The 57671-nt window shown below is 63.3% G+C and carries 36 protein-coding genes (2 of these 36 only partly in view); 28 read left to right on the top strand and 8 right to left on the bottom strand.

From position 1 onward, the window contains the following. The 3 genes in view from PF1751_RS13095 to PF1751_RS13085 are tightly spaced (at most 20 nt apart) and all read right to left on the bottom strand, a layout consistent with a single transcriptional unit that may run on beyond the window. Positions 1-1301 carry the 5' portion of an MFS transporter gene (locus tag PF1751_RS13095; protein ID WP_044287166.1) on the bottom strand. Its footprint begins 79 nt before the window's first position, so only the first 1301 of its 1380 coding nucleotides appear in the window; the start codon lies at positions 1299-1301; its stop codon lies off the left edge, out of view. A gap of 10 nt (positions 1302-1311) precedes the next feature. Further along, positions 1312-2469 (bottom strand): hypothetical protein, encoded by a 1158-nt coding sequence (locus tag PF1751_RS13090; RefSeq protein WP_044287165.1) that lies wholly within the window; start codon positions 2467-2469, stop codon positions 1312-1314. A 20-nt stretch (positions 2470-2489) separates the two neighbouring features. After that, positions 2490-3476: an aldo/keto reductase gene (locus PF1751_RS13085; RefSeq protein WP_010210562.1), complete on the bottom strand. Its 987-nt coding sequence runs from the start codon at positions 3474-3476 to the stop codon at positions 2490-2492. 314 nt (positions 3477-3790) lie between these two features. On the opposite strand from PF1751_RS13085, the gene PF1751_RS13080 reads away from it, so the two are divergent. The 8 genes from PF1751_RS13080 (at position 3791) to PF1751_RS13045 (ending at position 11811) form a co-directional block, all read left to right on the top strand. Beyond that, positions 3791-5446 (top strand): GH3 family acyl-acid amido synthetase, encoded by a 1656-nt coding sequence (locus PF1751_RS13080; protein ID WP_010210563.1) that lies wholly within the window; start codon positions 3791-3793, stop codon positions 5444-5446. 15 nt (positions 5447-5461) lie between these two features. Next, complete coding sequence (locus PF1751_RS13075) at positions 5462-6340, top strand: alpha/beta hydrolase (RefSeq protein WP_021492013.1); 879 nt, start codon at positions 5462-5464, stop codon at positions 6338-6340. Next, positions 6327-7520, top strand: coding sequence for an enolase C-terminal domain-like protein (locus PF1751_RS13070; RefSeq protein WP_044287164.1), 1194 nt, complete (start codon positions 6327-6329; stop codon positions 7518-7520). Before PF1751_RS13075 ends, PF1751_RS13070 begins: the two co-directional genes overlap by 14 nt. Beyond that, positions 7517-9238, top strand: coding sequence for a thiamine pyrophosphate-binding protein (locus PF1751_RS13065; protein ID WP_044287163.1), 1722 nt, complete (start codon positions 7517-7519; stop codon positions 9236-9238). Before PF1751_RS13070 ends, PF1751_RS13065 begins: the two co-directional genes overlap by 4 nt. A 9-nt stretch (positions 9239-9247) precedes the next feature. Further along, positions 9248-10120 carry a sugar transporter gene (locus tag PF1751_RS13060; RefSeq protein ID WP_044287161.1) on the top strand — a complete coding sequence of 291 codons (873 nt, stop codon included), beginning with the start codon at positions 9248-9250 and terminating at the stop codon, positions 10118-10120. Further along, positions 10113-10433 carry a Dabb family protein gene (locus PF1751_RS13055; RefSeq protein WP_010210569.1) on the top strand — a complete coding sequence of 107 codons (321 nt, stop codon included), beginning with the start codon at positions 10113-10115 and terminating at the stop codon, positions 10431-10433. The genes PF1751_RS13060 and PF1751_RS13055 overlap by 8 nt, the downstream gene beginning before the upstream one ends. After that, on the top strand, positions 10420-11130 hold the full coding sequence (locus tag PF1751_RS13050; RefSeq protein WP_021492009.1) for an SDR family oxidoreductase: 711 nt from the start codon (positions 10420-10422) through the stop codon (positions 11128-11130). The genes PF1751_RS13055 and PF1751_RS13050 overlap by 14 nt, the downstream gene beginning before the upstream one ends. 108 nt (positions 11131-11238) lie before the next feature. Next, complete coding sequence (locus PF1751_RS13045; RefSeq protein WP_010210571.1) at positions 11239-11811, top strand: TetR/AcrR family transcriptional regulator; 573 nt, start codon at positions 11239-11241, stop codon at positions 11809-11811. A gap of 126 nt (positions 11812-11937) precedes the next feature. On the opposite strand, the gene PF1751_RS13040 is transcribed toward PF1751_RS13045, so the two are convergent. Then, positions 11938-12828, bottom strand: a complete 891-nt coding sequence (locus PF1751_RS13040) for a helix-turn-helix domain-containing protein (RefSeq protein ID WP_010210572.1) — start codon at positions 12826-12828, stop codon at positions 11938-11940. A 330-nt stretch (positions 12829-13158) separates the two neighbouring features. Here PF1751_RS13040 and PF1751_RS13035 point away from each other — a divergent pair, with 330 nt between their 5' ends. Next, positions 13159-15213, top strand: coding sequence for a TonB-dependent receptor (locus PF1751_RS13035; RefSeq protein ID WP_080923206.1), 2055 nt, complete (start codon positions 13159-13161; stop codon positions 15211-15213). A gap of 125 nt (positions 15214-15338) precedes the next feature. On the opposite strand, the gene PF1751_RS13030 is transcribed toward PF1751_RS13035, so the two are convergent. Genes PF1751_RS13030 through PF1751_RS13020 form a run of 3 tightly spaced genes read right to left on the bottom strand, consistent with a single transcriptional unit; the run spans position 15339 to position 21454 of the window. Beyond that, positions 15339-17486, bottom strand: coding sequence for a TonB-dependent receptor (locus tag PF1751_RS13030; RefSeq protein WP_044287159.1), 2148 nt, complete (start codon positions 17484-17486; stop codon positions 15339-15341). Positions 17487-17519: 33 nt separating this feature from the next. Then, on the bottom strand, positions 17520-20573 hold the full coding sequence (locus tag PF1751_RS13025; protein ID WP_044287158.1) for an ABC-2 transporter permease: 3054 nt from the start codon (positions 20571-20573) through the stop codon (positions 17520-17522). Then, positions 20570-21454: an ABC transporter ATP-binding protein gene (locus PF1751_RS13020; RefSeq protein ID WP_010210577.1), complete on the bottom strand. Its 885-nt coding sequence runs from the start codon at positions 21452-21454 to the stop codon at positions 20570-20572. Before PF1751_RS13020 ends, PF1751_RS13025 begins: the two co-directional genes overlap by 4 nt. Positions 21455-21749: 295 nt before the next feature. On the opposite strand from PF1751_RS13020, the gene PF1751_RS13015 reads away from it, so the two are divergent. The 18 genes from PF1751_RS13015 (at position 21750) to PF1751_RS12930 (ending at position 55698) form a co-directional block, all read left to right on the top strand. Beyond that, on the top strand, positions 21750-28169 hold the full coding sequence (locus tag PF1751_RS13015; RefSeq protein ID WP_044287157.1) for a non-ribosomal peptide synthetase: 6420 nt from the start codon (positions 21750-21752) through the stop codon (positions 28167-28169). A 38-nt stretch (positions 28170-28207) separates the two neighbouring features. Then, positions 28208-33664 (top strand): non-ribosomal peptide synthetase, encoded by a 5457-nt coding sequence (locus tag PF1751_RS13010; protein ID WP_044287156.1) that lies wholly within the window; start codon positions 28208-28210, stop codon positions 33662-33664. Continuing rightward, positions 33661-35394: an ABC transporter ATP-binding protein gene (locus PF1751_RS13005; RefSeq protein WP_044287155.1), complete on the top strand. Its 1734-nt coding sequence runs from the start codon at positions 33661-33663 to the stop codon at positions 35392-35394. Before PF1751_RS13010 ends, PF1751_RS13005 begins: the two co-directional genes overlap by 4 nt. After that, complete coding sequence (locus PF1751_RS13000) at positions 35391-37136, top strand: ABC transporter ATP-binding protein (protein ID WP_044287153.1); 1746 nt, start codon at positions 35391-35393, stop codon at positions 37134-37136. The genes PF1751_RS13005 and PF1751_RS13000 overlap by 4 nt, the downstream gene beginning before the upstream one ends. After that, positions 37130-38233, top strand: a complete 1104-nt coding sequence (locus PF1751_RS12995; protein WP_052806512.1) for a saccharopine dehydrogenase NADP-binding domain-containing protein — start codon at positions 37130-37132, stop codon at positions 38231-38233. The genes PF1751_RS13000 and PF1751_RS12995 overlap by 7 nt, the downstream gene beginning before the upstream one ends. Next, positions 38230-39264 carry a class I SAM-dependent methyltransferase gene (locus tag PF1751_RS12990; protein WP_044287152.1) on the top strand — a complete coding sequence of 345 codons (1035 nt, stop codon included), beginning with the start codon at positions 38230-38232 and terminating at the stop codon, positions 39262-39264. The genes PF1751_RS12995 and PF1751_RS12990 overlap by 4 nt, the downstream gene beginning before the upstream one ends. Next, complete coding sequence (locus PF1751_RS12985) at positions 39261-40931, top strand: class I SAM-dependent methyltransferase (RefSeq protein ID WP_044287151.1); 1671 nt, start codon at positions 39261-39263, stop codon at positions 40929-40931. Before PF1751_RS12990 ends, PF1751_RS12985 begins: the two co-directional genes overlap by 4 nt. Beyond that, positions 40928-42106, top strand: coding sequence for a cytochrome P450 (locus tag PF1751_RS12980; protein ID WP_044287150.1), 1179 nt, complete (start codon positions 40928-40930; stop codon positions 42104-42106). The genes PF1751_RS12985 and PF1751_RS12980 overlap by 4 nt, the downstream gene beginning before the upstream one ends. Further along, complete coding sequence (locus PF1751_RS12975; RefSeq protein ID WP_010210589.1) at positions 42103-43248, top strand: Gfo/Idh/MocA family oxidoreductase; 1146 nt, start codon at positions 42103-42105, stop codon at positions 43246-43248. Before PF1751_RS12980 ends, PF1751_RS12975 begins: the two co-directional genes overlap by 4 nt. Then, on the top strand, positions 43245-43964 hold the full coding sequence (locus PF1751_RS12970) for a VOC family protein (RefSeq protein ID WP_031290816.1): 720 nt from the start codon (positions 43245-43247) through the stop codon (positions 43962-43964). The genes PF1751_RS12975 and PF1751_RS12970 overlap by 4 nt, the downstream gene beginning before the upstream one ends. Next, complete coding sequence (locus tag PF1751_RS12965; protein ID WP_044287149.1) at positions 43957-45555, top strand: (2,3-dihydroxybenzoyl)adenylate synthase; 1599 nt, start codon at positions 43957-43959, stop codon at positions 45553-45555. The genes PF1751_RS12970 and PF1751_RS12965 overlap by 8 nt, the downstream gene beginning before the upstream one ends. Next, on the top strand, positions 45552-46310 hold the full coding sequence (locus tag PF1751_RS12960) for a thioesterase II family protein (RefSeq protein WP_044287148.1): 759 nt from the start codon (positions 45552-45554) through the stop codon (positions 46308-46310). The genes PF1751_RS12965 and PF1751_RS12960 overlap by 4 nt, the downstream gene beginning before the upstream one ends. Further along, a complete protein-coding gene (locus PF1751_RS12955; RefSeq protein WP_010210594.1) occupies positions 46307-46615 on the top strand; it encodes an isochorismate lyase in 309 nt (102 codons plus the stop codon). The genes PF1751_RS12960 and PF1751_RS12955 overlap by 4 nt, the downstream gene beginning before the upstream one ends. Next, a complete protein-coding gene (locus PF1751_RS12950) occupies positions 46612-47979 on the top strand; it encodes an isochorismate synthase (protein WP_044287147.1) in 1368 nt (455 codons plus the stop codon). The genes PF1751_RS12955 and PF1751_RS12950 overlap by 4 nt, the downstream gene beginning before the upstream one ends. A 450-nt stretch (positions 47980-48429) precedes the next feature. Continuing rightward, complete coding sequence (mexE, locus tag PF1751_RS12945; protein WP_042571180.1) at positions 48430-49671, top strand: multidrug efflux RND transporter periplasmic adaptor subunit MexE; 1242 nt, start codon at positions 48430-48432, stop codon at positions 49669-49671. Positions 49672-49686: 15 nt separating this feature from the next. After that, positions 49687-52866 (top strand): efflux RND transporter permease subunit, encoded by a 3180-nt coding sequence (locus PF1751_RS12940; protein ID WP_010210597.1) that lies wholly within the window; start codon positions 49687-49689, stop codon positions 52864-52866. After that, on the top strand, positions 52863-54278 hold the full coding sequence (locus PF1751_RS12935; RefSeq protein ID WP_038453228.1) for an efflux transporter outer membrane subunit: 1416 nt from the start codon (positions 52863-52865) through the stop codon (positions 54276-54278). Before PF1751_RS12940 ends, PF1751_RS12935 begins: the two co-directional genes overlap by 4 nt. 196 nt (positions 54279-54474) lie before the next feature. Further along, positions 54475-55698, top strand: a complete 1224-nt coding sequence (locus PF1751_RS12930) for a hypothetical protein (RefSeq protein WP_021491993.1) — start codon at positions 54475-54477, stop codon at positions 55696-55698. A gap of 5 nt (positions 55699-55703) precedes the next feature. On the opposite strand, the gene PF1751_RS12925 is transcribed toward PF1751_RS12930, so the two are convergent. Continuing rightward, positions 55704-56750 (bottom strand): AraC family transcriptional regulator, encoded by a 1047-nt coding sequence (locus PF1751_RS12925; protein WP_044287146.1) that lies wholly within the window; start codon positions 56748-56750, stop codon positions 55704-55706. A 167-nt stretch (positions 56751-56917) separates the two neighbouring features. Between PF1751_RS12925 and efeU the strand changes: the two genes are divergently transcribed. After that, positions 56918-57671: the 5' portion of an iron uptake transporter permease EfeU gene (gene efeU, locus PF1751_RS12920; RefSeq protein WP_044287145.1), read on the top strand. Its footprint extends 80 nt past the window's final position; 754 of the gene's 834 nt are visible here — the first part of the coding sequence; the start codon lies at positions 56918-56920; the stop codon falls past the right edge of the window.

Here is a 57671-nt window from a genome sequence, read left to right as displayed (position 1 = left end):
GAGGACAAGACGATAACTTGGATGAAGCCATGGCCGAACTGGGCGGCGTCGGCAACGTTGATCAACAGACTGAAGATCGCCACGCCAATCAGGCCGCCCACCTGGCGCGACGCATTGACGATGGCCGACGCCACGCCGGACTTGTCACTGCTGACATGGTTAACGGCGGTGGCAGTCAAGGTGGGCACCGTCAGTGAGATACCGAAGCCGATGACAAACATCTGCACGGCAATGTGGGCGTAAGGCGCCCCACCCACGAACGGCGTGAGCGCAACCACGCCGAGCAGCGCGATGGCCAGCCCCAACGACAGCAGGCGCCGCTCACCCAACTTGGGCAACCAACGGGCCGCCAACTGATTGCCGAAGAACAGCACGCCAGTCATGGGAATAAAGGCCAGTCCGGTATTGATCACCGAATAGTGATTGACCTGCTGCAAAAAAATGCTGAACACGAAAATCAGCCCGTAGAACACAAAGTTCACGATCACTCCCAATATCGAGGCCAGGCTGAAGGCCGCATTGTTGAAGACCGCGAGCGGAACCATCGGTCGTGCGGTACGTGATTCGACCCACAAAAATCCGAGCAGGCCGCCAAGGAAGCACAGCGCATGCATCACAACGCGTTGGTCCAGACCTTTCTGGCGGCCCAGCTCGATGACGGTGTAGGTCAGGTTGGCCAGGGTAAACAACGCCAGCAGTTGCCCCCACAGGTCAAAACCGCCTTTGTGATTGGCCGGAATTCGCGGTGCGTTGATCAGGCACAACACAATGCCGATCAGGCCAATCGGCAAGTTGATGAAAAAAATGCTGCGCCACCCGAACACACCGATCAGTAACCCGCCCACGACCGGACCGGCCGCCAGCGCAATGCCCGCTACGCCCGCCCACAAGGCAATCGCCTTGCTGCGTTCGGCAGGCACTTCAAAGGTGATACGCACCAGGGCCAGGGACGTCGGCACCAGCAGTGCAGCACCGATGCCTTGCAGCGCTCGAAAGCCAATCAGCGACGGCAACGTCTGGGCCAGGCCACAGCCCAGCGAGGCCAGGGTAAAGACCACATACCCCCATAAAAACACTTTCTTGTGCCCGAACCGGTCACCCAGCGCGCCCCCGGTGAGCAGGAAGGAGGCAAACAAAAGCGTGTAAGCGTTGACGATCCATTGCAGTTGCAGCACATCGGTGGCGAACTCGGCCTTGAAACTTTCGAGCGCGACGTTGACCACGCTGACATCAAGCAACACCACCACGAACCCCAGGCAGGTGGCGAGCAACGTTAATTTCTTCTTGCTGGAAGTATCCATTATCAATTCCTCACGGGATGTTGAACGCAGCAGGCAGTGCCTCAAGCACGGCCTCGATCTGCGCCTTGAACGCCAGCGCCGTTGAGCGCTCTACTTTCAGCGAACTGAAGGCCAACGCTGCATGCCAGGTGCCATTGAACCGGGCCAAGTGCAGGACGAAGTCGTAGTTGCCACCGGTGCGGTTGACCAACGTTGAGAAACCGATCACAGAAGCCGCGGGATGCGTCAGGAACCGCTCCAGCGACCCGGTGTTGGTAAACGCCAGGGCGGGCCTCGGGGTGTGGTCGAGCACCGTCTCTTCGTGTGTTCCCAATAGCGCCCTGGCCTCGGCCACCGCCTGCGCATACCGCTCGATACACCCATACAGATCCGGGCTCTGGCTATCGAGCGTGGTTTTGCGCACGTCAATCAAGCAGGCCTTGGTCAGCGGAGCCCCAGCAGCGCCAGGCTCACGTCGTGAATACGCGGTGAACAAATCGAACGCGGGGACGCCGAAATGCCTGAGATAGCTATGAGCAAAAACCCCGCCCCAAATGGCGTTGGTGCTGAAACCCGACGCCGTGCGCAGTTGATCGATGCGTTTTTCGGCCTCGCTACTGACCTGCAACCGGACAAAATCGGCGTAACTGGCTTTGCCTGTCTCGATGGGTGAACCGCGCCAATGCGCCAGGCGTATGCGGAACGCATGCGCCGCTCGATCATCGAGGCTGGCGGGCATCTCACCCAGGTAGCCGGCGAGGCTATTGACCAATCTGGCGGTGCTGTAACCGTCGGAGATCGCATGGTTGCGCGTGAGCAGGATATGGGTCTGATCGATCTCGGGGTCGGTCACCACCAGCGCCCTCCAGCCTTCCTGGTCGGCCAGCAAACGGTTGAGCTCAAGCTTGAGCAAAACGTCGGGAAGCAACGATGTCGGGGGGGTGCAAGGTAGTGCCTGGACCTCGTCTTCGACTGCCACGAACCCATGCCTGTCGTTGCCAACAGGCACTATCTTCTGGCGCAGAAACGCATAGTCGGCGACCAATTGCCCAAATGCCTTGCACGCCCGCAGCGGGCTGACGCACCCCGGCACCGTGAGCAATGTGGTCACTTGGGTATTGCCGTTGCGGTTAAGGAAATTCTGGTGAAACCGCTGTTCGGTTTCGTCCAGCAAGCGGTGCGGCTGCATACCGGCCTCCGTGGCAGTGCCTATCGGTCGATGAATTGCATCATTCGCTGTTCGTAGCGTTCACCCGCCACCGCCCACTGCCCAAGCAACGCCTGGATCGCGTGCGATTGTTCGTCGTTTAACACGCAGGCATCGGCAGCCACGTTCTCTTCCAGGTAGGCGACCCGCTTGGTTCCGGGGATCACTGCCAGGTGCGGGCTGCGCGTGAGCAACCAGGCCAGCGCCAACTGCGCAGGCGTCATCGACCACGAATCGGCCAGCGCAAGAATCGACTCGGTCAGAAAGGTGTTGGCGGCAAAGTTTTCTTCGCGAAAGCGCGGGTCTTGCTGGCGGAAGTCATTGGCGTCGTAGTGAGTAGCGCTGGCCGCCTTGCCGGTCAGGAACCCGCGGCCCAATGGGCAGAAAGCGACGTAGCCGATGCCGAGGTTGTGCAACAGCGGCAGGATCTCTTGCTCGACATTGCGCTCCCACAACGAGTACTCACCCTGTATCACTGAAATCGGGTGAGTGGCATGGGCGCGCTCGATGGTGCGCGTGCCCACCTCGCAAAGGCCCAGGTACTTGACCTTGCCCTGCTCGACCAGACGCCCCATCGCCCCAACAACTTCTTCGATGGGAACCGTAGGATCCAACCGGTGCTGATACAGCACGTCGATGTAATCGGTCCCCAAGCGTTTGAGCGAGGCCTCGACGACTCTTTGCAGATTGCTTTCAGAACTGTCCACGCCAACGATCTGGCCGTCGACGATGCGGAAACCGAACTTGGTGGCGATGACCACCTCCCCGCGGCGCCCGGCAAAAGCGCGCTGCAACAGCCGCTCATTGGTAAACGGCCCGTAAGCCTCGGCCGAATCGAAGAAGTTCACGCCCAGCTCCAACGCTCGATGCAAGGTGCGTAGCGATTCGTTGTCATCCGTGGCGCCATACCACTGGCTCATCCCCATGCAGCCCAGCCCTATGCGGCCAACCTGCAGACCCTGTGTGCCCAACGTGATCGTCGAAACCATGGAATCGCCCTCCTTGTGATACTGATCGTTCTACATCTTTTTCAAATTATCGCCTCCCCGTCAATACAATGTTTCTAAATACTTTGTTTTATTTCGGGTTTGAATGCCCTTAGCAGGAGCCATAAACATGATAAATAACTATATAAATCAATTTATTAACGCCTAATAACCGATCTTAAAATTTTATTCCGCCAAAACCAAATGATTGGATCCAATAACCAGAAACATATTGACACATATATTTTGAGCGTCTAAACACTCTCAACAGAGACATCACGGTCTCTTTTTCTTTCCACAAGATCGAGGACGAACGCATGGGCAAGATGGACTCTTGGATCGGCCATTGGCAGCGCGGGGTGCCGACCTTCAAAGCGGAATGCGCCCAAGCGCAAGCGAACTATTTGGAAAGGCTCGACAAGCCCCTAAAGACCCAGGAACACGTGCTCGAAGACATCATTCACGTGTGCCAGAAGTCGTTGTTTTGGAAAGAAAACGGTTTTCAGGTCAGCCACTGCAACGGCAGGATCACCCGCACCAACATCCCGGTCATGACCTATGAAGGGTTCCGCGACATCCTGGTGCGTGAAGGCCAGCAAAAAGGCGGAATACTCAGTTGCAGCCCGGTGGTGCGCTGGCTCAAGACCAGCGGTACCACCGGGCAATCCAAGCGCATTCCCTACACGCTGCACTGGATTCGCCAGTACCGGGTGCCGGCCATCAAGGCCATGTGGGGGTTCTTTGCCCATGACTACCCGGCCCTGCACGCAAATCCGTGGGCCACACTGGACACGCAAACCGTTCGAGACCCAAGCAACGAGTACGTTGAAGGTTTGCCCTACCAGGCGATCAGCAACCGCCACCCGCAGATCGGCAGCGGCGACTGGAACCCGCCCTGGTATGAAGCGCCCTGGTTTACGCCGACGCCGGATGCCAGCCATGAGCAGAAGATGTATGCACGGCTGCTGTGGACACTGGGTGAGGACGTCAGATTACTCACGGCCATCAACCCCAGCACTCTGCTCTCCCTGCACCATTGCCTGCTGGAAAACCGTGAACGCCTGCTGCGCGACCTGCACGACGGCGCCCATGCCGGCAGCCTCATGCGGGCAGCTGACCCTGCGGCTGCGCACCGGCTGGAGAGTGTGTTGGCCCGCGACGGGGTGTCACTGCCGGATGTATGGCCGGGGCTGGAGCGCTTCAGTTGCTGGACTGCAGCGTCGGCCAAGCTCTACAAGCCCCAATTGGAGCGAATCATGGGGCAGGCCAAGGTGCTGCCATTCATGTCATGCGGCACCGAAGGCGTGGTGACCCTGCCCGTGGATGACGATCAGGACAGCCAGCCGTTGGCGGTTGATCAGGCGTTTTTCGAGTTCATTCCCGTATCAGTGGATATGGATGCGCTGATACGTGATCAGGTGCAGCCGCAGACCGTGTCTCTGGATCAGCTCAAGGAAGGCGACGAATACCACCTGGTCATGTGGCAGGGCAACGGGATGGTGCGCATGTACACCGGCGATATCTATCGCGTGCACGGCTACTACCGAGGCGTGCCGCGTATCAGTTTCAGCCGGCGTAATGGGGTGATGCATTCTTTCACCGGCGAAAAGATCACCGAGACCCAACTGCACGAAGCGGTGCAGATGTGTGGCATCCCCAATGCCGGGCTTTACCTGTGCGCCCCGGTCTGGAACGAAACGCCCTATTACGCCGTGGCCATCGAGGCGGCAGGCGCGCCTTGCGGTGAGTCGGAGCGCCTCAGTCAGTTACTCGATGGCCATCTGCAGGCGATCAATATCGAGTACGAGTCCAAGCGTTCCAGCAAGCGCCTGGGACAAATCAAGGTCATCACTGTGCCTGGCAACGCGATCTCCATGGCGATCGAACAGGAAAAAGCCGCCAGGAAAACCCTGCAGATCAAGTACAAGCCCTTCCAACCCGACCTGTCCCTGCTGGGCATCCAGCAACTCTGATCTTGAGAGGCACTCATGAACATGCACTTGTTTCAGCACAACATTGCGCGTGAAGTCCACTACCTGGCTCAGGCAGACCGGCGGATGGCCCTGCATGCCTGGCGCCCGCAGCAGCCGCAAGGCGCCATCCTGTATTTTCATGGGCTGCAAAGCCACGCCGGTTGGTTGTGGTCGGTAGGTAATGCATTCGCCAACCTGGGCATCGCGTTCTACGCCCTGGACCGCGAAGGGTGCGGTATCAGCAGCGGTCAGAAACATGGGTTCCCGGACGTGCGTACGTTGCACACGGATGCCTCGGCCGCCATCGAACACATTCGTCGCGAAGTGCCCGACGATGTGCCGCTTTGCCTGTTCGGGCACTGCCTGGGCGGATCGGTGCTGGCCGCCATCGCAAGCAGCCCCCGCGCCGAGCTGCCCTATGACAATCTCGTCATCTGTTCGGCCTGGCTGGGCAAAATGCATGACCGGCTCAGTGAACAGGAGCGCGCCGACATCGATCTGGACGACAGGCAGACGCTGTGGGATGCGGGGCTCAACCCGGACGACTTCACCGCCAACCCGAATCTGGCCGAATTCATCCGCAACGACACGCTGGCCACCACTCATTTGCAACATCGAGAGCGGAAAAAATTGCTGGCGCTGGAAAAGGTCTACCTGGCGGCCGATGCCCGACCCATCGACGCCCCCAGCCTGTTTATCTGCGCCAACAAAGACCCGCTGGTGGATGTGAACGCCACCGTTGGTCACTTCCAGCGCCTGTGCCGCAACGGCTCTACCCTGCTGGTCAATCAGGACAAGCACTACCTGTTTTTCACCCCCGCGATGGGCCAGGTGGTGCAGTTCACCGCAGATTTCGTCAAGGCCAACGGACGCTACGCCTATGACGCCGCCTGAGGTCTACCTGGTACGCCAGCCCATGGCCAACCCGTTCGTGCATGGCGCCCACCAACGCCACACTTCAGACAGTGTGGTGCTCAGCTGGACGCTCGGCGCCTTTACAGGGATCGGTGAATGCGCGCCGCGCCGCTACGTGACAGGCGAAGACTGCGAGTCGGTGCTGACCCAACTGCGCAGCCTTGACTTCGCGCACTTGGCAAAAGCATTGGCCAGCGGCGACCCGGTCGACCGGGGGCGCGCACTATATGAACATGGCCTGCCATTCGAGGCCAGTGAGAACCTGGGTAACAACACGCGGTGCGTGGTGGAAATGGCGGTACTCGACTCGCTGGCCCAACAGGCCGGCCTGCCATTGTCCACCTACCTGCTGCGCATCACCGAGGCCGTCGCGACGGCACGCCGCACCGTACCCGCGCACATCAACATCACCCAGGTACTCGACCTGTCGCAACCGGTTCAGGCGTTCCTTGAACAGCGCAAACCGTTGCGCTCGCTCAAGCTCAAACTGGCCGGTGATCCGCACGCCAACCAACAACGCCTGGAAACCATCCGGGCACTGGCGCCGACCCTGGCGTTGTACGTCGACCCGAACATGAGTTGGTCGGCCGAACAACTCCACGGCAGCGCGCGACAGTTTCATGCACTGGGTGTCGCGCTGTTCGAGGAACCCTTGCCGCCCGGCAGCCTGGAGGATTACCGCCAGGCGAGGCTCAAGCATGGCGTGGCAATCATGCTCGACGAGTCGGTCACCTCGGCGTCCAGCCTGGCGCGGGCGTGGCAACACCAGGCGCTGGATGCGGTGAACCTTCGGATCGCCAAATGCGGTGGGCTGTTGGCCAGTGCGCGAATGATCGAGCAGTGCCACGCGTGGGGGCTGCCCGTTTACCTTGGCGTGCAAGTTGCCGAAGTCGGACCGCTGATCGCCGCGCACCGTGCGCTGCTCACGGCCTACGAGGGTTTTATCGGCGTGGAAGCCGGGCAACACGATCGTTTTTTCCACACCGACCTGCTCGAACCGATGCCAGCCATTGATAGAGAACACAACGCCATTCACTTGCCCGTTCCGACGCGAACAGGCCTTGGCTGCCGCCTGACGTCCCATGTGCAGCCCTACCACTGTGCAACCGGTGTCGACAGACACCCCAACGAATCTCTTCACATGGAGCGTGCACGATGAAGTATTTCTCCGATCTGCTTGTCGATCTTCTGATCAACCAGGGCATTGAGTACGTCTGCTTCAACCCCGGCGCGTCATTTCGCGGCATTCATGACTCGCTGGTGCATCACCCCGACCCGGCCGTACCGGCCATCCTGATGTGCTGCCACGAGGAAATTTCGGTGGCAATGGCCCACGGTTATTACAAGGCCAGCGGCAAGCATATGGCGGTGCTGGTACATGCCAATATCGGCTTGCAGCACGCGAGCATGGCCATCTTCAACGCCTGGTGCGATCGGGTCCCGCTGTTGGTGCTCGGCGGCAACGGGCCGATCGACGCCGCACTGCGTCGCCCCTGGATCGACTGGATCCACACGTCCCAGGGCATCGACAAGTTGCTCTCGGGTTACACCAAATGGACCGATATGCCGGTCTCCCAAGCCGCCACGCTGGAATCGGTGCAACGGGCGCTCAAGCTGTGCGCGGCCGAACCTCACGCCCCTTGTTATGTCGCCATCGACAGTGCAGTTCAAGAAGAGTCACTGGCGCCGGGACTCTTGCTGCCATCCGGCGCGGTACGCCCGGAACGCCTGCCGGCACTGGACGATGAGCAACTGAACGAACTGGTGGACCGCATGCTGGCGGCACAACACCCCGTGATCGCGATTGATTACGCCGCACTGGACGATGAGCAGGCCGAGCAAACGCTGAGGCTCGCCACCCTCACAGGCGCGGCGGTGATTTCACGTAACGGCCGCTACAACGTGCCCAATACCCATCCGCTGGTGTTCCAGGACCACGATGCACAACTGATGAGCGAGTGCGACTTTCTGCTGGCCTTGGAAGTCCAGGATCTTTATGGGCTGCTCGCCAACTCCGGACAGCAACCCCACGCTGGTCTTTACATCGCGACCCTGGGCACCCACTCGCTGTTGATCAGCAGTTGGGTGGCCGACAGCCAGAAGCTGGTGTGCGCCGACCTGGCGCTGCACGCCAATGTGGCGGCCTCCATCACGCGTATCGCACAGGCGGCGCAGGCGTTGGCGGCGTCTCGCACTCACACGGCACAGACGTTGGTCGATGAGCGCACCCAGCGCATTGCGGCCCACAAGCAGGCGCGTCGCCAGGCGCTGCTGGCGCAAGTCACCCAACCCGCCGACGGCTTGACCATCGCCCAGGCGCTGATCGCTATCCACGAAGCCATCGGGCATGAACGTTGGGTACTCACCAACACTGGCAGCGTGACAATCGACACCCTGGTGCGCGGGCTCTGGCCCATCGAGCGCAGTGAAGCGTATATCGGCATGAGCGGCGGCGCCGGGCTGGGTTATGGCCTGGGCGCAGCCATCGGTGCGGCCGTCGCCCACAAAGGCAGCGGCCGGCTGTGCGTCAATCTGCAATCGGATGGCGACCTGCTCTATACCCCAAGCGCCTTGTGGACCTTGTCCGCCTACGACATTCCCCTGCTGGTGCTGGTGATCAACAACCGTCTCTACCTCAATTCCAAGCAGCACGCCGAACGGATTGCCGACCTGCGTCAACGGCCCAGCGACCTGTCCAATCTGGCGACCAGCTTTCATGAGAACGAGGTGGACTTCGTCGCCCTGGCGAAAACCTTTGACCTCTATAGCCCTGGCAGTGCCGAGACACCGGCGCAGATCGGGGAAAAGATCTGCGACTGCCTGTCCTACATGCGCACCTACGGCAAGCCTGCCCTGCTCGAAATCAAGACCCTCTAGGAGCTTCCCATGTCGATCATTTTCGAATGCGCGCGGGATGGCCAGCGCTACGTCACCCGCCCCAGCTCCACCGGGCCCTACACCCTTTATCCGGTGAGCGACCTGTACACGCTGCTGCGCGACACACCGGCGGGCGAATACCCCGGCGGGCCGCTGGAATACCTGCACGAGCACAGCCCTGCGCCGTTGACCGTTGCGGACCTTGCCGGCTTCGAGCTGCTGCCCTGCCTGCAACCGCCCGACCCACGCCAAGGCATGGTGTGCGGCTTTGGCCTGACCCATCAGAGCAAAGTCGCGGAACCACCGCAACACGGCGAGCGCCCGGCCTTCTTTATCAAGGGCTTTGCCGACTCCCTCAAGCGCAGCGGCGACGTACTGCGCATGAACCGCGGCGCACTCTCGGCATGCGAAGAAGCTGAAGTGGTAGCGCTGTTTCTGGTGGCCGATAACAGTCGCCCGACCTATATCGGCTACACCTTCGGCAACGACCTGACCGATATCGCCCTGGCCAAATCCAAGCGCAACTACCTGGCCTACGCCAAGTTACAACCCAGCGCCATCTCCCACCTGCTCTACCGCCAGCCCCTGCCCGAACTGATACAGGGCAAGACATCCATCTACCGCGCGGGCGACCTGCACTGGGAGCAAGGCTTCAGCACCGGCCTGTCGTGCCTGTGCTATGACGCCGACGACCTGTTCGAAACCCTTTGGCAGCACCCGTCGCTGCGCCTGCCCGGCACGCTGATCTACCTGTACCTGGGCGCCGATCGCAACAGCGCCGATGCCGGTATCCACCTTAGCCACGGCGATACCGTGGTGTGCGATTTCGACAACGGCCCGCGCCTGAGCAACTTGATCGAATGGGAGAACGTTCATGTTTAAACGCATTGTTTTGCTCAAAAGCCCTGACGCGGCCGCCGTATCCACGCTGCTGCAGGAACTGCACGCATTTCCCGGCCAGGTGCCAGGCTTGGTAGCGGTGGAGGTGATCGCAGACAGCGGCGAGCGGTCACTGGGCTTCGACCAGGGTTTTATCCTCACGTTTACCGACGAGTCGGTACTCCCCGGCTGGCGGGAACATCCGCTGCACGCGGGTTTCCGCCCCAGGTTGCGCGCGTTGTGCCAGATGTTGATTTTCGATTACCCGCACCCTGCGCCCGCACACCAGAAGGAAGACCACTATGCCTACGTTTGAACCCACTACTGAGGTGTTGGTCATCGGCGGCTCTGCCGGGATCGGTTTTGCAATCGCCAAACTGTTCCACCAGCAAGGAGCGAGAGTCACCTTGGCCGGGCGCAGTACGACGCGGTTGCATCGCGCTGCGCACGACATCGGCCCGAACGTGGCAACCGAGGCACTGGACGTTACGCAACCGGCGCAGCTGGAGGATTTTTTCTCCCGGCCGACGCGCTGGAAGCATATTGTCGTCACCGCCGCCTCGCTGACCTTCGGCCCACTGCGTAGCGTTTCTCTGGAGGATGCCCAGCGCATCTTCGACAGCAAGTTCTGGGCGGCTTATCACATTGCCCGGCTCGCCACCTTTGACGAGCACAGCTCGCTCACGCTGGTCTCCGGGCGCTTTGCCCAGCGCGCCGGTGCGCAAACTGCGCTGATCAGCGCAGTCAATGCCGGCATCGAGGGGCTGGCACGTGGGCTGGCCAGCGAACTCTCACCGGTGCGGGTCAACGTGCTCTCACCGGGCTTTGTCGACACTGGCATGCATCCCGAAGCCCTGGTAGAAAAAATGCGCCAGCGCAGCCAAGCACTGCCGGTCAAGCGCATCGCGCTTCCTGAGGATATCGCCTCGGCCGCCCTGTTGCTGGCGACCAACTCAATGATCAGCGGCACCGTACTGGCCGTGGATGGCGGCGATACGGTGACATTGACCTGAGGTTTGCGACGCATGGGCGAAATACTGAATCAAGACTGAGATAGACTGGTCTATATCAGAATGTTACGGTTTTCGCCCATTTCTACTGCCCGAGCCTGGAGTTCCGAGTTGTCTGTATCGAAAAAGCAGCATGTCGTCGACACTGCTACCAGCCTGTTTTCCCAATACGGTTTTCACCCCGTGGGCGTCGACTGGATCATTGAAGCCTCTGGCGTCGCCAGGATGACGATGTACCGTAATTTCGCGGGTAAAGAAGACTTAGTCAAAACCGTGCTGTTACAGCGCTCGGATCATCTGCTCAAGCAATTGAAGATGCGCATGGACGAAAAGCCCAGTCTGGAAGAGAAGATCATCTCGATCTTTGATTGGCGAGGCCAGTGGTTCTGCTCGACCAGCTTCGCAGGCTGTTTGTTCGGCCGAGCGGTGGCCGAATTCCCGGACCGCTCGGATATCCGAGAGATCGCCCTCGATTACAAGCGCAAGCTGCATGGACTTGTAGAAGACGAAATAACCCGCCACTACCCCCAAGAGACCGCCACGACACTCGCGACCTACATCATTATGCTGCTGGACGGGGCGACGGTGAGTGCCCATGCGTTCAGTGGAAGTCACTATGCGAGTGATGCATGCGATGCGGCGCTAATGTTGCTTCGATTTAACGTAGGCAAGCAAATTCGCTGAACGGCTCGTTGCCGCTAGGGCGGCACCAATCCATTGCGCTCAATAAGCGGGGCCGTCAAATTCCCCCGGTACTTCGGGGCTGGCGCAGGCTATTAGACCTATCGCGATAGCCGCTATTGAAACGGTCTATGAAGCATTAATCCCAAATGATTTGCTTCTGCCGCCGTTCTTGAAAGTCGATGGGTTGATTCCAAACTGCTTGCGAAACGCCGTCGCAAAATGACTCGCGTTGGCGTACCCCAGGTCCGAGGCAATGCGCATCACGGATTCATCACCGCTCATCAAGCGGCTGCGTGCCTGAATCATTCGTGCTTGCTGAAACACGCCGTAGACACTGTTGAAAAACAGTTGGCGAAACCCGCGTGTCAGCTTGGGTTGGCTCAACCCGGACTCACGCGCCAACTCCGACAGGCTCGGCGCCTTGCCCAGGTCTTCGAGCAGACGCTCACGGGCACGCACCAACCTTTGGCGGTCGGTGTTACTGACGCGACAGGTGCATTCAGCGTCCTGGCGCACCTCAAGGAACAAACTCACCAGCGTAACGCTCTGCCCGTAGAGCCATAGACTGCTGCGCGGCTGGGCGGGTGACAGTCCGGCCCCCTGATCCATAGCGCTGCCGAGCAGGTGCGCAGTCGCGCTCATTTCGCCACTGCGGTGTCCATCGAGGAAGCATTGGTCACAGGCCAGCGCTTTGTTCAACAGTGGATCGAGTTTCAACTCCCATTGCTCAAGCACTTCAGGACGAATCATCACGGTGATGTTATCGATCTCGCCGTGCTGGTGATACAGGCCATGGCGGCAACGCCCGAAGCTGATGCTGCCGGCGCCCTCGTCAATTGCATAGCGCCGTTGCCGACGCCCCTCCTGAAAGCTGCACGAGGCTTTACCCTTGAGCAGGTTGGTGAAACTGAAATGGATGCAATCACTGTCGTCTTGCAAGGGCAATTCGATCGGCTGTTCGAACGTACTTTGCCAACGCACGATGTCCAGCCCGTCCTGCAGCGACACGCGGGTCACGCGACAGTGCGCCCCTGGTCCGAGGTCGCTTCCATATCCTCCCGTAATGATTCGCGAGACCGGCATCGGCTCCCCTGCGCCTCCTTGAACGGCTGACATCGTAAATCTCCTGGCTGACCGGATACGGCTCGAATCAGATCACATCGGGGTGGAATTACGCAATTGATAATTATTAGCATCTGGCGCGCTGCACAGGCTCCGCCAAATCGCCGCTGCCCCCCGCAACGCGCGCCGATCAGAATCTTCAGTCAAGGTCCCATCATGTCTGCACGATGCAACACGACGGCTACCCGCCAATTTTGCTACAAACGTAATACTATAACAATAGCCATGAGTTTGACACTGGCCAATTCGGCACTCGCCACCACCATCAGCGAGCCCGTGCAACTGCCGGCCTCGACGGTGACTGCGCGCATGGAGCAGGAAGACCCGAAGGAAGTGCCCATCAGCCTCAGCGTGATCAGCGGCGAGCAACTGCGCACCCAACGCCTCGACACCCTGGAGAGTGCCCTGCGCAACACTTCCGGAGTGAGCGTCAACTCCTCAGGAGGGCCGAATGACTTCAACGTACTGATCCGCGGCGTCGGTTCGCTGTACCAGATGTCGATGGATGACAGCTCGGTGGCATTCAATATCGACGGTGTGCCGGTGTCGTCGCGCAGCCTCGGTTTCGGCACCCTGGACGTCGATCGCATCGAAGTACTCAAGGGGCCCCAGGGCACGCTGTCCGGTGCGATTGGCCAGGCGGGCGCGGTCAATATCACCACGCATCAACCGACCCGCGAACTTGAAGGTTATGTGCGCGGCGAAGTCGGCCAGGAAGGCCAGTTCCTCACCGAAGGTGCCATCGGCGGGCCGATCAGCGACAGCCTCAGCGGTCGCCTGGCAGTGCGTCGTGCCGGCTATGACAGCTGGATCGACAACGACCAGACCAACCACCCCATCACCAAGCCGCGTAACGAAGCCTACCGAGGCAGCCTGCTCTGGGACCTCAACGATGACACCCATGTGCTGGTCAGCGCCGAACGCCAGAAAACCGAGCGCGCCACCAACTCCCTGGTGTTGCGTCCCTACGGCAGCGACCCCAGCCTGAACCTGACCGCCGGCCTGTTCGACGACAACTACAAGACCACCGAGCGCTACACCATCAAGGTCAATCATGACTTCGCCAACAGCCGCCTGACCTCCACCACCGCCACCGGCACCGCCGACTTCGAAGGCCTGATCGCCTACGACAGCAAACTCATGGGCGCCCTGTACGGCACCCCCAGCGAGTTTTGGGTGGTGGACAAATCCTTCGAGCGCAGTTGGAGCCAGGACCTGCACTTGAGTTCGCTGCCCGACTCCGAGGTGTTCTGGGTTGCGGGCCTCGCCGCCAGCCGCAACGAGCGCAGCTACGACACGCCGCGCAACACCTACGGCACCTCCGGCGCCAAGTACCGCGATTTCACCACCACCACCTACGCCGGATATGGCGAAATGACCTTCCCCCTCACCGAGCGCTTGAAACTCACCACCGGCTACCGCCACTCCTGGGACCGCAAGACCTACGACGGCCAATACTTCTCCGGCAGCAGTGCAGTGCAGGACTCACGCAAGCTGACCGACGACTACGGCACCGGCCGCGTTGCCCTGAGCTACGCCCTCACGCCGCAAACCAACGTCTACGTGCAACTGGCGCGGGGCTATAAATCCGGTGGTTTCAATGACTACGCCTCGCAGGTCACCGACAGCGAACCCTACAAGGCCGCCGTCAGCAAAGCCGCGGAACTGGGCTTCAAGAGTGAAACTGAAGACCGTCGCGGCAGCCTTAACGGTGCGCTGTTCTTCACCCGCGTGCACGACGACCACCTGCTCGGCTACGACGCGGCGACCTTCGCCACCAATGCCTTCAATGCCGACACCCGCACCCGCGGCGCCGAATTGGAGGGCAGCTGGCGCTTCGACTACGGCCTGACCCTGGCCGCCAGCGCCACCTACCTCGATGCCAAGATCACCAGCGGCGTGCAAGGCATCCAGGCTGGTGACGTCGCGGCCGGCAACCGCACTCCGGATGTCCCGCGCTGGAGCGGCAACTTCAACGCCAGCTGGAAACACCCACTGGGCACCTTCGCCAGCCTCGGCGAAACCACCCTCAACACCAGCCTCAACTACCACCTGATGGGCGAACGCGCGGCCGACCCGCAAAACCACTTCAACCTGGACAACTACGAGAAACTCGACCTGCGCGCCGGCCTGGAAGGCAAGTTCGGCGAAGTCTATGCCTTCGCCGACAACCTGCTGAACCAGACCTACGACACCTACGGTTTCTACAGTGACCCGGTGGCCTACGGTGCACCGGCACGCCGCCGAACCTTGGGCGTCGGCTACACCTACACGTTCTGACCCTCCCCCCCTGTAGGCGCGAGCTTGCTCGCGAAAAACGTCAACGCTAACCGGGCAGCCTGATTTAACGCGGCACCGGGGCGTTCTTTCGCGAGCGAGCTCGCTCTTACAGGGGCAGATGTGGGTCAGAACTGGTAGCTATACCCCACGCCCGCAGAACGCCCACGCCCTGGCATGCCCGTTAGTACCTGGTCAGTGGAGTACGAGCCGTACAGGTCGTAGCGCGCATCCAGGAGGTTGTCGGCCCACAGGTAGACCTCCGAACCGCCACTCTCCAGGCCCAGGTGCAGGTCCAGCTTGGCGTAGCCCTTGAGGTCGTAGTGGTTCTGCGGGTCGGCCGGGCGGTTTTTCTGTACGCGGTAATTGAGCAAGGTGTTCAGGCGTGGCGCCGGTAACCCGAGCAACGCCCCCAGGTTCTTCTGCCAGGCGACGCTGAAATTACCGCTCCACAGCGGCACATCCGGCACGCGACTGCCCGCCGCCACGTCACCGCCGGAAACACCCGGCGCATCCGACGTCACCACTGCATTGGTGTAGCTCACGGCACTGCCCAAGGTCAGCTCATCGGTGACGTGCCAGGTAGTCGACAACTCGGCGCCCTTGCTGCGGGTGTCGGCATTCACCGCGCTGACCGCCAGGGTGTTGAAATCGTAGCCCAGCAGGTGGTCGTCCTGTACGCGGGTGATGAACAACGCCCCTTCCAGGCTCAGGTCGCCCCCGGCACTTTCATGCTTGAAACCCAACTCGGCGGAATTTACCTTGGCCGCCTTGTAAGGTTCGCTGTCCTTGACCGACGTGGCGTAATCGTTGAACCCCGCCGACTTGTAGCCCCGCGACAGCACCGCATACACATTGGTCTGCGGCGTCAGCGCGTAGCTCAACGCCACGCGCCCGGTGCTGTAATTGTCCTGCAAACGCCGGCTGTCGCTGACCAGCGCGCCGCCAGTGGAGTAATCGCCACCATAGGTCTTGCGGTCCCACGTATGACGCAGGCCGGTGGTAAGTTTCCAGTCTTCGGCAATTGGGTACGTCACCTCACCATAGGCCGCGTAACTGTTGGTGCTGAAGTCGCGCAACTGCTGCGCGCCGTTGGTGAGATTGTTGGAGTCGAAACTGCGCTCGGAGCGCGACAAGTTGAGCCCCGTCACCCAAAACACATCGGCATCCGCCAGCGACCCCAGGCGCAGGTCCTGGCTCCATACCCGCTCATGGGCCGAGTCTTCGATCAGGTATTCGAACGCAGAACCGTACAACGCCCGCGTGATGTTGCGATCGTAGCCCTTGACCGCATTGAAATCGGTGCTGGTGTAGGCACTGATCGAGGTGATGCGCGACTGCGCCAGGTCGTGGTTGAGTTCGAAGGAGTAACGCTCATTGGTCTTCTGGTTGCCATCGAATGTGCCGGGCGTGTAGTCCAGGCTCGGGCGATTGCCAAACGGGCGTAGCAGCTCCAGGCCCGCATAGTGCTCGGCGCGCTGGCGCTCGGCGGTCAGCAAGCCGGTGGTACCCTGGTCGTTATCCCACAGCAGGCTGCCGCGCAGCGCCAGGTCTCGGGGTTTGGTCAGCGGGTCGCCGTTCTGTTGATCATCGACCCAGTTATCAAAGCCGCTGCGACGCAAGGCGATACGCCCCGCCAGCGAGTCGGTCAACGGCCCGCCCACGGCGCCTTCGGTCATGAACTGGCCTTGGTTACCCACTTCGCCACGCACATACCCCTCCAGCTCGCGCGTCGGCTTACGGGTGGTCACGTTGATCGCGCCCGCCTCGCTGTTGCGCCCCAGCAACGTGCCCTGGGGGCCTTTGAGCACCTCCACCTGCTGCACGTCGAGGGTGGCCAGCGCCGCATTGCGCACTGACATCGGCACGCCGTCCACATTCAACACCACCGAGCCGTCATCCATGCTCATCTGGTTCAGTGACCCGACGCCACGGATACGCACATTGGCGTCATTCGCGCCGCCCCAGGAGTTCACCTCCACCCCCGGCGTGGTCCGCAGCGCGTCTTCCAGGGTACGCAGGCGCCGGGTCTCCAGGGTCTTCCCATCGATCACCGAGAGACCAAAGGGAATATCCTTGGCACTCTCCTGGGTCAACCGCGCGCTGACCGTCAGCGGAGCCAGTTCAATGGACTCCGCGGGGGCCTCCGGCTGATAGTCAGCGGCATAGGCCGTGCACATCTGGCTGGACAAACCCAGCGCCATGGCCTGGGTCAAGACGTTGGCCCGCCAGCCGAGGGGACGGCGCAGCGGCTGGATAAACAGAGCAGATGACATGGAAAAACTCCAAAAGGCAGGGATGATTCAAATTCATTGAGCAGGCCCCCAGCGCGTGAGCGCGGCGGCGATCGCTTGCGGATCAGGCGCGCCCAGCAGAGGCTGGATCGCGGCCGGCCATCCCTGGCCGTTTCGGATAGCGGCAGTCATTGCCTTCAGTTGTTCGGGGCTTTGCGCAGCGGTCCATCCCAGGCTCGCCAGCACTGCATAAGTGGCGGCCCAGCCGTGTTCGCGGGCATCGGCCAGGGTGCCGACGGGTTCGCCGTCATTGCCCAGCGCGCGGGTCAGGTCATCGTCCATGAGCTTCACCAGAACCGCGCGAGCCTCAGGGCCGTCCACATCCGCCACACACAGCAAAGCGATCGCACCTGCTACGCCCTGGCTCAACCACAAGTAACCCGGCACCTGGCGCAGGTCGCTGGCATCAACCAGCATCCGTCGGGCGAGCAGTTCGGCGATATGCGCACGGCGTGCCGAGCGCCCGACGCCGGCAGCAGCCGCGTCCCAATCTGGCGATTGGGCGAGCAACAGGTGACCGTGGCTCAAGCGACTGGCGCCCATGCCGGTCGGCCACAGGCTCACGTCATCCACCGCCGGGCGACTGCCCAGGCGTCGCGCCACACAAGCGCTCATCAGGTCCAGGTCTTCACGCACTTCAACGGCAGTTTGCTGGCGACTGGCATCCGCCCGTGCCTGCAGGCTGTAGGCAAAATCCATGGGCGCTGAGCTGTGACCGCTAAAGGCCTGCCCGTCGATCTCAACATGCCATTGCCAGTCGCCCGCCGGTGCAACGGCCTCCACGGCGACGGCGGAATTCGTCGCCAAGGTAGGCACTTCGGGCGTCAAATCGGCCTCGCTGCGCTGCACCGGCGCACGCAACAGCCGCTCGCTGTCCAGACCCAGGCGCGGCATCACGCGGCGTGCTTCCAGCCACACGCCGTGCGGCCCCAGCCAGTAGGCTTCGCCTTCCGACGGCCAGCCGTTGGCGCTGACAATCCAGTTCAGTTCCACACTGCAAGCGTTCGTCGTGCACTGTGCCAGGGGCACGCGCAGGTGTTCGGTGGCCTGCTCGAACGTGACCGGTTGCCCCATCACGCTGACCGCCGTCACCCGCAGGCCTGGGGGCAACTCGGCATCCAGTTGGCGGGCGACCATGGCGTCCAGCGTCCACTGGCCCTCGACCTGACGCGCGGTTGAATCGACGCGCAACTGCACACGCCCGCCCGCCACCTGCCAGGCAGCCGCGCCGGCCAGCCAGCGCTGTTCCCAGGCGGCGCGCTCGGCACGTTCCTCGGCCACCGATTGGTAGTCGCCCTGCTCCACCAGGTAACGCTGCAAAGCCACGCCACTGCCCAGCAAACCCAAGGCGCCCAGAGCCAACATGGCAAGCGGCAACGGCTGGCGCAAGTCAGCGAAACGGCGTCGCTCGGGACCACGTGGTAACACCAGCGCCGCCACGCCGACCATCACCACGCAACCCGCAAGTTTCCAGCCCGCCAAGGTGCCGAGATAGGGCAACCAGGGTGCCCAGCCGGTGAGCTGTGACAACGCCACATGGGCCGGTATCCCCATCGCATAGGCGGGATAGCTGACCAGCCCCAGTTCGTGGTTGAGCACCAGGAAAAACGTCAGCAGCATCGACATGGCGTAAGCCAGCCCCGAGCGACGTATCAACGCATGCACCAGCACCGTCAGCGTGGCCAGTTCCAGCAGCGGCGGCGCGAACACCAGCGCCTGGTAAATCAGCACAAAGCCCGGTGCCAGGCTGTCGGGCGCAGCGATGGCGCTGATCAGCAGGCTGGCAATGCCCGGCACCAGCGCCAGGGTCACGGTGGCCAACAACACACAGGCCGTGCGGCCGAACAACCGCAGCCAGGTTGGCGCGGGCGTGGCCTGCAACATGGCACCCAGGCCTTCGACGTCATCACGACGGCACACCAGGCCTACCAGCGCCGCGACGATAAACGCGATCACCAGGAACAACGCGCTCGACAACAGCGGCAGGGTCAGATCCGCCCGTGGCACCATCGGCCCGCGCGCATGCCACACGCCGTGGACAAAGCCGCTGAGCACGCCCATCACCAATAGCAAGCCGAGCGCCACCCACCAGATCCGCCGAGCAAACAACTGGCGTACCTGCCAGCGCGCTTCATGCCACACGGCGTGCGCCCAACAACTGGCCGCCAATGGACCCGGCAACTGCACGTCACTGCTGCGCAGCATCGGTGGTTCCGCCAGCACCGCGCCGCTGCGGCGCCCCATCAGGCCCTGGCGAGTGGTGCGCGCCAATACCACGGCGAGTACCAGCAGCGGCAACACACACCACAGCGCACGGTTGAGCCAAAACCCCGGCGTCAACGCCAGCAGCGCCTGGGACTTCTGCGCGGCGCTCCAGGTTTCGATCTGGGCCTGAGCAAAGGTAAACAGCGACGGGTCCAGGCTGGCCGCCAACAGCGGGTTGATATGCCCGCCTTTGAGCACCACCACCGCAAACATCCACAACAGCATCAATACCGTCGCCAGGCCAAATGGCGCGGCCAGGCCACGGCTGCGCAACGCCAGCAGGTAATACAATGCGCCGATCCCGGTGCTTACCGGCAACAGCAAGGCAATCCAGGCAAACCCCAGCGCCGACCACACCGGCGCACCGATACTCGCCGCCGGCACCCAGCCGAGCCAGCCCAATACCGGGCTGACCAGGAAGCCGACAATCAACGAGCTGGCGAGCAACCCGCCCACCAGCGCCGCGCCGATAAAACGCCCCCACAGCAAGGCCGGCAACGACAGTGGCAAGGTCAGCAGTACCTCTTCCAACTGCGCCTTGCGGTCGCGCAGGGCCGGCTGTGCAAACACCCAGGCCCAGGCAAAAAACAGAAAGAACATGCAGCCGCATGACATCAGGTAAATCAAGCTCGGCGCATTACGGGCAATGTCGCTGGCGCCCATTTTCTGCACGTAGTCGGCATTTGTCAGGGACATCAGCAGGTAGCCGGTGAGGCCAAGAAACACCAGCAAGGGAATGCCGCTGCGCAGCCCGGCGCGGGCTTCCACCCAGGTTTCACGCAGCAGCAACGCGAAGGTATTCATGCGTCCACCGCCTCACCGGCCTGGGCCAGCGCCAGGTAATAGATATCTTCCAGGCGTGGCACGTGGGGGGTGAAGCGCGAGTCTGCCGGCCGCTCGCCATGCACGATCACGCGACTGCCTTCGGGGCTGGCGGCCACATGCAGGGCTGCGGGCAACGTTTCGCCGCGGCTGAATGGCGCTTCCCACAGTCGGCCCTGCTCGGCAGCGAGCAAATCGGCCGGTCGACCTTCGACAATAATCTGCCCGCCGGCCAACACTGCCAGGCGGCTGCACAGGTTCTCGACGTCTTCGACGATATGGGTCGAGAGCAGCACGATGGACTCGGCGGCGACATCCGCCAGCACCCGATGAAAACGGTTACGTTCGGCCGGGTCGAGGCCGGCCGTGGGTTCGTCGACGATCAGCAAGCGCGGCGAACCCACCAGCGCCATGGCGATACCGAACCGGCGCAACATGCCCCCCGAATAGGTCGCCAGCGCACGGTGAGCGGCCTGCTGCAGGTTGACTTTATGCAGCAGAGCCTCGATTTCCTCGCGGCGCTGGCGATTGTCGGTACGGCCCTTGAGCCAGGCGAAACGGTCGAGCAAATCCCGGGCACTCACGCCAGGGTACGCGCCCAATTGCTGCGGCAGGTAACCCAGACGGCGGCGTAGATGGTCGGGGCCGCGCAATACGTCCACGCCGTCCAGGTGAATGCTGCCGGCGTCCGGCTGCTGCAGGGTCGCCAGGGTGCGCATCAGGCTGCTCTTGCCCGCGCCGTTGGGACCGAGCAAACCATACATGCCGGGGCCAACACTCAGGTCCACGCCACGTAGCGCTTCGACGCCATTGTTGTAGCGCTTGCGCAGGCCGCGCACCTGTAAACCTGAATCGACTGACATCCGCAACTCCATGAAGAGGCCCTGCAAAAGGGCGGCGAGCGACGGTAGTCAAGGGCGTGGGCCGAGCTCTACCCGATTCAAGTCATTTTCCAACCGCATCGCGCGACGTATTGGCGGCATGCCCCGCCGCTGCGCCCGCGCAATACGCACTGGGCAAACGGATACGGGGCGAAAACGATTCGATCCGGGTAGTCGCCAAAATGAGAATGACTAGCATCTTCCCCCATGCATTTGCCTGCCCCCAGCGCCTGGGCCAACCCCGGTCCGGGCCCTAGCGATGAGAAGACGTTGAGCCATGGCCACTCCCAGCACCTCAACCGCAATACTGCTGCGCCAATCCCTGTCCGACGCCCTTGGACTGCCCGCCGACCAGGTGCCCCTGGAGGCCAACCTGATCGAATGGGGGCTGGATTCCGTCACCCTGATCCGCCTCGCCGGCCAATGGCGCCGCCAAGGCCTGGCCGCACGTTTCGCCGACCTGGTAGCGGACCCGCGCCTGTGTGCCTGGCTGGCCCTGCTTGACACAGCGCCCACAGCCACCGCGCCGATCAGCACCTCTATCGACGACAGCTTACCGTTCGAACTCGCGCCGATGCAGCACGCCTACTGGATCGGCCGCGCCCCCGGCCAACAGTTGGGTGGCGTGGCCGCGCACTTCTATAACGAGTTCGATGGCCAGGACGTTGACCCGATACGGTTGGAAGCGGCCGTACGTGCCCTGCTCGCGCGGCACCCGATGTTGCGGGCGCAGTTTCTCGATGACGGCCGCCAGCAGATCCTCGCGCACAGCCCGTGGCCGGGACTGACAGTGCATGACCTGCGCCAGGCCAGCGCCGAGCAGGTGCAGCAACGGTTGGCGGCCTTGCGCGCCGAGCTGTCCCACCGTCAGCTGGCCGTTGAACAAGGCCAGGTGCTGGATATCCAGCTGTCGCTGTTGCCCAACGGCACCCGTCTGCACCTGAACCTCGACATGCTCGCCGCCGATGCCCTGAGCCTGCGCACTCTGCTCGGCGACCTGGTGCAGTTGTACCGCCAACACCCCCTGCCCGCGCTGGACTACAACTTTGCCCGCTACCTGGCCGACCTGCGCCAGGAACAGAACAGCGCCGAGCAGCGTGATCGCCACCAACAAGCGCGCGACTACTGGTTACAGCGCCTCGATCAATTGCCCGGTGCTCCGAGCCTACCGATCAAGCCCCAGGGCGATGACCGCCAGGTCTGCCGTCGTCACCATTGGCTGCCGCCGTCAGAACGCCAGGCATTCGAACGCCAGGCGCGGGAACACGGGCTCACGCCGGCCATGGCGCTGGCGGCGGTGTTCTGTGAGGCCCTTGGCGCTTGGTGCGATACACCCGAGTTATTGCTCAACCTGCCGCTGTTCAACCGCACACCGCTGCATGCCGACGTCGATCGTCTGGTCGGGGACTTCACTTCGTCAATCCTGCTGGCCTGGGACGGCCGGGTCGCCGGCACGTTTGCCGCACGCGCCACAGCCCTGCAACGGCGATTCCACAGCGACGTCGCACACAGTGCGTTTTCCGGCCTGGAGGTGTTGCGCGAACTGTCCCGCCAACGCGGTGAGCAAGTGCTGGCACCCGTGGTGTACACCAGCGCGCTGGGCTTGGGCGAGCTGTTCGCCGAGGGCGTACAAGCCAGTTTTGGCCAGCCGGCATGGATCATTTCCCAAGGCCCGCAGGTATGGCTCGATGCGCAAGTCACCGAGCTGGACGGCGGTATCCTGGTCAACCTCGATGCGCGTGAAGGGTTGTTCGCCGGCGGCGTGCTCGATGGCATGTTCAAGGCCTATACCGACCTGCTGCAACGCCTGTGTTTTGACCCCGCCAGCTGGCATCAGGCACCGCCAGCGCTGGTCCCCGCCGCGCAACTGGCAGTGCGCCAAGCCGTGCAAGGCCAACGTGTCGCCCTGCCCGTCAAGCGCCTGCATGAAGCGTTTTTTGCCCAGGCACGCCTGACGCCCACATTGCCCGCATTGCTGCAAGGCACCCCTCCCGTCATCAGCTATGGCGAGCTGGCAGAGCGTGCCCTGCAACTGGCGGCGTACCTGGAAGACCAAGGTATCCGGCGCGGCGATGTGGTGGCGCTGCAACTGCCCAAGGGGCCCGAACAGGTCATCGCGGTGCTGGGCATCCTCGCCTGCAGTGCCACGTACCTGCCGATCGGCATCGACCAGCCCGAGGCGCGTTGCCAGAAAATCTGTGACGGGTCGGGCGCGCGGTTACTGCTCAAGGCCCTGCCATCCGAGGGCCCCGCGCTGGAAGCCCCCCGGCCCGGCGCGATCAGCGACCTGGCCTATATCCTCTATACCTCCGGTTCCACCGGCGACCCCAAGGGCGTGGAAATCAGCCACCTGGCCGCAGCCAACACCCTGGACGACCTGCAACGGCGCCTGCAGTTGACCGCCGACGATCGCATTCTCGCGCTCTCTGCGCTGGAGTTCGACCTGTCGGTGTTCGACCTGTTTGCCGCGCTGTCCACCGGCGCGGCGGTGATTGGCATCGAGCCCGAAGCGCAGCGCGATGCCCTGCGCTGGCGTGAACTGGCCTTGCTGCACCACGCCAGCGTGCTCAACTGCGTACCGGCGCTGCTGGACATGTTGCTCGGTTGCGCAGCGGCCGACGCCCGCCTGCCGCTGCGTGCGGTGTTGCTGGGCGGTGACAAAGTCGCCCCGGACCTGGCGCCAAGATTGTGGGCTCAGGCGCCAGGCTGTCGCTTCATGGCCTTGGGCGGCGCCACCGAAGCGGCGATCCACTCGACGCTGTTCGAAGCCTTCCCCGGCCAACCGCTGCAATGGCATTGCCTGCCCTACGGCAAACCGCTGGACAACGTCAGCCTGCGCATTGTCGACCACCAGGGTCATGACTGCCCGGACTGGGTGGCGGGGGAACTGTGGATCGGCGGCGCCGGGGTTGCCGAAGGGTATCGCGGCGACCGCGTGCGCAGCGCCGAGCGTTTTGTCGACTATCAAGGCCAGCGCTGGTACCGCACTGGCGACCGTGCACGCTACCACCCCGACGGCAATGTCGAATTCCTCGGGCGTACAGACTTCCAGCTCAAGCTGCACGGCTATCGCATCGAAGCTGGCGAAGTCGAACAGGCACTGCTGGCCTGCCCAGGCGTGGAGCACGCCGTCGTGCTGCTGGCCGGCCAGCAATTGGCGGCGGTTGTACGCCAGGCGCACGGCCCCGCGCAGCCTGCGCCCATTGACCTGCCGGGCCTGGCCGAGCGCCTTCCGGCGTATATGATTCCCACGTTCATCCTCGGCTGCGCGCAGTTGCCCTTGACCGGCAATGGTAAGGTCGACCGCAAGGCCCTACACGCCTGGCTCGCCCAGCACAGCCCGGCGCAGCAGGCCAACCTGACTCCGCCCTGCGGCGACATCGAACAGCAGGTGGCCCGCGCTTGGCAGCAGCTGCTCGGCTGTAGCGAGGTGTGCCGCGAGCACAATTTCTTTGCCTTGGGCGGCGACTCCCTGAGCGCTACCCGCCTGGTGCGCCTGCTCGCCGAACACGGGTTGGGCGGTGCACGCATCGCCCAGGTGTTTGCCAAGCCGGTGTTGGCGCAGTTTTGTACCACTCTGCATCAACAGGTCCGGGCCGAATCCGCGCGCACCATTGTTGCAGACCTGGCTCAACGCCATGCGTCGTTCCCGATGACCGAGGTGCAACAGGCGTACTGGCTGGGCCGCGATCCCAGCCTGGTGTTGGGGGGCGTGAGTTGCCACTTCTACCGTGAATACGACGTCGAAGACCTCGACTTGCCGCGCCTGCAACGCGCCCTGCAGCGTCTGATCGAGCGCCACGAAATGCTGCGTGCCGTGTTCGATCACAGCGGCCAGGCGCGCATCCTGCAACAGGTGCCGGCCTTCGTGATCGGCCAGGGCCACGCCAGCCTCGACGACCTGCGCGAGCACTGTGCCCATCGCGTGTTCGACCCCCACCAATGGCCGCTATTCGACGTGCAAGCGGTTACCCATGGCCGGCATACACGCTTGGCGATCAGCCTGGACAACCTGATCCTCGATGCCCTGAGCATCCTGCGTTTCTACGCCGAACTCGATGCCTTGTACCGTGAGCCCGACATGGCGCTCGCCCCATTGGCTCTGTCGTTCCGCGATTACCAATTGCAGTGCGCCGCGGCGCCTGCCGAACGGCAAGCCGCGCAGCGCTTCTGGCAGGAACGTCTGCCGCAATTGCCACCCCACCCGCAATTGCCGCTGGCCGCCGACCCCGCCAGCCTCGGCCGGCCACGCTTTGAACGCCTGCAGGGGCAGATCGATGCCAGCGCCTGGCAAGCGATCCTGGCCAAGGCCCAGCAACAAGGGCTGACCGCCTCAGCGGTGCTGCTCTGTGCCTTTGCCGAAACCCTCGGCCGCTGGAGCGCACGCCCGGACCTAAGCCTGAACCTCACGCTGTTCGATCGCCGCCCCCTGCACCCACAGGTCGACCAAATAATGGGCGACTTTACCTCGCTGACCCTGCTCGGTTATGTGCCGGTGGCGGGTGAGCGTTGGGTCGACCGCGCACGGCGTACCCAGCAATCCCTGGGCGAGGCGCTGGAGCATCGCTGCGTGGGGTCGGTCAGCCTGCTGCGCCAACTGGCCCGTGGCAATGGCGAGCAACAGGTGAGCATGCCAGTGGTGTTCACCAGTGCCCTGGGCGTGCCGGATGGCACGGCGGCACCGGTGGATGGCCCGTTTGCCCGCCAGGTGTTCGGCCTGACACAAACCCCGCAAGTGTGGCTCGACCACCAGGTCGTCGAAGCGAACGGTGGTATCGCCCTGAACTGGGATCGTGTGGTCGGCCTGTTTCCCGAAGGCTTGGTCGAAACGATGTTCGCCGCTTACCTGCATAGCCTCAACTGGCTGGCCGAGCACGCCTGGGACAGCGCTCCACCTGACCTGCTGCCCCAGGCCCAGGCGCAACGGCGTGCGCAGCTCAACGCCCCGGGCGACCGCGTGCCGGGCGACCCGACGCTGCACCAGGGTTTCTTTGAACAGGCGCGCCAGACTCCGCAAAGCCCGGCACTGTTATGGGGTGAACACGGCACGCTGAAGTACGGCGAACTGGCTGACCGTGCGTTGCGTATCGCCCACAGCCTGATGGATGCAGGCGTCGCACCCGGCGACCTGGTGGCCGTGTCCCTGGCCAAAGGGCCGCAGCAGGTCGCCTGCGTACTGGGCATTCTGGCGGCCGGCGCCGCGTACCTGCCGGTGGGTGTCGACCAGCCATTGCAGCGCTGCCAGCGAATACTGCAACAGGCTGGCGTGACCCTGATGCTCGCCGAGCACGACCCGCAGCTGCCCGGCGTCAAACACCTCAAGCCATCCAGCGCGCTGAAAGCCGAACCGCTAGCGGCACCACGGCCTCTCGCGGCGGGTGAGCTGGCGTATGTGATCTACACCTCCGGCTCCACCGGCCAGCCCAAAGGCGTGGAAATCACACACCGTGCGGCGATGAATACCGTGGCCGACATCAACCGCCGTTATGACGTCCAGGCCACCGACCGGGGCCTCGCCCTGTCGGCGTTGGACTTCGATTTGTCGGTATACGACCTGTTCGGCCTGCTCTCGGTGGGCGGCGCCCTGGTGCTGATCGACGAAGACCAGCGCCGCGATGCACGGGCCTGGCTCAAGGCACTGCAACAGCACCGCGTGACTTTGTGGAACAGCGTGCCGGCGCTGCTCGACATGCTGCTGGAAGCCAACGCCCAAGACCGTCAGCGCCTGGATCTGAAGGTCGCGCTGCTGTCCGGCGACTGGATCGGCCTCGACCTGCCGCAACGCCTGCAAGACCAGGCCCCCAATTGCCGTTTTATCGCCCTTGGCGGCGCGACCGAAGCGGCGATCTGGTCGAACCACTTCGAGGTGCAACCACCACTGCCGGGCTGGCGTTCGATCCCCTACGGCGTGCCGTTGACCAACCAGGCCTACCGGGTGGTCGATGCCCTGGGCCGTGATTGCCCGGACTGGGTCACGGGGGAATTGTGGATCGGCGGCGCCGGCGTCGCGCGCGGCTATCGCCACGCGCCGCAGTTGAATGCCGAACGTTTTGTCGACGGTTGGTACCGCACCGGTGACCTCGGCCGCTACCACCCTGATGGCCTGCTGGAGTTTCTCGGGCGGGCCGACAGTCAAGTGAAGATCGGTGGTCATCGCATCGAGCTGGGCGAGATCGAAGCCGCCTTGGCTCGCCATCCCTGTGTGAACAGCGCCGTGGCGCTGGTCGTCGACAACCGTCTGATGGCCGCTGTCACTGCCAGCACCTGCGCCGAGGTGCTGGCGCAACACCTGGAACAGTGCCTGCCGGCGTACATGCGCCCGGAACAGGTCCTGGTGCTTGAACGCCTGCCATTGAACAGCAACGGCAAGGTCGATCGCCGTGCACTGCTCGCCCCCTTGACCGCCGCTGCCCAGTCACGCGTGGCGCTGGATGAGCAACCGCTGAGCGCCGGCGAACACGTGATCGCCGAGCTCTGGCAGCACTTGCTCAAGGTGCCGAACGTATCGCGCCACGACAACTTTTTCCGCCTGGGTGGCGACAGCCTGCTGGCCACGCGTTTTCTCGAAATGCTGCGCAGCCGCCTTGGCGTGGAACTGCCCATGGGCCAGTTGTTCGGCGCCGCCAGCCTGCTGGAAGTGGCGCAGACCCTCGAACGCCTGCCCACCCCGCACACCCTTGAAGAAGGCGTCATCTGATGCCCGCGCAACCTCCCTTTTTCCCAGGAGCTGTACCCATGCCCGCCGCCAAACTGCTAAGCGAACTCAAATCCCTGGGCGTCGAACTCTGGCCCCAGGACGGACAACTGAAATTCCGTGCACCCCAGGGCCTGCTCGACACCGAGCGCCTGGCGCAATTGCGCGAACACAAGCAACAGATCCTGCACTTGCTAGAGACACAGGAACGCCCGCTCGTGCTGGCTGATCCGGCGCAACGCCACACGCCCTTCCCTCTCACCGATGTGCAGAACGCCTACCTGCTGGGCCGCCAATCGTCCTTCGGCTACGGTAATGTGGCCTGCCATGGCTATCTGGAACTGAGCTGGCCAAGCCTGGACCCACAGCAGGTGGAGCTGGCCTGGAACCGCTTGATCGCTCGCCACGACATGCTGCGCGCGGTGATCGCCAGTGAAGGCTCGCAGCGGGTGCTGGCCGACGTCGCCCACTATTCGCTGACCATTGCCGACCTGCGTGGCGCCACCCGCGCGCAGCACCAGCATACGGTGCAACAGATTCGCCAGGCCATGGAGCAGAAGCTTTACCCCACCGAGGTCTGGCCGCTGTTTGAGCTGCGCCTGAGCCGCAGTGACAACGGCGACACACTGCACTTCTCCATGGACTCCCTGATCGCCGACTGGGCCAGCGCGCAGCTGCTGTTCAATGAGCTGGAACTGTTGCTGCAGAATCCCCAGGCAGCCTTGCCAGCCCTCGACATCACCTTTCGCGACTACCTGCTGGCCGAGCGCAGTTTGCTCGAAGGCAGCCGCCACCAACGCGACCGTGATTACTGGCTGACACGCATCGACGCATTGCCCGCCGCACCGCAACTGCCGACGCCCCTGAGCGGCGAAGACACCCGCGAGCCACGGTTCCAGCGACACTCGGCGCGGCTTGAGCCGCAGCCATGGGCTGCCCTGAAAAGCGCAGCCAGCGAACGTAGCCTCACCCCATCGATCGTAGTGCTGGCAGCCTATGCCGCGACCTTGCAACGCTGGAGCCAGCAACCCGCCTTCAGCCTCAACCTGACATTGCTCAACCGCCTGCCGCTGCATCCACAGGTGGATCGCCTGGTGGGCGACTTCACCTCGGTCAGCCTGTTGCAGGTCAACGATCCCGAGGGCCTGGACTTCACCGCCCAGGCACGCCAGTTGGGCAACCAATTGTTTACCGACCTGGAGCACCGGTTGTTCTCCGGCATCCAGGTCATGCGCGAAATCGGTCGCCGCCGCGGGCGTGAAGCGGCGGCCATGCCGGTGGTCTTCACCAGCGCCATCGGCCTGGGGATTGAGGCGCCGCCGGCCAGTCAACGCCGGGTTGGCCACGGCATCACCCAGACGCCGCAAGTCACCCTCGATTGCCAGGTGATGGATGACGCCAATGGCCTGCACATTCATTGGGACGTGCGCCAGGGCGTGTTTCCCGACGGCCTGGTGGACGACATGCAGCAGGCGTTCGTCGCCGAATTGCAGTTGCTGGCCCTGGACCCGGCAGCCTGGGAACATCCGGTGCAAGTGCCGCTGCCGGCCTGGCAGCAGCGTGAACGCTTGGCGGCGAATGCTACCGCCGCCCCGTTGCCCACCGGCCGTCTGCATGACGGCCTGCTGGCCATGGCCTGGGAACATCCCCACGCCCTGGCGGTGATCGATGCCAGTGGCAGCCTGACCTACGCCGCCCTTGCCGAACGCGCGCTGGCAGTGGCGTCAGCCCTGCGTGAGGCGGGATGCGACGCGCAGGAACCCGTGGCGATCCTGATGCCCAAGGGACTCGACCAGGTGGTGGCAGCCTACGGCGTGTTGCTCGCCGGCGCCGCCTACCTGCCCCTGGACAGCAACGCTCCGGCCGCACGCCGCGACCGCGTACTGCGCAGCGCCAAGGTGCGGCATGTGCTGGGGCATTCCCTGGCGCAGCCCCATACGCCGTTGCCCGAGACATCGCAGTGGCACAGTGTGGACCGGCTGCCCTCGGCAGGCGCGGATTTCGAGCTGCTCGAAGGCAGCCCCGATCACCTTGCCTACGTGATCTACACCTCCGGCTCCACCGGCGAGCCCAAAGGCGTGATGATCAGCCATCGTGCCGCACTCAATACCGTGCAAAACATCAACCGACGCTTCGAGGTCAACGCCGATGACCGCGTACTGGGCCTGGCGCAGTTGAGTTTCGACCTGTCGGTGTATGACCTGTTCGGTCCCCTCGCCGTGGGCGGAACCCTGGTGCTGCCCGACCCCGCACGCGGCGCCGACCCGTCGCATTGGGCCGAGCTGGTGCAGCGCCATCAGGTCACGCTGTGGAACTCGGTACCGGCACAGTTGCACATGCTCGCCGACTATCTGCACGCCGAACCCCGCCCACTGGACAGCCTGCGCCTGGCCTTGCTCTCCGGTGACTGGATCCCGCTGAATCTGCCCCCCCAACTCAAGGCGCTGCTGCCCGAACTGAAACTGGTGGGCCTGGGCGGCGCCACTGAAGCCTCGATCTGGTCGAACCTGCACCCTATCGGCGCCATCGACCCAGCGTGGCGCAGCATTCCCTACGGCCTGCCGTTGGCCAACCAAGGCTTTCGGGTACTCGACCACCACTGGCGCGATGCACCGACCTGGGTGCCGGGCGACCTGTATATCACCGGTGTCGGCCTGGCCCAGGGCTACCTGGGCGATATGGATTTGAGTGACGCACGCTTTTTTCCTCATCCGCTCGACGGTCAGCGCCTGTACCGCACCGGTGACCGTGGCCGCTACCTGCCGGGGGGTGAACTGGAATTCCTGGGCCGTGAAGACGGCCAGGTGAAAATTCGCGGGCACCGGGTGGAGCTGGGTGAGGTTGAGGCTGCACTGCTCGCCACCCCCGGCGTGGACAGTGCGGTCAGCCTGGTCAGTGGCGACCTGTTGGCGTTCGTCACCGCCGCACGCGCCGAACCCGAGCCGCTTCCAGGCGCGTCGTTGCTTACGGCGGTCAAACGCTATGCCGACAGCCAGGTGGGTAGTTTCGACGCGCAACAGGTGCGCGAGTATCAGGCTGACCTGAGTGCCGCCGCATTGAGTTCAATGCTGGAGGTGTTGCTCAAAGCCGGCCTGTTCAGCGGCGAACGGGCCGAACCGGACGCTGGCACAATCCTGCACGCCTTGCACGCCGAGCCGCGTCACCATTGGCTGGTACGCCGCTGGTTGGGCGCGCTGTGCGAGGCTGGTTTGCTGCGCTACACCCACTCGCACTACCGCCTCGCGCAACCCGCGCCCAACCCGGCACTGGCGTGGGGCCGGGTGGAACAGGCGGTCGCCTCGGGGCTGTGCAGCCAGGCGCTGCTCGACTACCAGCTCAAGCATGTGGGGCAACTGCCGCAACTGCTCAAGGGCGAGGTCAACCCGTTCGACCTGCTGTTCCCCCAAGGCCAACTGGACTTGGCATTGCAGCTGTATGGCGGTGACGCGGTGTCGCGCTACAACAACCACTGCATTGCTGCGCTGATCAATCGCCTGGCCACCCACCATCAAGGCGATGGCCCGCTGCGCATCCTCGAAATTGGCGCCGGTACTGGCGCCACCAGCGCGCCGGTCATCGGCTTGCTCGATGGGCTGGAAGTCGACTACCTGTTTACCGACATGACCGCGTTTTTCCTGCCGGCGGCCAAGCAACGCTTTGCTGAACAGGCCTGGGTGCGCTATGGCGTGTTGGACATCGACCAGGACATCCGCCCTCAGGGTCTGGCCAGCAACAGCGTGGATATCGTGCTGTGTGCGGGCATGCTCAACAGCGTCAAAGACATCGATAACGCCCTCGGCCAGATCACCGAATTGCTCAGTCCCGGCGGTTGGCTGGTGTTCAGCGAACCCACCGGTGAGTGGCCGCCGATCCTGCTGACCCAGGGCTTCATGATGACGCCGGTCAATGGCGACCACGACCAGGGCCGAAGTGGTCTACGTGACGCCGATATCTGGCAGGCGCGGGTCAAGGCCTTCGGTGGCGAATGCCTGCCTGCCCTGCCCCAGGCCGACCACCCGCTGGCCGCCCTCGGCATGCAGGTATTCGCCGCGCGCTTCAAGGCCGGCGTGCAGCGTCTGAGTGTCGACAGCCTACGCCGCGCCCTGGCCCAGCGCCTGCCGGACTACATGCTGCCAGCGCACCTGCAGGTACTCGACCGTTTGCCGCTGACCGCCAACGGCAAGGTCGACCGCAAGACGTTGGCCGGCTGGCGCCCTGCCGCCGATGCCCAGGCCTCCAGCAGTCAAGAAGCGCCGAGCGATCCGCTCACCGCCGAGTTGTGTCGCGTATGGGCCGACGCCCTGGGGCTGGCGCAGATCGGCGTCGAGGACAGCTTCTATGAAAAAGGCGCCGACTCGCTGATCCTCGCCCGTGTCGCCGGCCAACTGCGTGAGCAACTGCCCCAAGCCCAAAGCCTGAGCTACGACACCTTGTTGCGGCAGATGCTCAATGAGCCGAATGTCGCCGCCCTCGCGCGCCTGCTCAATCAGGGCAAAACCACGCCGGCCCGAGTTGCCGCCAGCGGTGAAGCGCAACGCTCATCCCGCAGCAACGCGCTGGTGGTACCGTTTGGCGGGGGTGAGGCCGGCCCGGTGCGGGTGATGTTCCATGCGGCCCTCGGCACCCTGGATTATTTCCAGCACCTGGGCCGCGCCCTTGCCGACCAGCAGGCGGGTCCGGTGATTGGCTTTGCCGTGGCGGACACCGAACAGTACCTGGCGCTGGAGCCCAAACGCCTGATCGAGAGCGTGGCCGAGGACTACGCCGAGCGCTTGATTGCCGACGGCCATCAACGTTTCCAACTGATCGGCTACTGCCTCGGCGGCCTGCTGGCCACTGAGGTTGCCCGACGCTTGCTCGAACGCGGCATGGAGGTGGTCGACTTGAGCCTGATCGACAGCATCCCGATGTTCATCGACACCGACGAAGAACTGGCCTACGAGGCGATCTTCGTGCCCAACCTGAACCTGGACCCGGTGAAAACCGTGTTCGGTGCGCACATCGAAGACTACGACGTGTACCGTGCCATCGACCTGTTGATGGCCCGCGACAACCGCCGCGTGCCGGCCGGGGCCATGGCGGCGTTGAGCGGCGATCCGGGGCTGGACGCGCTGGCGCTGGCGGTACAACAGCAATCGGCGCGCAGCCAGGAGGAGCGCCTGGCCGAATACGCGCACCTGGCCTCAGGCCAGGCCGGCGTACCGATCGGCGCCGAACTGGTGCCGACGCTGTTCCGCGTGTGCCGCCACAGCATGCGTGCGGCGCGATTCGACCCGCCGCCGTTCCTCGGCAACATGACCTACCTGCGCTGCCTGGAGCAGCAATCGTTTGGTATCACCGGCGGCGTCGGTCATCTGGCCGCGCCGTTCTGGGAAGACGCCTGCCTGGGCCGCTTCGAGTTGATCGACGTGCCCGGCAACCATTTCAGCGTGATCGAACCGCCCCACGTCCACACCGTTACTGGGCACCTGCTTGAGGCCCTTCGGAAAAACTCATGACCACTGCCCTGGATACCCTGAAACGCCCGGTCAATCGCCTCATCCGCCTCGGTGTGGCGTTCGCCGCCCTCGGCGCATTGGTAAACCTGGTGCCCTTTATCGGCCTCACCGAACTGGGCCGCTTGCTGTTGGCCGGCAGCGCCGACAGCCAAACCCTGTGGCTGTGGGCCGCGCTGGTGGTGATCGCCCTGAGCGTAGGGTGGATGGCCAGCGGCGTGGCGCTGTGGTTGACCCATGTGGCTGACCACCGGCTGCAATCGAGTTTGCGCGAAGCCATGGTGCACAAGCTCGGGCGCGTGCCGTTGGGCTGGTACACCGACACCACCTCCGGCGCCGTGCGCAAGGTGGTGCAGGATGACCTCGAAGACCTGCACCACCTGGTCGCCCACCATGCGGTGGAACTCACCGCGGCCATCGTCACCCCGCTGGCGGGCTTGCTGTGGCTGGCCACGCTGAACTGGCGGCTGGCGCTGCTGGCGGTGCTGACGCTGCCCATCTACGCAGTGGCCTACACCCTGATGATGCGCGGCTTCGGCGCCAAGATGCAGTTGCTGGACAAGAGCATGACCCGGGTCAGCGCGGCAATTGTCGAGTTCGTGCACGGCATTGCCGTGGTCAAAGCGTTCGGCCAGGTCGGCCAGGCGCATCGCAGCTATCAGCAGGCGGTCAACCAGTTCAGCGAGCAATACGCCGGCTGGGTCAGGCCGCTGCTGCGCCTGGAAGCCTTTTCTTCGATGGCCCTGAGTGTGCCGGTGATCCTGCTGGTAAGCCTGGGGGTCGGCAGCCTGTTGCTGGCGTACGGCTGGATCACGCCGCTGGAACTGTTCGCCGAAACCCTGGTAGCGGTGGTCATCCCGCAATCGCTGCTGGTGATCAACCAGAGCCTCACGGCCCAGCGCACGGCTCTGGCGGCAGCCGATCGCATCGAAGCACTGCTGGACGTCGAGGAGCTGCCCACGCCCAAGGCCTGCGTCCAACCCCAAGGCAGCGACATCCGCTTTGAACAGGTGCAGTTCGGCTACGACGCCGAGCACCTGATCCTCAAGGGCGTCGACTTGCACTGTCCAGCCGGCAGCGTCACCGCATTGGTCGGTGCATCCGGTGCCGGCAAGTCGACCCTGGCCAAGCTGGTGCCGCGCTTTCATGACGTCAACGCCGGCCGCATCTGCGTGGGTGGCGCCGATGTGCGTGAGATCGACCCGCGCCAGTTGTATCGACACGTGGGCTTCGTGTTGCAGGACGCGCAGCTGGTGCACGGCACAGTCGCCGATAACCTGCGCCTAGGCCGCCCCGACGCCAGCGATGCGGAGGTCGAGGCGGCGGCGCGATCGGCGCAGATTCATGCGCGTATCCAGGCCCTGCCCCGGGGTTATCAATCGGTGATCGGCGACGATGCGGTCTTCTCCGGTGGCGAAGCGCAGCGCGTGTCCATCGCCCGCACCCTGCTGGCGGACACGCCGGTGTTGATCCTCGATGAAGCCACCTCCCACGCCGACCCCGAATCCGAAGCGCTGATCCAGGACGCCCTGTCGGCCCTGGCACGTGGTCGCACGGTGCTGGTGATTGCCCATCGCCTCGCAAGCATCAGCGGGGTCGACCAGATCGTCGTTCTCGACCAGGGCCGCGTGCTGGAAAGCGGCTGCCATGAACAACTGCTGAAAGCCAACGGCGCCTATGCCCGAATGTGGCGAGCAGGTGCCGAAACCCCTGCCTTGGAGATGTCTTTGTGATCCGTAGCCTTGTGACCTTACTGGGCCCGCCCCATGCCTCGCGTCTCTACCGTTACCTGGCGTGGCTGGTGACCAGTGCCGTGCTGCAAGGCCTGGCCGTGGCCCTGTTGGTGCCGATCCTGCACGCGCTGTTCGTCGGCGACTTGCCCAGCGCCATGACCTGGCTGGCGGGCCTGGCGGCGATGGTAGTGCTGACCTGCATCGCCCACTACCAGCAGGCCATGAAGGGTTTTGCCCTAGCTCTGCTGGTGCTGACGACGTTGCATGATCGTCTCGGCCAGCACTTGGTCAGCCTGCCCCTGGGCTGGTTCAACTCGGAAAAGGTTGGACGCCTGTCGCGCAGCGCCACCAGCGGCACGTTGATGGTCACCGGTTTGTTTGCCCATTACCTGGGGCCGGTGGTGTCCGGGGTAGTGGTGCCGGCCACCGTGGCACTGACCCTGTTCGTGTTCGACTGGCGCCTGGGCCTGACGGCCGTTCTGTGTGCGCCGTTGATCTACTTCGCCCATCACTGGTCGGCCGCCGCCATCGGCAGTAACGATGCGCGGGTGGAAGCCGCCGCGACCCTGGCCGGCAACCGGGTGGTGGAGTTCGCCCGCTACCAGCAAGTACTGCGCGCGTTTGGTCGCACCCAGGACGGCTACGCGCCGTTGCAGGCGGCCAATCAGGCGCAAAAGCAGGCCGGTGGTTCGATGCTGTCGCAGACCTTTCCCAAGCTGCTCGCTGGCGGTTTGACCGTGCAGCTGGCGTTCGCACTGCTGGTAGGCGTGGGCATTACCCTGGCTGCCCATGGTGAAATCGATGCCATCCAGCTGGTTGCCCTGCTCGCCCTGGCAGCGCGGTTTGTGGGGCCATTGGCCGAAGCTGCTGCACGCAGCGGTCTCTTGCGCATGGCCGGCAACGACCTGGATCAGTTGGTGGGCATCCTGCGTGAGCCGTCGCTGCCCGAGCCCGTCGTCAGCCAGCCCTTGTCCGCGCCGGGCAGCCTGGCCTTCGAACAGGTGAGCTTCGCCTACCCCAGTGGCCCGACGGTATTGAAGGACCTGACCTTCAGCGCCCCGGCCCATTCAATGACCGCGATTGTCGGCGCCTCGGGTTCGGGCAAGACCACCGTCACTCGCCTGCTGATGCGCTTTTTCGATACCACCACGGGCAGCGTCAAGGTCGGCGGCGTGGACGTGCGTGAACAGTCCAGCGAGGCGCTGATGGCGCAACTGTCGCTGGTGATGCAGCACGTGTACCTGTTCGACGACAGCCTGGAAGCGAACATCCGCGTGGGCAGCCCGGACGCCAGTGCCCGCGACGTCGCCGAAGCGGCACGGCTGGCTGGTGTGGATGAAATCGTCGCACGCCTGCCCCAGGGCTGGAACACGCCGGTGGGCGAAGGCGGCGCATCGTTATCCGGGGGCGAACGCCAGCGCGTCTCACTGGCCAGGGCGTTGCTCAAGCGTGCGCCCATCGTGCTGCTGGACGAAGCCACCGCCGCGCTCGACCCGCACAACGAAGCCTTCGTACAAGCCGCGATTCAGCGCCTGATGCAAAACTCGACCGTGCTGGTGATCGCCCATCGCTTGCCGACCATCATGGCCGCCGACCAGATCCTGGTCCTGGACCAGGGGCGTCTGGTGGAATCGGGCACCCACGCGCAACTGCTCAGCCTCAACGGTCGTTATGCCGGGTTCTGGCATGACCGTCAGCGCGCCGGCGGCTGGCGCCTGAATGCGCAGGCCCAGCCATGCTGATCGGGGTGCTGGGTGCCAGTGGTGACGTCGGCCTGGCCAGCGCGCAGGCCTTGTTGAGCCTGGGCCTGCACAACCTGCGCCTGGGCGGGCGTGACGCGCACACCGGCGCGCGTTGCCTGGCGCGGCTGCATCAGCAATGGCCGGATGCTCGGTTGCAATGGACGGCCGTGGACTTCAACGACACGCCCGCACTGGCCAGGTTCGCCCGTGGCTGCGACGTGCTGCTCAATTGCGCCGGCCCCTCCTGGCGCGTGGCGGACCGTGCCGCACAGGCCGCCTTGAAAGCCGATGCACATTACGTCGACGCCGCCGGCGATATACACCTCGACCCGGCCCTATGGCGCGGGCGTAGCGCGGTGCTTGGCGCGGGCCTGCAACCGGGGCTCACCGGCCTGCTACCGCGCTGGCTGGCTGCGCAAGGGTTCACTCGGGTGCAGGGCCTGACCAGCTATTTCGGCCTGCGCGACCAATTCACGGCGGTGGCCGCGGACGACTTCCTGCAAGGTGCGGTTGACGGCTCCAGCGAGCCCTTGGCGGCCTGGCACAACGGCCGGTGCAGCCGCGCACTGAGGCGCCGTCGCGATGTGCTGCTGCCGTGTTTCCCCGGCCCGGTGCATGTGCTGCCCTACTTGAACGAGGAAGGCGAACGCCTGGCCAGGGACCTGCACCTGGAGACAGGCCAGTGGTTCAACGTGATAACCGACGGGCATGTGCTCAACGCCCTCGACCAGGCGCACAACCTGCCGCGTGCCGAAGCGGTGCAACGCTTATGCACGGCCAGCCAGTTGGACCTCAGTGGCCAGCCACCCTTTGTCACGTTGTTGCTGCAACTCGATGGTCTCTGCGACGGCCAAGCGTGCACTCGCAGTCTGGTACTCAGCGGCGCCGGCAATGCGGCACTGACCGGCGCCATGGCGGCGATCACCGTAGTGAGTGTGCTCGAAGGCGAAATCCGCCCCGGCTGCCATCACGCCGCCCACGCCTTGCCGCCCGCCGCCAGCCTTGAACGCCTGCAACGCACCTCGTCGATCCGCACGCTGAACCTGCTGGACCACCCGCTCGAACACCTGCAAGACGCCGAAGAAGGTTGCCTATGAACACCGCCCTCAACGCACTGAAACAATTGAGCCTGGGCGTCATGGCTGACGTGCTCCTGCATACGCAGGCCTTGCCGATGCAGGTGTGGCGAACAGCCGAACACCTTAACCAGGCCCTCGGTACGGCACCGCGCCATGCCTGGATTGTGCGGCGCTGGCTGGCGGCGTTGTCGCGTGCCGGAGCCGTGCGTGAAGACAACGACCGGTTTGCCTGGCACGGCACGCCGCCACAAGCAGCCATCGGCGATCTACCAACGTTGTATGCGGAACTGGGCTTCCCGCCGAGCATGGCGCAACTGCATGCCCAGGTCATCGAGCGCCTGCCCGAGTTGCTGCGCGACCAGATTGCCCTGGCGCCTTTGTTGGTGCTTGCCGGGGACCCGGTGGCGGTACTCGGTGCGTACCAGCACAACCACTTCACCGCCGCGATCAATCAGGCGCTGGCGGCCCGCGCGCGGGAGGCCGGCAAGGCCGACGAAGTGCTGCAAGTGCTGGAACTCGGCGCCGGCGCCGGCTGCACCACCCGCGCTGTACTCGCGGCCCTGGAAGACCGCGAAAAGGTCTATCGATTCACCGACCTCAGCGCCCTGTTTACCGGCGCGGCTCGTCGCCAGTTCCGCCTGGAGCCAGGCGTGCAATTCAACCTGCTCGACCTCGATCGCGACTTCAGCGAACAAGGCATCGAACCCCGCAGCCAGGACCTGGTAATTGCCGGCAACGTGCTGCACAACGCCTGCGACCTGCCGCGCAGCCTGGCGCGAATCCGCGATTGCCTGCGCGACGGCGGCACCCTGCTGTTCAGCGAATCCATCGCCGACAACCCGGCGATGCTGACCTTCATGCACCTGTTGCTATCCCCGCCAGCCGGCGCCCCGCCAAGGGCCACCGATGAGGTGTTCCTCTCACCCGACGCCTGGCGCCTGGCCCTGCACGCCGCGGGTTTTGAGTTGCTCGACCTATGGCCCGCCGCGACCGACCCGCTGGCCGTCGCCGGGCAACGTCTGTTCCATGCCACAGGAGTTTCCCGATGAACGTCGATACCCTGCTGATCGACCTGCCCACTGCGCCCTGGCAACTGCCTGCATTTACCGACCTGGGCGTTCATCAGTTGGCGCCCGCCCGGCTGCTGGCCTTGCTTGAGCGCCAACGCCCCGCGGTAGTGATGATGAGCGCCGAACAGCTGGAGTGCCTGCTGGATTTCCCCGCGCTGGCGCTGAGTGATCTCAGCCACCTGCAACAGTTGCTGTTCGTCAGCAACCGCTCCGGTGACTGGAAGCTCGCGGAGCGAGCGGCGGCGCACCTCGATTGCAGCGTCCAAGGCTTCACGGAGCAATGGCACGACTTGGCCAGCATCAAGCTCGCGCATCAACGCTGGCGTGAGCGCGCGATGGACCATCCCCAAGTCAATGCCGCGGCCCTGCACGGTCAGACGCTGTTCGTGGTCCCGCGTCCTTGCGCGAGCATGCCGGTAGACGATCACCTGGCCGCAACCGAGGCGGCGCTCGACCAACAATTTGAAGCCGCACAGCTGAGGGAGGCAGTGCGACTCAATGACCGATTGGGCCATGCCGCGTTGCTCTCCATGCTCAATGGGCTTGAGCAGTGCGGGCTGCTGCCTGCACCGCTCAATGACGTGGCCCACAGCCTGGCGCTGGCCGGCATTGCCCCCGGTCACCGGCCTTTGATTGCACGCTGGCTCGATGTGCTGCAATCCCAGGGCCTATTGCAACGTGCCGCCGATAGGTTGCAGCCCACCCTCGACGCAGATGCCTGGAGCGATGCCGCCCTTGAACGTATTTGGGCGCAGTTGAGCGTGGACTGGGCGCGGAATACCGGCGGCAGCGGCACCCTCGACTATGCGCGGGAGAATGCGCGGCAGTTGCCGTCGTTGATGCGCGGTGAATGTGCGGCGGTGCATCTGCTGTTTCCCGAAGGCCGCACCGAACGCGCGACAGCGCTGTACCGCGAAAGCCTGGCGGCGCAATACCAGCACCGCGCCGTCGCCCACTGGATCGGCGCCTGGGCCGCACGCCAGCCGGCCGGTGTGCCGCTGCACGTGCTGGAAGTCGGCGCTGGCACCGGTTCCACCACCCAGGCGGTGTTGCCCACGTTGGCCAATGCCAATGTGGACTACCTGTGCACCGACGTATCGCGCTACTTCAGCGAGCAAGCCGCCGAGCGGCTCAAGGGCTGGTCGTGGGTGCGCCACGGCGTGTTCGATATCGACCGCCCAGCCCTGGCCCAGGGTTATCCAAGCCAGACCTGGGACCTGATCGTCGCCGGTGGCGTGCTGAATGCGGCCCGCGACACCGAACGTTCCCTGGCCACCCTGCTCGCTTTGCTCAAACCGGGCGGCTGGCTGGTGTTCAGCGAACCGACGCAGGAAGCATTCTGGGTGATGGCCTCCCAGGCTTTCATGCTCAACCAGGCCAGCGACGAGCGCCAACTCAGCAGCGCCACATTTCTGGACCTAATGCAATGGCAAAGCGCACTGGCGCGGGCCGGCTTCCACGGCAACCGCAGCCTGCCCGCCGCCGCACACCCGCTGGCGAGCCTGGGCCATCGCGTATTCGTAGCTCAGGTCCCGGCCCAACGCCTGAGCCGCGCCGCACTGAAGGCCCATCTGGAAGACCCCGCGCTGCAGCTGGAACTGCTCGACCATTTGCCCGACTTCAGCACCGCCAAGGACTTGCCATGACCCCACTGGACTACCCTTTCAACTGCTTCACCGACCTGAAGCTGGCCGAGCCCTATCGCCATGCCCAGCAGGCACCGGGGCTGTTGCGCATCCAGATGCCCATCGGCGCCCCCGCCTGGCTCGCCACCCGCTACGACGATGTTCGCCTGGTGTTGGGCGACCGGCGCTTCAGCCGCAGCGAGGCGTTTCGCCGCGACGACAGCCCCCGCGCGTTTCCGCGCATCGCCGGTGGCATCGTGATGATGGACCCGCCGCAACTCACGCGAATTCGCTCGCGCGCCGCCCAGGCCTTCACCCGTCGCCGCGTCGAAGCCCTGCGCCCCCACGCCCGCGATTACGCTCACCAGTTGATCGACCGTATGCTCGCCGCCGGCCCGCCTGCCGACCTGGTCAACGACTACGCCCTGCCGCTGCCCCTGGCACTGATCTGCGAGCTGCTCGGTGTACCGGTTCAGGACCGTGATCGCTTCAAGGTGTGGAACGATTCACTGCTGTCGACCCGCACCGAGGACGCAGCCCAAACCCAACGTCACTTGGGTGAACTGGCCGCGTACATCAGAGGCCTGGTGGCCGAGCGTCGACGCGAACCGCGGGATGACTTCATGACCGCCTTGACCCAGACCGACGACAAAGGCGAGTCCCTCAACGAGGAGCAATTGCTGCTGTTGTGCATTGCGATCCTGGTCGCCGGCTACGAAGGCAGTGCCGCGCAGATCCCCAATTTCATCCAGGTGCTGCTGGACAACCCCACCCAGTGGCAACAGCTCAAGGCCGATCCCGAGCAGATACCGCAGGCGGTCGAAGAGCTGCTGCGCTACATCCCGCTGGCCTCGGCGGCGATGTTTGTGCACTACGCGCTGGAAGACATTCAGGTCGGTGAAACCCTGGTGCGCCAGGGCGACGCGGTGTTCGCCTCCATCGGCGCCGCCAACCATGACCCCGCACGCTTTGAAAACCCGCAGGCGCTGGACCTGCATCGGGATGCCAACGGCCATTTCGGCTTCGGCCATGGCCTGCATCACTGCATCGGCTCGGCCCTGGCACGGGTCGAATTGCAGGAGGCGCTGCACGCCCTGGTGGTGCGCCTGCCCGACCTGCAACGCTGCGGCGAAGTGCAATGGAAAACCGCGACGTTTTTTCGCGGCGCCCACTGCCTGCCGGTGACCTGGTCATGAGCCGCCCGCCTGTACGCAAACGCGTGGTCATTGCTGGCACCGCGTTCGGCCGTATTTACCTGCAAGCCCTGGCGCGCGCTCAAGCCGACTACGAACTGGTGGGCATCCTGTCACGCGGCAATGCCTACTCCCGCGCCTGCGCCGCGCACTATGGCGTGCCGCTGTACGAGGCTGTGGAGCAAGTGCCGGATGACGTCGATATCGCCTGCGTGGTGGTGCGCTCAGGCGCCACCGGCGGCGCCGGCAGCGAGCTGGCCCAGCACCTGCTGCGGCGGGGCATCCATGTGCTCCAGGAACACCCGGTGCACCACCGCGAAATCGCTGCGTGCATGCAGGCCGCGCGCCAGGGCCGCGCGGCTTATGCGGTGAACACGCTGTACCCGAATATCCTCGCGATCCGGCGTTTTCTCACCGTGGCCGAGTACCTGCGCGAACAGCAGGGGCTGGCGTATATCGACGCAGCTTGCAACAGTCAGGTCGCCTACCCGCTGCTGGACATTCTCGGGCGTCTCGCCGGGGGTATGCGGCCCTGGGTGTTCGCAGCGCCGGGTGCCGGAGTCGGGACGCAACCCTTCACGCGGCTCAACGCGCGTTTCAACGGTGTACCGATCAGCCTGCGCATTCAGAACCAGGTGCACCCCCAGGACCCGGACAACCATTCCTTCCTGTTGCATCGCCTCGAAGTGGGCTGCGAAGCCGGCGTGCTGAGCCTGGGTGACACCCATGGCCCGGTGCTCTGGAACCCGCGCCTGCACGCCCCACGGGACAACACCGACCGCTTGATCATGGCCGGCCCCGGCAGCGAACGCCTGGCCGGTCCGACCATGGTGGTGCTCGACCCGCAGACCCCGGCGAGCTACCACCAGGTGTTCAACCAGGTCTGGCCCGATGCAGTCACTGTCGCCCTCGGCGAGCTGTGTCGCGACATCGATGAACCCGCACGCCGCCTGCGCAGCGGTGTGTGGGCCACCGAGGTGTCCATGGCCTGGCGCGAAATGAACAGCCTGATCGGCATGCCTGAACTGATCGAACCACCGGTGCCGCGTGCACTGCCACTGGCCGAACTCCAGGCCCGTGCCGACGCCGTACACCCCCCTTGCGGTGACGACACCGCCCAACTGCTGGGAGCCCTGCCGTTTTGAACACTGCCCAACCCTCTTCCGCATGCAGCCATGTGCTGCTGTGGGTGCGCGATCTGCACCAGGCCGTAGCGAATTTCCGCGCTGCCGGCTTCGAGGTCACTTACGCCACTGCCGAGGCCAGCGCGCAACACGCGCACATCTGGTTCAGCCAGGGGCCGATCATCGAACTGCTGACCACGCCTCGGCATGCCTGGCTGTTCAAGTGGCCCATCGACTGCCTCGCCGGCCGGGGGGCCGGACGGCGCATGTTGCGTTGGGCCGCCCAGGGCGAAGGCTTCTGCGACCTCGCCCTGCTGTGCGAAGACCCGGCCCTGGCGCCGCGCCTCAAGAGCCTCGCGGCCTGCGGCGTGCACATGGGGCGCACGGTGAACTGGCGACGCACCTGCGCCGATGGCAGTCAAACACGCTTTCGCTTCGTGTACCCGCGCCATGACCGCCTGCCATTCCTGGTCACGCCCTACTCACCTTCCCAGCACCCGGCGCGCAGGGTGCACCCCAATGGCGCCACCGGGTTGGCCGCGATTCTTCTGGGCGTACACCCCGACGATCACCCCGCCCTCAACTTACTGGCCGGCGATGACCCGCTGCTGCGCCTGCAACCGGCCACGCACACCGGCGTACAAGCGGTGCATATCACCGGCCTTGCGCACCCGTTGAATTTGCACGGCGCCCAGTTGTTGAGCTGCCCGACTGCCCAAGGAGATTGCCATGCTTGATGGATGTACTGACTGGCCCGACGACTTTATCCACCGCTACCGCGAGCAAGGCTACTGGCGCGGCGCGCCCCTGGGCGAACTGCTGCGCGAGCAGGCCCGGCGTACGCCGCACAAAGAAGCGTTGGTAGACGGCACTCGGCGCTGGACCTACGCCGACCTCAACCATCAGGCCGACTGTCTGGCCGCCGGTCTCGCTGAGCGCGGGCTGGTGGCTGGCCAGCGGGTGCTGGTGCAGTTACCGAATGTCGCCGAATTCTTCAGCCTGACCTTCGCCCTGCTGCGCCTGGGCGTCATTCCGGTGTTTGCGTTGCCGGCCCATCGTGAACATGAACTGGCGCACCTGGCGCACCTCAGCCAGGCGGTGGCCTATGTGATTGTCGATCAGCATCTGGGCTTCGACTATCGCCCGTTGGCGCGCACGCTGCGTGCGCAAGTGCCGAGCCTGCAACAGGTGTGGGTGGTCGGCGCCGCCGAGGAGTTTGTGCCCCTGGCGCAGTGTGTCGCCAGCCCGCGCGAATGGTCGCAGCCAGATTCGCGAGGGGTGGCAGTGTTGCTGCTGTCCGGCGGCACTACCGGCCTGCCCAAGCTGATCCCGCGCACCCATGATGACTACGCGTGCAATGCGCGCCTGGCGGCCCAGGCGTGTGGGTTCGATGCCGATACGCGTTACCTCGCCGCATTGCCGGTGGCGCACAACTTCCCCCTCGCCTCCCCCGGTGCGCTGGGCGTGTTCAGCGTCGGTGCCACCCTGGTGCTGGCGCCGGAACCGAGCCCGGACACCGCCTTCGAACTGATCGAACGCGAACGCATCACCCACACCGCCCTGATCCCGCCACTGGTACTGCTGTGGCTGGAAGTCGCGCAATGGTCCGATAACGACCTGAGCAGCCTGCAATGGCTGCAGGTCGGCGGTGCCCGGCTCAAGGCCGAGATTGCCGCACGCATCCGCCCGGCCCTGGGCTGCGGCCTGCAACAGGTGTACGGCATGGCCGAGGGTTTACTGTGTTTCACGCCGCTGGATGATCCGCAGGCGTTGGTGTTTGACACCCAGGGACTACCGCTGACCGCCGACGATGAGATCCGCATCGTCGACGCCGACGACCAGCCGGTAGCACCTGGTGCCATTGGTGAATTGCTGGTGCGTGGTCCCTACACCATTCGCGGCTATTACAACGCCGCCGAGCAGAACCAGCGCGCCTTTACCGCCGACGGTTTTTACCGCAGCGGCGACCTGGTGCGGCGCCTACCCGAAGGGCATTTGATCGTCGAGGGACGCAGCAAGGACGTGATCAATCGCGGTGGCGAGAAAATCCCCGTGGAAGAGATCGAGAACCTGCTGCTCGGCCACCCACTGATTCGCGATGTAGCGCTGGTGGCCCTGGCCGACGAGCTGTTGGGGGAACGCAGCTGCGCCTGTGTGCTGGCCCACGGCGAGCAGGTCGACCTGGCCTCGATCAACGCCTGGCTGCGTGAACGTGGGCTGGCCGCCTACAAATTGCCGGATCGCTTGCAGGTGCTGCGCGAGTTCCCGCTGACGCGCCTGGGCAAGGTCAACCGCAAGGCCCTGGCAGAGCAGGTGCTGGCGCTATGAACGGCGCTGCATCGCCGTGGCTGCGCGTGCTGCGAGAAAGCGAACTGGCGCGGGCGCGCTTGGTGTGCCTGGCGCATGCCGGGGGCAGCGCGAGTTTTTTTCGTCCGTGGCTGGCGCACCTGCCGGGGGATATCGACCTGTTGGCCGTGCAGTATCCGGGGCGTGAAGAGCGTTTCAACGAAACGCATATCCCGTGCTTGGAGAGCCTGGCCATGCACATTGCCGCAGCGCTGCAAACGCTGCCCGCCCGGCCCTTGCTGCTATTCGGCCACAGCATGGGCGCCGCCCTCGCCTACGCCGTGGGGGTGCGCCTGCAGGCGGCAGGTTGTGGAGCCACCCATGTGTTCGTCTCGGGCCACGCGCCTGCGCACCGGCAACCGCCCAGTGACCTGCACCGCCAGGACGACGCCACGCTGATCGCCGATATCCTGCGCCAGGACGCCGACGCCGCCGGCCTGTGGGCCAACCCGCAACTGCGTGCGCTGTTCCTGCCGACCCTGCGCAGCGACTACCAGGCCATCGAAACCTGGCGGCCCAAGCAGCTTGCCCGCTTGACGGCGCCACTCGATGTGCTGCTGGCCCGTGATGACGCGGAAGTCAGCCTTGAGCAGGCCCGCGACTGGGCCGATCTCAGCCATCACATCCCGGATATTCGCCTGTTCGAGGGCGACCACTTTTACCTCAAGCACCAACCACGACCGGTGATCCATCACCTGTTGCAACGCACTGCCTACCTTCAGGGAGACTCGGTATGAAAACCCCGGAACACTGCACCGGCCTTTCGGACATTCGTCAGGCCATCGACAGCCTCGACCAGCAAATCATCGACGCCCTCGGCCTGCGCATGCAGTACGTCAAGGCCGCCTCCGCGTTCAAACCTGACCAGGCCAGCATCGCCGCGCCGGAGCGCGTCGCAGCGATGTTGCCGCAGCGCCGTCAATGGGCGCAGGCGGTCGGGCTGGACGGTGAGTTTATCGAGGGGCTGTTCAACCAGATCATCCACTGGTACATCGCCGAGCAGACCGCCTTCTGGCTGCAGAAAAAGAGCAAGGTGGTATGAACGAGAACGCGTTGCTCAAGGTGTTCCAGACCGCGCACCAGCGTGCGGTGGCGTATCAAAGGCCAGTCATGGCCGTTTCTTCATACGCCGCGCCGACGCTGGAAGCCCTGGCCCTTTATGAAGCCCACAGGCAGGGGTTCTTCTGGTGCACGCACTCGCCGGACCTGGCGCTGTTCGGCCTGGGTTGCGCCTGGCAGATCGAGGCCTGCGGCCCCCGGCGCATGCTCGACGTGGACCGCCAATGGTTCGCCCTGTGCGCCGACGCGGTAATCGTTGGGTCCAAGGCACCGTTGCTGCTGGGTGGCATGCGCTTCGATGAACAGCGGCCGTGCGCCCCCCATTGGGCCGCCTTCGCTGACGCCAGTTTTCATCTGGCCCATTGGCTGCTCAGCGAAGACGCCCACGGCCGCTGGCTGCGCTGCCAGCGGGTGGTCGGACCCGACAGCGACCCGCAGGCATTGGCTCGCGACAGCCTGGCGGCCTATGCACAATTGCTCAACCCTCCCGCCGCGACGGCCACTGCGCCCGACGTCATCGAACGCAATGCACTGCCTTGCCGGCAATGGCAGGGTAAGGTCGATAAGGCATTGCAGGCCATTTCAGCTGGCGATTTGAACAAAGTGGTGTTGGCGCGGCATATCGAGTACCAACTGGACGCGCCCCTCGACAGTGGGGCAGTGATGCAGCGTCTGCACGCACGCAGCAACGCGTCCCACCTGTTCGCGCTGCACCGTGGCGAGCATTGCTTCATGGGTGCCACGCCCGAACGGTTGCTCAGTTGTCAGGAGGGTCGTCTGACCACCCATGCCCTGGCAGGCAGCGCGCGACGTGGCATGACGGCCAACGAGGATCACGCTATCGGTGAACGGCTCCTGGCCGATCCCAAGGAGCAACATGAACACCGACTGGTGGTGCAGACCATTACCCAAGCCCTGGACGGCAAGGTCAGCGACCTCCAGGCCGCGTCATCCCCCCACCTGCTGAAGCTGGCCAACGTGCAGCACTTGAGCACGCCGATCATGGCGCAACTCAACCCAGACAAGCGTTTGCTGGACGGTATCCACGCGCTGCATCCAACGCCGGCGGTGGGTGGATTGCCAACTGCGACCGCCATGGACTTCATCCGTCGCCACGAAGGCTTCGACCGGGGCTGGTATGCGGCGCCTGTGGGTTGGCTGGATTCACAGGGTAACGGTGACTTCCTGGTGGCTCTGCGCTCGGCGCTGATCGCCCCTCGGCACTGTCATTTGTTCGCGGGGTGCGGGATTGTTGAGGGCTCTCAGCCTGCCGAGGAGTATGAGGAGACCCAAATCAAGCTTGCCAGCATGGAGCAGGCACTCTTGCTCGTCCCCCCCCGGCCCTAATCAGACGCCTCTTTGAGCACCTCATAAATGAGGTCGGAGGCTATGGCGACGAGGATCAAATCAGTGCCCGCCTCCAAGAGAACAACGGGCGGACCGTCTGGCTGACCTGCGCAGATTCCGGCAGCGCGCGGGCAATCGAGACGGCCACATCGTCCCCTTCCCCTGACGGATTTTGGCTGGGACGCTCCATGCCGACGTGCGGATAACGCTCGCAGTATCGTGCGACGCATCCGCCAGCCTCTATGCCACGATTCAGGTTCCTTACCCGCACGGCAAAAGACTTTTGCCATTAATCTCATTGATAGCTCCCTAACGAAACCCCCATACTAGAGGGCTAATCTCGCGCTTATATCATTCCGAATGATAGTTACCTTTGCTTCATTCGATTCGTGACATAGCACAGCGCCGCGCATGATCCGCCCATCTCAAATACATTGGCGGATGCACCTCATGGAACAGTCACTCAAACATTTGCGCTTCCCCCTGGCGGTTTTGGCCGTGGTGGTGATGAGCGCGTGCGGCAAGACCCCGGAACAAGCGGCCGCCATGCCTGCTGCCAAAGTCAGCGTGGCCAAGGTGCTGGAACAACCGGTCAACGAGTGGGACGAGTTCACCGGTCGCCTGGAAGCCCCCGAAACCGTACAGATCCGTCCGCGCGTGTCCGGCCAGATCGATCAGGTGGCCTTCACTGAAGGCGCCCTGGTAAAGAAAGGCGACCTGCTGTTCCAGATCGACCCGCGTCCGTTCCAGGCTGAAGTCCGCCGCCTTGAAGCCCAGTTGCAACAAACCCGCGCCGCCGCCACCCGCAGCGATAACGAAGCCCAACGCGGCGAGCGCCTGCGCCAGAGCAATGCGATTTCGGCCGAACTGGCCGACTCGCGCACCACCGCTGCCCAGGAAGCCCGCGCTGCCGTCGCCGGGATCCAGGCGCAGTTGGACCTGGCCAAGTTGAACCTGAGCTTTACCCGTGTGACCTCGCCGATCAGCGGGCGTGTCAGCCGTGCCGAAATCACCGCCGGTAACCTGGTGACCGCCGACGTCACCGCGCTGACCAGCGTGGTCTCCACCGACAAGGTCTACGCCTACTTCGACGCTGATGAGCGTGTGTTCCTCAAGTACACCGAACTGGCTCGCCAAGGCCGTCGCGGTGCGACCACTCCGGTTTATCTGGGCCTGTCCAACGAGACCGGCAACCCGCACCAGGGCCAGATGAACTTCGTCGACAATCAGGTCAACCCGGCCACCGGTACCATCCGTGGTCGCGCCGTGTTCGACAACAGCAAAGGCGAATTCACCCCTGGCCTGTATGCCCGCTTGAAGCTGGTTGGCAGCGGCACCTACTCCGCCGTGTTGATCAACGACGAAGCCGTCGGCACCGACCTCGGCAAGAAGTTCGTGCTGGTGATGGAAGGCGACAAGCCGGCTTATCGCTCAGTGGAACTGGGGCCGAAGATCGAAGGTTTGCGCATCGTGCGCAGTGGCCTCAACAAAGAAGACACCATCGTCGTCAAGGGCCTGCAGCGCGTGCGCCCAGGGTCGCCGGTCGCCCCGGAAACCATTCCGATGGCCAGCAAGGAAACCCTCGCCGCCTTGGCCCAACAACGACAAGCGCTTGAAGCCAGCAATCTGGAACAAGTGGCGCCGGATAAAGCCGCGCCGAAACTTGCCAGCGCTGCGACCCCACGCGGTTAAGGGATACGACTCAAGATGAATTTTTCCAAGTTCTTCATTTCGCGGCCGATCTTCGCAGCAGTGCTCTCGCTGCTGATCCTGATCGCCGGTGCGATCTCGCTGTTCCAACTGCCGATCAGCGAATACCCGGAAGTGGTGCCGCCGACCGTCGTGGTACGCGCCAACTTCCCGGGCGCCAACCCCAAAGTCATTGGTGAAACCGTGGCCGCTCCGTTGGAGCAAGCCATCACCGGCGTCGAGAACATGCTGTACATGTCCTCGCAGTCGACCGCCGACGGCAAGCTGACCCTGACCATCACCTTCGCCCTGGGCACCGACCTGGACAACGCGCAGGTGCAAGTGCAAAACCGCGTGACCCGAACTCAGCCGAAACTGCCTGAGGAAGTGACGCGCATCGGTATCACCGTGGACAAGGCCTCCCCCGACCTGACCATGGTGGTGCACTTGACCTCCCCGGATCAGCGCTACGACATGCTGTACCTGTCCAACTACGCCCTGCTCAACGTGAAGGATGAGTTGGCGCGTCTGGGCGGTGTGGGTGACGTGCAATTGTTCGGCATGGGCGACTATTCGCTGCGGGTGTGGCTGGACCCGAACAAGACCGCTTCGCGCAACCTGACGGCCACCGATGTGGTGACCGCGATCCGTGAGCAGAACCGTCAAGTGGCCGCCGGCGCCCTGGGTGCGCAACCTGCCCCGACCGCCACCGCGTTCCAGTTGTCGGTGAACACCCAAGGTCGCCTGGTGACCGAGGAAGAGTTCGAGAACATCATTATCCGTTCCGGCGATAACGGTGAAATCACTCGTTTGAAAGACATCGCACGGGTAGAGCTGGGTTCCAGCCAATACGCGCTGCGTTCGTTGCTGAACAACCAGCCGGCCGTGGCGATCCCGATCTTCCAGCGCCCTGGCTCCAACGCCATCGAGATCTCCAACGAAGTGCGCGGCAAGATGGAAGAGCTGAAAAAGAGCTTCCCGCAAGGCATGGACTACAGCATCGTCTATGACCCGACCATCTTCGTGCGCGGCTCCATCGAAGCGGTGGTGCACACCCTGTTCGAAGCGTTGATCCTGGTTGTGTTGGTGGTGATCCTGTTCCTGCAGACCTGGCGCGCCTCGATCATTCCGTTGGTGGCCGTGCCGGTATCCTTGATTGGTACGTTTGCGGTGATGCACCTGTTTGGCTTCTCGCTCAACGCGCTGTCCTTGTTCGGATTGGTACTGGCCATCGGTATTGTGGTGGACGACGCCATCGTGGTGGTGGAGAACGTCGAACGGAACATCGAACTGGGCCTGGACCCGTTCCCGGCCACTGAAAAAGCCATGAGCGAAGTGACCGGCCCGATCATCGCCACGGCGCTGGTGCTGTGTGCGGTGTTCATTCCAGCTGCCTTTATCAGCGGCTTGACCGGGCAGTTCTACAAGCAATTCGCCTTGACCATTGCGATCTCGACGGTGATCTCGGCGTTCAACTCGCTGACCTTGTCCCCTGCCCTGGCCGCGGTGTTGCTGCGCAGCCATGACGCGCCGAAGGATCGTTTCTCCAAGATTCTCGACAAGATTTTCGGCGGCTGGTTGTTCCGTCCGTTCAACCGCTTTTTCGAAAAAGCCAGCCACGGTTATGTCGGCACCGTACGCCGTGTGATTCGCGGCAGCGGCATCGCCCTGTTCCTGTACGCCGGTTTGATGGTGCTGACCTGGTTCGGATTTGCCCACACCCCGACCGGTTTCGTACCGGCCCAGGACAAGCAATACCTGGTGGCGTTCGCCCAATTGCCGGACGCCGCGAGCCTGGACCGCACCGAAGACGTGATCAAGCGCATGTCTGACATCGCGCTGAAACAACCGGGTGTGGAAGCTGCCGTAGCCTTCCCGGGCTTGTCGATCAACGGTTTCACCAACAGCCCGAACAGCGGCATCGTGTTCGTGACCTTGAAACCGTTCGACGAACGTAAAGACCCGAGCATGTCAGCCGGTGCGATTGCCGGCGCGTTGAACGGTAAATACAGCGACATCCAGGAAGCCTACATGGCGATCTTCCCACCGCCGCCGGTACAGGGCCTGGGTACGATTGGTGGTTTCCGCCTGCAGATCGAAGACCGTGGCAACCTGGGTTACGACGAGCTGTACAAAGAAGTGCAGAACATCATCACCAAGAGCCGTACCACGCCGGAGCTGTTCGGCCTGTTCACCAGCTACACGGTCAACGTGCCCCAGGTCGATGCCGCCATCGACCGTGAAAAGGCCAAGACCCACGGCGTGGCGATCAGCGACATCTTCGATACCCTGCAGATCTACTTGGGTTCGTTGTATGCCAACGACTTCAACCGCTTCGGCCGGACCTACCAGGTCAACGTGCAGGCTGAGCAGCAGTTCCGCCTGGATGAAGACCAGATCGGCCAGCTGAAAGTGCGCAACAACAAAGGCGAGATGATCCCGTTGGCGACCTTCATCAAGGTCAGCGACACCTCGGGCCCGGACCGCGTGATGCACTACAACGGCTTCATCACCGCTGAAATCAACGGCAACGCTGCACCGGGCTACAGCTCGGGCCAGGCTGAAGCGGCGATCGAGAAACTGCTGAAAGAGGAACTGCCCAACGGCATGACCTACGAGTGGACTGACCTGACCTATCAGCAAATCCTCTCAGGTAACACTGCGCTGTTCGTGTTCCCGCTCTGCGTACTGCTGGCGTTCCTGGTACTGGCCGCCCAATACGAAAGCTGGAGCCTGCCATTGGCGGTGATCCTGATCGTACCGATGACACTGCTGTCGGCGATTACCGGGGTGATTATCTCGGGTGGCGACAACAACATCTTCACCCAGATCGGCTTGATCGTTCTGGTAGGCCTGGCCTGTAAGAACGCGATTCTGATTGTCGAGTTCGCCAAGGACAAACAGGCAGAAGGCCTCGATCCGCTCGCTGCGGTACTGGAAGCCTGCCGTCTGCGTCTGCGGCCGATCCTGATGACCTCGTTCGCCTTCATCATGGGTGTGGTGCCACTGGTGTTGTCCAGCGGTGCCGGTGCCGAGATGCGTCATGCCATGGGCGTGGCGGTGTTCTCCGGGATGATCGGTGTGACCTTCTTCGGTCTGTTGCTGACGCCAGTGTTCTACGTACTGATCCGTCGCTATGTAGAGCGCAGCGAAGCGCGCAAAGCGGCCAAGGCCTTGAAGCTGGAGACACAGCAATGAGTGTGAAAGTATTCCTGCCGAGCTTGTTGGTACTGGCGCTGAGCGCCTGTGCCGTGGGCCCGGACTACAAAACCCAGACACCGGAGGCGGCCAATATCACGGCCGCTGCCGATGCCAAGCAGTATGACCACGCCAAGTTCGAAGGCATCTGGTGGCAACAGTTCGAGGACCCGACCCTCAACCAACTGGTAACCCAGGCGCTGCAAGGTAACCGGGATCTGCGCGTCGCCTTTGCTCGCCTGCGGGCGGCACGGGCGATCCGCGATGACGCCAGCAATGACGCCATGCCCACCATCACCAGCCGTGCCAGCAGTGACCTGGCCAAGGGGCAAATCCCGGGCCAGACCACCAAGCGCGTTAACAGTGAGCGTTATGACCTCGGCCTGGACATGGCCTGGGAACTGGACCTGTTCGGTCGCATCCAGCGCAACCTGGAAGCCACCGACGCCGACCAGCAGGCCGCCGAGGCTGACTTGTACCAGCTGCAAGTCACCATGATTGCCGAACTGGTGGACGCCTACGGCCAACTGCGTGGTGCGCAACTGCGTGAACGCATTGCCCTGGACAACCTGAAGAACCAGCAGGAATCGCGCACCATCACCGTCAGCCTGCGGGATGCCGGTGTGGGCGACCAGCTCGACGTGGAGCGTGCCGACGCGCGTCTCGCGGCGGTTGAGGCCAGCGTGCCGCAACTGCAAGCCGAACAAGTGCGCGAGCGCAACCGCATCGCCACCCTCCTCGGCCAGCGTCCCGACAAGCTCAGCGTCGACCTGGGCCCGAAAAACCTGCCGGCAATTGCCAAGGCGTTGCCGATTGGCGATCCAGGGCAATTGCTGCAACGTCGCCCGGACATCCTCAGCGCCGAACGTAAACTGGCTGCTGCCACGGCGCGTATCGGCGTGGCCAAGGCCGACCTGTTCCCCCGAGTCAGCCTCAGCGGCTTCCTCGGCTTTACCGCCGGGCGAGGCTCGCAGATCGGCTCGTCCGCCGCGAATGCCTGGGCCCTGGGCCCAAGCATCACCTGGGCAGCATTTGACCTGGGCAGCGTGCGCGCCCGTTTGCGCGGCGCCGATGCCGAGGCGGACGGCGCCCTGGCGACCTACGAGCAGCAAGTCCTGTTGGCCTTGGAAGAATCCGAAAACGCCTTCAGCGACTACGGCAAACGTCAGCAACGCCTGGTTTCGTTGATCCGCCAAAGCGAATCCAGCCGCGCCGCCGCCGACCTGGCCGCGATCCGCTACCGCGAAGGCACCGTGGACTTCCTGGTGCTGCTGGACGCACAACGTGAGCGCCTGGCCGCCGAAGACTCCCAGGCCCAGGCCGAAGTGGATTTGTATCGCGGGATAGTGGCGATCTACAAAGCGCTGGGGGGCGGCTGGCAGCCGGATACGGTGGTCGCCAGCGCCAAGTGATGTAAAGCGCTCCTTTGGTTGGTCGCATCCAGCCAATTTTTTGCCCCGTGGTCCATTCGGTCACGGGGCTTTTTTTGACATAGCCACAGCGACATCACCATGGCATCAAGCTGCTCGCCTATGGCATCCTTTCGGCCATACTACAAAAAACTGATGCAATCTTTATCAAACGTTGGTGCTGAACTACGGAAGGTTTATGGCGATTTTTGCGAATGAAGCAGCCATGCAAATGTGGATGGCAGAGCAATTGGAGAATGTCGACGGCTTCGGGGAGCTGGTGGAATCGAGTGATGTACCAGAACCAAAGTCTATTGAGGAAGGGTACATAACTAAGAGCTATGAATTTTGCTTGGACGCCCTGAATTTCAACATTGTGATTTCTGCCAATGAAAACATATCGCTTGATCCAGGCGACATACTGAAACCCGATTTTCTCCTCTACTCTTCTGAAAGTGAAGCGGTAGTCGTGGTTGAGCTAAAAAATCAGTCTGGACCCACGCGACAAGCGGGCACAGAATTGGGCGCCTATACCGCTGAGATAAAACAGTACCTCCCTTTTATTGCAGGGTCCGATGTCATTAGCATTGTGGTCTCACCCGACTGGCCGGTATTGCTTAGGCACTATATCTTCAACGAAATCGTATGGGGCAACAAACGAGTTGTATGCCTAAGACCAATCCAAAGAGACGATCAGATTAAATTAGAACTGGTACCACCTGAAGAACTTATAGAGGGCAATCTGAGCGTCTTGTTGAGCGATGAGCACTTAGGTGGATTTCATATTTCTCTTTATGACATGGAGCTTTACCGAGGAGGGGCAAGAGAACGTATTTCAGCGTACGTTGAACAGATGCAGACAGCCACCAAGTATATCGCCGCCAAGGGACGAGCGCAGAGTAACAATGGCTTTGCGTTTTTGTGGAAAAATGAACGAACAGAAACGCTAGCGCCGTATTTCATCACCGTGGTCAACGTTGCGCCTTTTAAAATGCTCGAACGCTTTGTTCGCACGTTTGCTATCGAGGACGATTGCATGCTGGATAGGATCATTAAAAAAGTCGCGTTTGAGTACTCGCCAGAGGGGCACGGAGCATCCATTGGTGAACAATACAAAGATTCATTGAAGTTTCTTCGGACATTTTGCTCAGCGCAATCCGAAGGTTTCCTCAGTTGGCCAGCCCTAAAAGCGTTTATGATAGAGCACTCAACCTTGATCTCATTTGAAGCGTGGGGCATATTTGAAAAGTCCTTATTTGAGGAGCTTGAAAAAGCATATGCCAACAACAACACCACCTTAAAATCAAACGATCCCGAACTCGGAATGAGTGTTCTAAATACCGTTATCGATAGCAACTATCAATACATAGACCTTCGAGATTTTTACGCTCCCCCTGACGATCAGGATGAGGACGACTATTAAGTTACTCAACACTCAGGTACAGGACTTGAATCCCCAGCCACACCCAAGTTTAAAATCAGCCCACGATAATGCCCCGGATTCGACCCGCTCCATTTACGAAACGCCTTATAAAACGAACTCGTATCCGCAAACCCCAACCGCTCCGCGATCTCGGCAAAACTGATCTGTGGCTCCGCCAACCACACAATCGCCAATTCCTTGCGCACACTGTCCTTGAGGCCCTGGTAGGTCTGCCCTTCCTCCGCCAGGCGCCGCCGCAAGGTTGAGGCGGAGATGCACAGGCTGACGGCGAGACCTTCAGTCTCCGGCCAGGTGTTGGGGGGGAGCTGGCGCAGGTCGTGCTTGATGCGGGTGGCGAGGCTGTCGGGATCGCGGTATTTGACCAGGATATTGGCCGGTGCGTGAGCCAGGAAACGCTTGAGTTCTTCCGGGGTGCGCTTGATCGGCAGGTCCAGGCAGTCGGCAGAGAAGATCATCCGCGTACGGGGCCGATCGAAACGCAGGTTGTCGGAGAACATCACCTGGTAGTCAGCGCAAAAGTCCGGTTTTGCGCAGCGCAGCTCAATCGCCAGGATTGGAATACGTCGTCCTGCCAGCCAGCAGGCCACGCCGTGCACAATCATCCAGTAGGTAAAGTAGGTGAAGGCGCGATTGGGTTCAGCCTCGGGCTCGACCAGCACGATCTCCGCCAGACTTTGTTGACGCACCAACTCAGCGGGCATCCGCTCCAGCATGAGTGACAGGAACCCCAGCGCGGTCTCCAGGCTGGTGGCGAGGGTTGGCTGCGCCATTGCAGCGCGGCAGAGAAACGCCAGGCTACCGGACTTGAGCTTGCGCGGGTCCATGCCAAAGAACTCATCATCGGTACGGCGTGCCAACAGGCGCCATAGACGTGCGTAGGTGGTGGCCGAAACCCGCGCGCTAGGTTCGGCCAGCCACTGCGGGTCTATCCCGGCGTCGTGCAGCACTTCAGCACTGGGCGCCCCCGGCGCGCAGCTTTGCAATAAAGCTTCACGCACAAGATGAATGGAGATGGTGTCTTTTTCCGACATGGTGAACCGCGTATCCAGCTGCGCAAAGAATGGCACGCATCATAAGGGCGGACGCGCATTGCCACCACCGTTCAGCCCATGTTCAGCAAACGTCAAGGATTGTTGTTTAGCAATGAGTATCATTATGTTACAAATTAGCACCCTATCTAGTTGTGACGCGGTGCCGAATGCTCGTTCCTTTCCTCATCATGCTGCGCGAAGGCATTGAAGCCGCATTGATCGTTGGCATCATCGCCAGCTACCTGCAACAGACCGGCCGTGGCCAGTGGATGCCCGCCGTGTGGATCGGCGTGTTTCTCGCTGCTGCACTGGCCCTGCTGGTCGGTGGGGGCCTGGAACTGGTCAGCGCCGAGTTCCCGCAAAAACAGCAAGAATTGTTTGAAGGCGTGGTTGGCCTGGTCGCCGTGGGCATCCTTAGCTCCATGGTGTTCTGGATGCGCAAAGTGGCGCGGTCCATCAAGCATTCCTTGCACGAATCCCTCGACCACGCCCTGGCCGGTTCCAAACACCAGGTCACGGCGCTGATCCTCATGGTGTTTTTCGCCGTGGCCCGCGAAGGCCTGGAAACCGTGTTCTTCCTGCTGGCCGTGTTCCAACAGAGCGAAGGACCAGGCGCACCCATAGGCGCCCTGCTCGGCCTGATCCTCGCGATCATCGTCGGTTTCCTGATCTATACCGGCAGCATGCGCCTGAACCTGGGGGCGTTTTTCCGCTGGACCGGCCTGTTTATCCTGGTGGTGGCTGCCGGCATCCTCGCCAATTCGGTGCAGGCCCTGCATGAAGCAGGCGTGTGGAATCACCTGCAGACCGTGCTGTTCGACTTCAGTGCCGCGTTGCCCATGGACAGCCCGCTGGGCTCAGTACTGGCCGGGATGTTCGGCTATCAGGAAGCGCCGACCATCAGCACCCTCGGCGCCTACT

This window comes from Pseudomonas simiae (assembly GCF_000934565.1).
Lineage (GTDB): Bacteria > Pseudomonadota > Gammaproteobacteria > Pseudomonadales > Pseudomonadaceae > Aquipseudomonas > Aquipseudomonas simiae.
The sequence above is the reverse complement of the archived record's forward strand: the minus strand, read 5'-3'. Positions and strand labels throughout refer to the sequence as shown.

Excerpts from the sequence above, each read along its gene's own strand:
- PF1751_RS13090 (WP_044287165.1), bottom strand. The coding sequence starts at position 2,469 with ATGCAGCCGCACCGCTTGCTGGACGAAACCGAACAGCGGTTTCACCAG.
- PF1751_RS13085 (WP_010210562.1), bottom strand. The coding sequence starts at position 3,476 with ATGGTTTCGACGATCACGTTGGGCACACAGGGTCTGCAGGTTGGCCGC.
- PF1751_RS13080 (WP_010210563.1), top strand. The coding sequence starts at position 3,791 with ATGGGCAAGATGGACTCTTGGATCGGCCATTGGCAGCGCGGGGTGCCG.
- PF1751_RS13075 (WP_021492013.1), top strand. The coding sequence starts at position 5,462 with ATGAACATGCACTTGTTTCAGCACAACATTGCGCGTGAAGTCCACTAC.
- PF1751_RS13070 (WP_044287164.1), top strand. The coding sequence starts at position 6,327 with ATGACGCCGCCTGAGGTCTACCTGGTACGCCAGCCCATGGCCAACCCG.
- PF1751_RS13065 (WP_044287163.1), top strand. The coding sequence starts at position 7,517 with ATGAAGTATTTCTCCGATCTGCTTGTCGATCTTCTGATCAACCAGGGC.
- PF1751_RS13060 (WP_044287161.1), top strand. The coding sequence starts at position 9,248 with ATGTCGATCATTTTCGAATGCGCGCGGGATGGCCAGCGCTACGTCACC.
- PF1751_RS13055 (WP_010210569.1), top strand. The coding sequence starts at position 10,113 with ATGTTTAAACGCATTGTTTTGCTCAAAAGCCCTGACGCGGCCGCCGTA.
- PF1751_RS13050 (WP_021492009.1), top strand. The coding sequence starts at position 10,420 with ATGCCTACGTTTGAACCCACTACTGAGGTGTTGGTCATCGGCGGCTCT.
- PF1751_RS13035 (WP_080923206.1), top strand. The coding sequence starts at position 13,159 with ATGAGTTTGACACTGGCCAATTCGGCACTCGCCACCACCATCAGCGAG.
- PF1751_RS13030 (WP_044287159.1), bottom strand. The coding sequence starts at position 17,486 with ATGTCATCTGCTCTGTTTATCCAGCCGCTGCGCCGTCCCCTCGGCTGG.
- PF1751_RS13025 (WP_044287158.1), bottom strand. The coding sequence starts at position 20,573 with ATGAATACCTTCGCGTTGCTGCTGCGTGAAACCTGGGTGGAAGCCCGC.
- PF1751_RS13020 (WP_010210577.1), bottom strand. The coding sequence starts at position 21,454 with ATGTCAGTCGATTCAGGTTTACAGGTGCGCGGCCTGCGCAAGCGCTAC.
- PF1751_RS13015 (WP_044287157.1), top strand. The coding sequence starts at position 21,750 with ATGGCCACTCCCAGCACCTCAACCGCAATACTGCTGCGCCAATCCCTG.
- PF1751_RS13010 (WP_044287156.1), top strand. The coding sequence starts at position 28,208 with ATGCCCGCCGCCAAACTGCTAAGCGAACTCAAATCCCTGGGCGTCGAA.
- PF1751_RS13005 (WP_044287155.1), top strand. The coding sequence starts at position 33,661 with ATGACCACTGCCCTGGATACCCTGAAACGCCCGGTCAATCGCCTCATC.
- PF1751_RS12995 (WP_052806512.1), top strand. The coding sequence starts at position 37,130 with ATGCTGATCGGGGTGCTGGGTGCCAGTGGTGACGTCGGCCTGGCCAGC.
- PF1751_RS12990 (WP_044287152.1), top strand. The coding sequence starts at position 38,230 with ATGAACACCGCCCTCAACGCACTGAAACAATTGAGCCTGGGCGTCATG.
- PF1751_RS12985 (WP_044287151.1), top strand. The coding sequence starts at position 39,261 with ATGAACGTCGATACCCTGCTGATCGACCTGCCCACTGCGCCCTGGCAA.
- PF1751_RS12980 (WP_044287150.1), top strand. The coding sequence starts at position 40,928 with ATGACCCCACTGGACTACCCTTTCAACTGCTTCACCGACCTGAAGCTG.
- PF1751_RS12975 (WP_010210589.1), top strand. The coding sequence starts at position 42,103 with ATGAGCCGCCCGCCTGTACGCAAACGCGTGGTCATTGCTGGCACCGCG.
- PF1751_RS12965 (WP_044287149.1), top strand. The coding sequence starts at position 43,957 with ATGCTTGATGGATGTACTGACTGGCCCGACGACTTTATCCACCGCTAC.
- PF1751_RS12960 (WP_044287148.1), top strand. The coding sequence starts at position 45,552 with ATGAACGGCGCTGCATCGCCGTGGCTGCGCGTGCTGCGAGAAAGCGAA.
- PF1751_RS12955 (WP_010210594.1), top strand. The coding sequence starts at position 46,307 with ATGAAAACCCCGGAACACTGCACCGGCCTTTCGGACATTCGTCAGGCC.
- PF1751_RS12950 (WP_044287147.1), top strand. The coding sequence starts at position 46,612 with ATGAACGAGAACGCGTTGCTCAAGGTGTTCCAGACCGCGCACCAGCGT.
- mexE (WP_042571180.1), top strand. The coding sequence starts at position 48,430 with ATGGAACAGTCACTCAAACATTTGCGCTTCCCCCTGGCGGTTTTGGCC.
- PF1751_RS12940 (WP_010210597.1), top strand. The coding sequence starts at position 49,687 with ATGAATTTTTCCAAGTTCTTCATTTCGCGGCCGATCTTCGCAGCAGTG.
- PF1751_RS12935 (WP_038453228.1), top strand. The coding sequence starts at position 52,863 with ATGAGTGTGAAAGTATTCCTGCCGAGCTTGTTGGTACTGGCGCTGAGC.
- PF1751_RS12930 (WP_021491993.1), top strand. The coding sequence starts at position 54,475 with ATGGCGATTTTTGCGAATGAAGCAGCCATGCAAATGTGGATGGCAGAG.
- PF1751_RS12925 (WP_044287146.1), bottom strand. The coding sequence starts at position 56,750 with ATGTCGGAAAAAGACACCATCTCCATTCATCTTGTGCGTGAAGCTTTA.